At 56.3% G+C, this 55,938-nt stretch carries 57 protein-coding genes and 1 tRNA gene (2 of these 58 only partly in view); 21 read left to right on the forward strand and 37 right to left on the reverse strand.

Annotated features, from left to right (window positions below; all coding sequences use genetic code 11):
- Positions 1-125, forward strand: the final stretch of a protein-coding gene (locus KP702_RS10035; RefSeq protein WP_202207533.1) for a lytic transglycosylase domain-containing protein. It extends 1,750 nt beyond the left edge of the window; the window shows 125 of its 1,875 coding nt (coding positions 1,751-1,875); its start codon lies off the left edge, out of view; it ends in the stop codon at positions 123-125.
- Positions 112-597: a CinA family protein gene (locus KP702_RS10040; protein ID WP_202207534.1), complete on the forward strand. Its 486-nt coding sequence runs from the start codon at positions 112-114 to the stop codon at positions 595-597. The genes KP702_RS10035 and KP702_RS10040 overlap by 14 nt, the downstream gene beginning before the upstream one ends.
- Before the next feature lie 61 nt (positions 598-658).
- On the opposite strand, the gene KP702_RS10045 is transcribed toward KP702_RS10040, so the two are convergent.
- From KP702_RS10045 to KP702_RS10100, 12 genes are all read right to left on the reverse strand, one after another.
- The gene (locus tag KP702_RS10045; RefSeq protein WP_202207535.1) at positions 659-982 is read right to left on the reverse strand and encodes a hypothetical protein; all 324 of its coding nucleotides are present in this window, start codon (positions 980-982) and stop codon (positions 659-661) included.
- A gap of 94 nt (positions 983-1,076) precedes the next feature.
- Complete coding sequence (locus KP702_RS10050) at positions 1,077-1,547, reverse strand: type II toxin-antitoxin system RatA family toxin (protein ID WP_202207536.1); 471 nt, start codon at positions 1,545-1,547, stop codon at positions 1,077-1,079.
- Positions 1,547-2,515, reverse strand: a complete 969-nt coding sequence (gene lipA, locus KP702_RS10055) for a lipoyl synthase (protein WP_202207537.1) — start codon at positions 2,513-2,515, stop codon at positions 1,547-1,549. The genes KP702_RS10050 and lipA overlap by 1 nt, the downstream gene beginning before the upstream one ends.
- A gap of 5 nt (positions 2,516-2,520) precedes the next feature.
- Complete coding sequence (gene lpdA / locus KP702_RS10060; protein ID WP_215768855.1) at positions 2,521-3,927, reverse strand: dihydrolipoyl dehydrogenase; 1,407 nt, start codon at positions 3,925-3,927, stop codon at positions 2,521-2,523.
- Positions 3,928-3,930: 3 nt separating this feature from the next.
- The gene (locus KP702_RS10065) at positions 3,931-5,163 is read right to left on the reverse strand and encodes a pyruvate dehydrogenase complex dihydrolipoamide acetyltransferase (protein WP_215768856.1); all 1,233 of its coding nucleotides are present in this window, start codon (positions 5,161-5,163) and stop codon (positions 3,931-3,933) included.
- Positions 5,164-5,169: 6 nt separating this feature from the next.
- Positions 5,170-6,537 (reverse strand): pyruvate dehydrogenase complex E1 component subunit beta, encoded by a 1,368-nt coding sequence (locus tag KP702_RS10070; protein ID WP_215768857.1) that lies wholly within the window; start codon positions 6,535-6,537, stop codon positions 5,170-5,172.
- 5 nt (positions 6,538-6,542) lie between these two features.
- On the reverse strand, positions 6,543-7,547 hold the full coding sequence (gene pdhA, locus KP702_RS10075; RefSeq protein WP_215768858.1) for a pyruvate dehydrogenase (acetyl-transferring) E1 component subunit alpha: 1,005 nt from the start codon (positions 7,545-7,547) through the stop codon (positions 6,543-6,545).
- A gap of 169 nt (positions 7,548-7,716) precedes the next feature.
- Positions 7,717-8,640 carry an indole-3-glycerol phosphate synthase TrpC gene (gene trpC, locus KP702_RS10080; RefSeq protein ID WP_202207542.1) on the reverse strand — a complete coding sequence of 308 codons (924 nt, stop codon included), beginning with the start codon at positions 8,638-8,640 and terminating at the stop codon, positions 7,717-7,719.
- Positions 8,637-9,728, reverse strand: coding sequence for an anthranilate phosphoribosyltransferase (gene trpD / locus KP702_RS10085; protein WP_202207543.1), 1,092 nt, complete (start codon positions 9,726-9,728; stop codon positions 8,637-8,639). The genes trpC and trpD overlap by 4 nt, the downstream gene beginning before the upstream one ends.
- The gene (locus tag KP702_RS10090) at positions 9,725-10,321 is read right to left on the reverse strand and encodes an aminodeoxychorismate/anthranilate synthase component II (protein ID WP_202207544.1); all 597 of its coding nucleotides are present in this window, start codon (positions 10,319-10,321) and stop codon (positions 9,725-9,727) included. Before KP702_RS10090 ends, trpD begins: the two co-directional genes overlap by 4 nt.
- Positions 10,322-10,369: 48 nt before the next feature.
- On the reverse strand, positions 10,370-11,782 hold the full coding sequence (gene trpE, locus KP702_RS10095) for an anthranilate synthase component I (protein WP_202207545.1): 1,413 nt from the start codon (positions 11,780-11,782) through the stop codon (positions 10,370-10,372).
- Positions 11,782-13,719 carry a peptidyl-prolyl cis-trans isomerase gene (locus KP702_RS10100; RefSeq protein ID WP_202207546.1) on the reverse strand — a complete coding sequence of 646 codons (1,938 nt, stop codon included), beginning with the start codon at positions 13,717-13,719 and terminating at the stop codon, positions 11,782-11,784. The genes trpE and KP702_RS10100 overlap by 1 nt, the downstream gene beginning before the upstream one ends.
- A gap of 123 nt (positions 13,720-13,842) precedes the next feature.
- Here KP702_RS10100 and tpiA point away from each other — a divergent pair, with 123 nt between their 5' ends.
- From tpiA to kdsA, 4 genes are all read left to right on the forward strand, one after another.
- Positions 13,843-14,637 (forward strand): triose-phosphate isomerase, encoded by a 795-nt coding sequence (gene tpiA / locus KP702_RS10105; protein ID WP_202207547.1) that lies wholly within the window; start codon positions 13,843-13,845, stop codon positions 14,635-14,637.
- Entirely contained in the window at positions 14,634-14,984 is a 351-nt protein-coding gene (gene secG / locus KP702_RS10110; protein WP_202207548.1) for a preprotein translocase subunit SecG, read from the forward strand. Before tpiA ends, secG begins: the two co-directional genes overlap by 4 nt.
- Before the next feature lie 62 nt (positions 14,985-15,046).
- Entirely contained in the window at positions 15,047-16,678 is a 1,632-nt protein-coding gene (locus KP702_RS10115; RefSeq protein ID WP_046901663.1) for a CTP synthase, read from the forward strand.
- Positions 16,675-17,499, forward strand: a complete 825-nt coding sequence (gene kdsA, locus KP702_RS10120) for a 3-deoxy-8-phosphooctulonate synthase (protein WP_215768859.1) — start codon at positions 16,675-16,677, stop codon at positions 17,497-17,499. Before KP702_RS10115 ends, kdsA begins: the two co-directional genes overlap by 4 nt.
- Here the strand turns inward: kdsA and KP702_RS10125 are convergent.
- Positions 17,487-17,972, reverse strand: a complete 486-nt coding sequence (locus tag KP702_RS10125) for a DUF3429 domain-containing protein (RefSeq protein ID WP_252348658.1) — start codon at positions 17,970-17,972, stop codon at positions 17,487-17,489. The two genes, kdsA and KP702_RS10125, sit on opposite strands and share 13 nt — an antisense overlap.
- Positions 17,973-18,073: 101 nt before the next feature.
- Here KP702_RS10125 and eno point away from each other — a divergent pair, with 101 nt between their 5' ends.
- Positions 18,074-19,354, forward strand: a complete 1,281-nt coding sequence (eno, locus tag KP702_RS10130; RefSeq protein WP_064272901.1) for a phosphopyruvate hydratase — start codon at positions 18,074-18,076, stop codon at positions 19,352-19,354.
- Between the two features lie 147 nt (positions 19,355-19,501).
- Complete coding sequence (locus KP702_RS10135) at positions 19,502-19,831, forward strand: septum formation initiator family protein (protein ID WP_046901667.1); 330 nt, start codon at positions 19,502-19,504, stop codon at positions 19,829-19,831.
- Between the two features lie 115 nt (positions 19,832-19,946).
- Here KP702_RS10135 and rpmG read toward each other — a convergent pair whose 3' ends face one another.
- Positions 19,947-20,114 carry a 50S ribosomal protein L33 gene (gene rpmG, locus KP702_RS10140; protein ID WP_046901668.1) on the reverse strand — a complete coding sequence of 56 codons (168 nt, stop codon included), beginning with the start codon at positions 20,112-20,114 and terminating at the stop codon, positions 19,947-19,949.
- 307 nt (positions 20,115-20,421) lie between these two features.
- On the opposite strand from rpmG, the gene lexA reads away from it, so the two are divergent.
- Positions 20,422-21,147, forward strand: coding sequence for a transcriptional repressor LexA (gene lexA / locus KP702_RS10145; RefSeq protein ID WP_202207552.1), 726 nt, complete (start codon positions 20,422-20,424; stop codon positions 21,145-21,147).
- A gap of 52 nt (positions 21,148-21,199) precedes the next feature.
- Here lexA and KP702_RS10150 read toward each other — a convergent pair whose 3' ends face one another.
- The 4 genes from KP702_RS10150 to KP702_RS10165 form a co-directional block, all read right to left on the reverse strand.
- Positions 21,200-21,805 carry a hypothetical protein gene (locus KP702_RS10150; protein ID WP_202207553.1) on the reverse strand — a complete coding sequence of 202 codons (606 nt, stop codon included), beginning with the start codon at positions 21,803-21,805 and terminating at the stop codon, positions 21,200-21,202.
- Positions 21,806-21,906: 101 nt separating this feature from the next.
- Entirely contained in the window at positions 21,907-22,509 is a 603-nt protein-coding gene (gene pgsA / locus KP702_RS10155; protein ID WP_202207615.1) for a CDP-diacylglycerol--glycerol-3-phosphate 3-phosphatidyltransferase, read from the reverse strand.
- A 109-nt stretch (positions 22,510-22,618) separates the two neighbouring features.
- A complete protein-coding gene (uvrC, locus tag KP702_RS10160; protein ID WP_373687843.1) occupies positions 22,619-24,538 on the reverse strand; it encodes an excinuclease ABC subunit UvrC in 1,920 nt (639 codons plus the stop codon).
- Positions 24,539-24,852: 314 nt separating this feature from the next.
- Complete coding sequence (locus KP702_RS10165) at positions 24,853-25,860, reverse strand: dipeptidase (protein WP_202207554.1); 1,008 nt, start codon at positions 25,858-25,860, stop codon at positions 24,853-24,855.
- An 80-nt stretch (positions 25,861-25,940) separates the two neighbouring features.
- Here KP702_RS10165 and KP702_RS10170 point away from each other — a divergent pair, with 80 nt between their 5' ends.
- Entirely contained in the window at positions 25,941-26,738 is a 798-nt protein-coding gene (locus KP702_RS10170) for an exodeoxyribonuclease III (RefSeq protein WP_215768943.1), read from the forward strand.
- A 17-nt stretch (positions 26,739-26,755) separates the two neighbouring features.
- Here KP702_RS10170 and KP702_RS10175 read toward each other — a convergent pair whose 3' ends face one another.
- Entirely contained in the window at positions 26,756-27,490 is a 735-nt protein-coding gene (locus tag KP702_RS10175) for a response regulator transcription factor (protein WP_086633203.1), read from the reverse strand.
- 157 nt (positions 27,491-27,647) lie between these two features.
- On the opposite strand from KP702_RS10175, the gene KP702_RS10180 reads away from it, so the two are divergent.
- Entirely contained in the window at positions 27,648-28,157 is a 510-nt protein-coding gene (locus KP702_RS10180) for a L,D-transpeptidase (RefSeq protein ID WP_202207555.1), read from the forward strand.
- Here the strand turns inward: KP702_RS10180 and KP702_RS10185 are convergent.
- Complete coding sequence (locus KP702_RS10185) at positions 28,154-29,977, reverse strand: sodium:proton antiporter (protein ID WP_202207556.1); 1,824 nt, start codon at positions 29,975-29,977, stop codon at positions 28,154-28,156. The two genes, KP702_RS10180 and KP702_RS10185, sit on opposite strands and share 4 nt — an antisense overlap.
- A 97-nt stretch (positions 29,978-30,074) precedes the next feature.
- On the opposite strand from KP702_RS10185, the gene KP702_RS10190 reads away from it, so the two are divergent.
- Positions 30,075-30,605: a GNAT family N-acetyltransferase gene (locus KP702_RS10190; protein ID WP_215768861.1), complete on the forward strand. Its 531-nt coding sequence runs from the start codon at positions 30,075-30,077 to the stop codon at positions 30,603-30,605.
- On the opposite strand, the gene KP702_RS10195 is transcribed toward KP702_RS10190, so the two are convergent.
- The 3 genes from KP702_RS10195 to KP702_RS10205 form a co-directional block, all read right to left on the reverse strand.
- Complete coding sequence (locus KP702_RS10195) at positions 30,547-31,881, reverse strand: RsmB/NOP family class I SAM-dependent RNA methyltransferase (RefSeq protein WP_202207558.1); 1,335 nt, start codon at positions 31,879-31,881, stop codon at positions 30,547-30,549. The genes KP702_RS10190 and KP702_RS10195 overlap by 59 nt on opposite strands.
- Before the next feature lie 56 nt (positions 31,882-31,937).
- Positions 31,938-33,431 carry an IMP dehydrogenase gene (gene guaB / locus KP702_RS10200; protein WP_202207559.1) on the reverse strand — a complete coding sequence of 498 codons (1,494 nt, stop codon included), beginning with the start codon at positions 33,429-33,431 and terminating at the stop codon, positions 31,938-31,940.
- A 150-nt stretch (positions 33,432-33,581) separates the two neighbouring features.
- Positions 33,582-33,655, reverse strand: a tRNA-Gln gene (locus tag KP702_RS10205).
- A 158-nt stretch (positions 33,656-33,813) separates the two neighbouring features.
- On the opposite strand from KP702_RS10205, the gene KP702_RS10210 reads away from it, so the two are divergent.
- The 3 genes from KP702_RS10210 to KP702_RS10220 all read left to right on the forward strand — a co-directional run bounded on the left by KP702_RS10210 (position 33,814) and on the right by KP702_RS10220 (position 37,182).
- A complete protein-coding gene (locus KP702_RS10210; protein ID WP_202207560.1) occupies positions 33,814-34,938 on the forward strand; it encodes a Ppx/GppA phosphatase family protein in 1,125 nt (374 codons plus the stop codon).
- Positions 34,935-35,735, forward strand: coding sequence for an RlmE family RNA methyltransferase (locus KP702_RS10215; protein ID WP_046901679.1), 801 nt, complete (start codon positions 34,935-34,937; stop codon positions 35,733-35,735). Before KP702_RS10210 ends, KP702_RS10215 begins: the two co-directional genes overlap by 4 nt.
- 85 nt (positions 35,736-35,820) lie before the next feature.
- Positions 35,821-37,182: a sodium:solute symporter family transporter gene (locus KP702_RS10220; RefSeq protein WP_202207561.1), complete on the forward strand. Its 1,362-nt coding sequence runs from the start codon at positions 35,821-35,823 to the stop codon at positions 37,180-37,182.
- Here KP702_RS10220 and KP702_RS10225 read toward each other — a convergent pair.
- The 4 genes from KP702_RS10225 to hpnD form a co-directional block, all read right to left on the reverse strand.
- The gene (locus tag KP702_RS10225; RefSeq protein ID WP_202207562.1) at positions 37,150-37,782 is read right to left on the reverse strand and encodes a hypothetical protein; all 633 of its coding nucleotides are present in this window, start codon (positions 37,780-37,782) and stop codon (positions 37,150-37,152) included. The two genes, KP702_RS10220 and KP702_RS10225, sit on opposite strands and share 33 nt — an antisense overlap.
- A complete protein-coding gene (gene shc / locus KP702_RS10230; protein ID WP_202207563.1) occupies positions 37,782-39,770 on the reverse strand; it encodes a squalene--hopene cyclase in 1,989 nt (662 codons plus the stop codon). Before shc ends, KP702_RS10225 begins: the two co-directional genes overlap by 1 nt.
- A 73-nt stretch (positions 39,771-39,843) precedes the next feature.
- Positions 39,844-41,139: a hydroxysqualene dehydroxylase HpnE gene (gene hpnE, locus KP702_RS10235; RefSeq protein WP_202207564.1), complete on the reverse strand. Its 1,296-nt coding sequence runs from the start codon at positions 41,137-41,139 to the stop codon at positions 39,844-39,846.
- A 5-nt stretch (positions 41,140-41,144) separates the two neighbouring features.
- Positions 41,145-42,020 carry a presqualene diphosphate synthase HpnD gene (gene hpnD, locus KP702_RS10240; RefSeq protein WP_202207565.1) on the reverse strand — a complete coding sequence of 292 codons (876 nt, stop codon included), beginning with the start codon at positions 42,018-42,020 and terminating at the stop codon, positions 41,145-41,147.
- Between the two features lie 136 nt (positions 42,021-42,156).
- Here hpnD and KP702_RS10245 point away from each other — a divergent pair, with 136 nt between their 5' ends.
- Positions 42,157-42,600, forward strand: coding sequence for a cupin domain-containing protein (locus KP702_RS10245; RefSeq protein WP_202207566.1), 444 nt, complete (start codon positions 42,157-42,159; stop codon positions 42,598-42,600).
- An 83-nt stretch (positions 42,601-42,683) separates the two neighbouring features.
- A complete protein-coding gene (locus KP702_RS10250) occupies positions 42,684-43,859 on the forward strand; it encodes a pyridoxal phosphate-dependent aminotransferase (RefSeq protein WP_202207567.1) in 1,176 nt (391 codons plus the stop codon).
- 39 nt (positions 43,860-43,898) lie between these two features.
- Here the strand turns inward: KP702_RS10250 and hpnC are convergent, their stop codons facing one another.
- The 3 genes from hpnC to hpnA are packed head-to-tail and all read right to left on the reverse strand — an operon-like array spanning position 43,899 to position 46,893.
- A complete protein-coding gene (gene hpnC, locus KP702_RS10255) occupies positions 43,899-44,759 on the reverse strand; it encodes a squalene synthase HpnC (protein WP_202207568.1) in 861 nt (286 codons plus the stop codon).
- A complete protein-coding gene (locus tag KP702_RS10260) occupies positions 44,756-45,898 on the reverse strand; it encodes a glycosyltransferase (RefSeq protein ID WP_202207569.1) in 1,143 nt (380 codons plus the stop codon). The genes hpnC and KP702_RS10260 overlap by 4 nt, the downstream gene beginning before the upstream one ends.
- A complete protein-coding gene (gene hpnA / locus KP702_RS10265; protein ID WP_202207570.1) occupies positions 45,898-46,893 on the reverse strand; it encodes a hopanoid-associated sugar epimerase in 996 nt (331 codons plus the stop codon). The genes KP702_RS10260 and hpnA overlap by 1 nt, the downstream gene beginning before the upstream one ends.
- A 138-nt stretch (positions 46,894-47,031) precedes the next feature.
- On the opposite strand from hpnA, the gene KP702_RS10270 reads away from it, so the two are divergent.
- Positions 47,032-48,201, forward strand: coding sequence for a lysylphosphatidylglycerol synthase domain-containing protein (locus KP702_RS10270; protein WP_202207571.1), 1,170 nt, complete (start codon positions 47,032-47,034; stop codon positions 48,199-48,201).
- Positions 48,201-49,079 carry a prephenate dehydrogenase/arogenate dehydrogenase family protein gene (locus tag KP702_RS10275; RefSeq protein WP_202207572.1) on the forward strand — a complete coding sequence of 293 codons (879 nt, stop codon included), beginning with the start codon at positions 48,201-48,203 and terminating at the stop codon, positions 49,077-49,079. The genes KP702_RS10270 and KP702_RS10275 overlap by 1 nt, the downstream gene beginning before the upstream one ends.
- Before the next feature lie 51 nt (positions 49,080-49,130).
- On the opposite strand, the gene pyk is transcribed toward KP702_RS10275, so the two are convergent.
- From pyk to KP702_RS10295, 4 genes are all read right to left on the reverse strand, one after another.
- Positions 49,131-50,561, reverse strand: a complete 1,431-nt coding sequence (gene pyk, locus KP702_RS10280) for a pyruvate kinase (protein WP_202207573.1) — start codon at positions 50,559-50,561, stop codon at positions 49,131-49,133.
- A gap of 24 nt (positions 50,562-50,585) precedes the next feature.
- On the reverse strand, positions 50,586-51,515 hold the full coding sequence (locus KP702_RS10285) for an SH3 domain-containing protein (protein ID WP_202207574.1): 930 nt from the start codon (positions 51,513-51,515) through the stop codon (positions 50,586-50,588).
- Between the two features lie 79 nt (positions 51,516-51,594).
- The gene (locus KP702_RS10290; protein ID WP_202207575.1) at positions 51,595-51,972 is read right to left on the reverse strand and encodes a DsrE family protein; all 378 of its coding nucleotides are present in this window, start codon (positions 51,970-51,972) and stop codon (positions 51,595-51,597) included.
- Positions 51,969-52,742 carry a HesA/MoeB/ThiF family protein gene (locus tag KP702_RS10295; protein ID WP_215768862.1) on the reverse strand — a complete coding sequence of 258 codons (774 nt, stop codon included), beginning with the start codon at positions 52,740-52,742 and terminating at the stop codon, positions 51,969-51,971. Before KP702_RS10295 ends, KP702_RS10290 begins: the two co-directional genes overlap by 4 nt.
- A gap of 97 nt (positions 52,743-52,839) precedes the next feature.
- On the opposite strand from KP702_RS10295, the gene KP702_RS10300 reads away from it, so the two are divergent.
- Positions 52,840-53,373: a DUF2939 domain-containing protein gene (locus KP702_RS10300; RefSeq protein ID WP_215768863.1), complete on the forward strand. Its 534-nt coding sequence runs from the start codon at positions 52,840-52,842 to the stop codon at positions 53,371-53,373.
- 11 nt (positions 53,374-53,384) lie between these two features.
- Here the strand turns inward: KP702_RS10300 and KP702_RS10305 are convergent, their stop codons facing one another.
- A complete protein-coding gene (locus KP702_RS10305; protein ID WP_215750442.1) occupies positions 53,385-53,609 on the reverse strand; it encodes a DUF3126 family protein in 225 nt (74 codons plus the stop codon).
- A gap of 189 nt (positions 53,610-53,798) precedes the next feature.
- On the opposite strand from KP702_RS10305, the gene KP702_RS10310 reads away from it, so the two are divergent.
- Positions 53,799-54,398, forward strand: coding sequence for a hypothetical protein (locus tag KP702_RS10310; RefSeq protein WP_202207579.1), 600 nt, complete (start codon positions 53,799-53,801; stop codon positions 54,396-54,398).
- Positions 54,399-54,431: 33 nt separating this feature from the next.
- Here KP702_RS10310 and KP702_RS10315 read toward each other — a convergent pair whose 3' ends face one another.
- On the reverse strand, positions 54,432-55,133 hold the full coding sequence (locus tag KP702_RS10315; RefSeq protein WP_086633223.1) for a pyridoxine 5'-phosphate synthase: 702 nt from the start codon (positions 55,131-55,133) through the stop codon (positions 54,432-54,434).
- On the reverse strand, positions 55,130-55,938 hold the 3' portion of the coding sequence (pdxA, locus tag KP702_RS10320; RefSeq protein ID WP_215768864.1) for a 4-hydroxythreonine-4-phosphate dehydrogenase PdxA. Its footprint extends 190 nt past the window's final position; only the last 809 of its 999 coding nucleotides appear in the window; its start codon lies beyond the right edge, outside the window; it ends in the stop codon at positions 55,130-55,132. The genes KP702_RS10315 and pdxA overlap by 4 nt, the downstream gene beginning before the upstream one ends.

Raw genomic sequence — 55,938 nt, forward strand, 5'->3', positions numbered from 1 at the left:
TATCTGAAGATGGTATTCTAGATTGGATCGAACGTCTTCCCTACCGGGAAACGCGGATGTACATCGAGAATATCGAAGCCAATATGATGGTTTATCGAGTGAGTGCTTCCCATGTCGGAAACTGATTTTCGATCACTTTGTGAAAAAGTTTTCGCGCATTTGGCTGCCCGAGACCTACGCTTGGTGACGGTGGAAAGTTGTACCGGGGGTATGATCTGTGCAGCGCTTACCGATATCGCAGGTTCGTCCAGTGTGATCGAAGGAGGACTCGTAACGTACTCCAACGCTCTTAAAAACAGTGCGGCGGGTGTTCCAGAAGAAACTCTTGTTCGATACGGCGCAGTCAGTGAAGAGACAGCGCAAGCCATGGCAGAAGGCGCACTGTGCCATGCTGCGGATGCGAGCGTGGCGGTATCCGTAACAGGAATAGCGGGGCCAGACGGTGGAAGTGCTGATAAGCCTGTGGGAACGGTTTGTTTCGGGCTAGCTATTTTTCCAGGAAAGGCAATCTCAGAGCGACATATTTTTTCCGGAGACCGCGCCGCTGTCAGAAATGCAACGGTTAGACATGCTCTGGAAATGGTCCTGAAGGTGTAAACAAAAAAAAGCCCTTACCGATCTGGTAAGGGCTTTTCCAACGGGTGTACCGACTGAGAACTTATTGACCGTCAGTAGGCGCCGTTGCTGGCATGGTTGACGCTGCCGGCGGTACGGCTGGAACCGGCGGGGCCGTAGGAACAACAGCAGACGTTGGAGCCGTTGCAACAGGAAGTGGAGCTGCTGGTGCCTGTGCCTGGACCGGCGTTTGAGCCTGCTGCAGTGAACGAGCGTTAAGAGCGTCCGTTGCAGAAGCTTCGTCAGACTTTTGAGCGTGGGCGGCAGCCTTCTTGCCATGGTGATGCCCATGGTGTGCGGCCATAGCCGGGGAAGAAGCAGCAATCAAAGCCGAGAAGGCAAATGCGCCGAAGGTAAATTTCTTCATTGCGTAATCCTTTCATGACACCATTCGGTGCTTGAGGCTGAGAACGCCTCATGCGCCAAATGGTTCATGACGTATTACGAATTCTTTCCTGTACTCAAGAAAGTCCTGGCTGCGGGGTGCGGTTCTGTGCAGCCTGTACTCCGTAGATATCGCGGGCACGCTTGATGAAGGCTGAGACCATCAAGCGAACGCCTTCATTGAAAACAACTCCCATCGCGTTCTGTAGAAGACGGGAACGGAATTCAAAGTCTACAAAGAAGTCTACCAGACAGCCACGAGGGTCTGGTGTGAATGTCCAGACGTTGTTCAGATACCGGAAAGGCCCCTTTTCATAACGGACGCGGATACGCGAAGGGCATTCCAAGGTCACACGGCTGGTAAAGGTCTCACGGAACGGACCGAACCCGATTGTCAGGTCAGCTACCAGTTCATGCTCCGTCTTGGATTTGATAGTCGCTTTGACGCACCATGGCAGAAACTGCGGATATCTCTCCACATCTGCGACCAGATCAAAAAGTTGCTCCGGCGTGTAGGCAATCAACCGTTGCTCGGCATGTGTCGGCATCAGGGACTTTCTTTCAGACGGCTGTTTCGCGCAGCCTGCAGCTTCGCGAAGTCACTGTCCGCATGATAGGAGGATCGTGTCAGAGGGCTTGCACTGACCTGGAGAAATCCTTTGGAACGGGCAGCCGCAGCATAGCCGTCAAATTCTTCCGGGGTAACAAACTTTTCGACCGATGCATGCTTTACGCTCGGCTGAAGATACTGGCCCAACGTCAAAAAATCGACGTCAGCAACCCTGAAATCATCCATGACCTGCCATACTTCCATCTTCTCCTCACCAAGGCCAAGCATCAGGCCAGACTTGGTGAAAATGGATGGATCGAGCCTCTTTACACCGTCCAGCAGACGCAATGACTGATAGTATCGCGCACCTGGCCGGATTGTGGGATAGAGACGAGGCACGGTCTCGATATTGTGATTGAAAACGTCAGGCCGTGCCTCCACCACAATCTCAAGTGCGCCTGGTTTCCGAAGAAAATCAGGCGTCAGAATTTCGATTGTCGTACCTGGTGAAGCTGAGCGTATGGCCTGAATGACGTGCGCGAAATGACGAGCGCCTCCATCCGCAAGGTCATCACGATCAACTGATGTGATGACAACATGCTTGAGACCAAGCTTTGCCACGGCTTCTGCAACCCGGCGCGGTTCGTCTGTGTCCAAGGCTTTTGGGAGGCCAGTTGTCACGTTGCAGAAAGAGCAGGCCCGCGTGCAGATTTCGCCCATGATCATCATGGTCGCATGACGCTGGGACCAGCATTCCCCGATATTCGGACAGGCTGCTTCCTCGCAGACCGTAACCAGATTGGCCTCCCGCATCAGCGCCCGTGTCTCGTGGTACACGGGATGGTTGGGCGCCTTTACCCGAATCCAGGACGGTTTACGCTGGATCGGATTATCAGGACGATGGGCCTTCTCCGGATGGCGGAGAGCGGACATCTCACGGTGATCTATGGTGATGCGCTGGGACATGCTGCTCAGATATGGAGCGGACCGTCGAAGGCCGCCAGAGTCGCTTCATGCATTGTCTCGGAGATTGTCGGATGCGGGAAAACCGTTTCAATCAGTTCTGCTTCCGTCAGTTCACCTGTCCGGGCAATGACATAGCCCTGAATCATTTCCGTGACTTCTGCGCCGATCATGTGAGCACCCAGAAGCTCCCCGGTTGTGGCATCAAATACGGTCTTGACCATGCCTTCCGTCTCACCCATCGCCACGGCCTTGCCATTGGCAATGAACGGGAAGCGCCCAACACGAACCTTATGGCCAGATGCGACGGCTTTCTCCTCGCTCAGACCAACAGACGCGATCTGAGGACGGGAATAGGTGCAGCCCGGAATGTTCAGAGCATGAAGGGGCTGCGGCGAACGACCCGCAATCTTCTCAACGCAGAGAATGCCCTCGTGGCTTGCCTTATGAGCCAGCCAAGGCGCGCCTGCGACGTCACCGATCGCGTAAATGCCTGGTTCCGCCGTGCGACAGAAGCCATCCGTGACGATATGGGTGCGATCAACCTGAACCTTGGTCCCCTCGAGGCCCAGATCCTCAACGTTTCCAACAATGCCGACAGCGCAGATCACGCGATCCACAGTCAGATCAACCGTACCGGAGGAGCTTTCAATGGTGGTGGAAACCTCGTTTTCACCCTTCTGAAGCGGGCCAACCTTCGCACCGGTGATGATCTTCATCCCCTGCTTCTCGAAGGCCTTGCGCGCAGCTGCGCTGATTTCCGGATCTTCGGCGATCAGGATGCGGTCCGCCACCTCCGCAATTGTCACTTCGCTACCCATGTTGCGGTAGAAGGACGCAAATTCGATACCGATGGCACCAGAACCGATGACCAGCAGGCGCTTCGGCAGTTCGGTCGGGGTCATGGCTTCACGGGCACCCCAGATCAGCTTGCCATCTGTCTCCAGACCGGGAAGCTGACGGCCGCGTGCACCAGTAGCCAGAATGACGTTGGGCGACTTAATGATCGCCACTTCGGCACCATCCTTGGTGATGGAAATCTTGTGTGCTTCCCCTGCCCGGCCAGCCAGTTTAGCACGACCGTCAAAGGTCATGACCTTGGCCTTCTTGAGCAGATGGGCAATGCCCCCGCCCATGCGGCGGGCAATGCCACGGGATCGGGCCACAATCTTGGGTAGATCGAAGGATACGTTCTCGGCCGAGAAGCCGAATGTATTCAGATCATGCAAAAGATGATGAATTTCGGAGGAACGCAAAAGCGCCTTTGTAGGGATGCAGCCCCAGTTGAGGCAGACACCGCCAAAATGCGTGCTCTCCACGATGGCAACGCTCATGCCAAGCTGACTGGCTCGGAGGGCTGCAACGTATCCGCCAGGACCGCCACCAACAACGATCAGATCGAAAGTATCGGACATGGATCAGACCACCAGAGTGTAAGGGTTCTGTACGATGTCGCGCAGGGCATTTAGCCACTGTGCGCCAAGCGCGCCATCAACGGCACGATGATCAACAGAAAGTGTCGCGGTCATGACAGTTGCAATTGCAAGCTGGTCTCCTCGAACCACGGCACGTTTCTCTCCTGACGCAATGGCCAGAATTCCGGCCTGCGGTGGGTTGATGATCGCAGCAAAATCCCGGACGCCAAACATGCCCATATTCGAGATGGAGAACGTGCCACCCTGAAACTCTTCAGGCTTCAGTTTGCCTGCTCGCGCACGCTTGGCAAGATCCTTGGCTTCACGGCTGATCTCACGCAGGGACTTCAGGTCCGCATTGCGGATGATTGGCGTGATCAAGCCTTCCGGAATGGAGACAGCCATCGAAATGTCCACATTCTCGAAATGCAGCGTCTCAGAATCCGTGAACTGAACGTTCAGACCCGGTACCTTTTTCAGTGCTAGCCCGACAGCTTTGATCATCATGTCATTGACCGAGAGCTTGAAGCTGTTCTCTTCGGCCGTCGCATTCAGTTTGGAGCGAAGTGCGAGCAGAGCATCAAGCTCGATGTCCACTGATACATAGAAATGCGGGACCTGCGTTTTCGATTCCGTCAGGCGTCTCGCAATGACCTTGCGCATCGTGGAGTTCGGAACGCGCGTGATATCGCCCTCAACGGCGATCGGTGCCGCAGGTACAGGTTTCGCTGCGGCTGGAGCAGCGTTACCGCCCTTCTCAACGTCCCTTTTCAGAATGCGGCCATTCGGTCCGGTTCCGTTCAGGGTTCCAAGAGCGATGCCTCGCTCTTTAGCCATACGCTTGGCCAGTGGAGAGACAAAAATACGCTCACTGCTCTCCTTTGGCGACGCGGCTTTGGCGCTTGGCGCAGGTGCACTTGCAGCAGCAACAGGCTCAGCGGCCGAAGCGGCGATAGCAGGTGTCTGTCCAGAAGACGCTACTGGCACCTCTTCGCCTTCCTCCACAAGGATGGCGATTGGGGTGTTGACCGCAACGCCCTCCACGCCTTCCTGAACAAGAATGCGGCCGAGTATGCCCTCGTCCACAGCTTCGACTTCCATCGTGGCCTTGTCGGTCTCGATTTCAGCGATCACATCACCGGCTGAAACCTTATCGCCTTCATTCTTGAGCCAGCGAGCCAGTTTGCCCTCAGTCATTGTCGGCGACAGGGCCGGCATCAGGATATCAGTTGCCATTGTCGGTCAGTCCCCGAACTGCTTGCGGACTGCTTCCACAACCCATTCGGGTTTCGGAAGTGCCAGTTTTTCAAGATTGGATGCGTAAGGCAGCGGCAGGTCAAGACCGCAGACGCGGGCTGGCGGGGCATCTAGCCAGTCGAACGCCTGCTCAACAGCGACGGTGCAGATTTCCGCGCCAATACCCGCGACCGGCCAGCCCTCTTCGACGGAAACAATTCGGTTCGTCTTTTTGACGCTCTTGATGATGGTCTCGGTGTCCAGCGGCCGTATCGTACGAAGGTTAATGACTTCCGCCTCAATGCCTTCTTCCGCCAGCTTGGCAGCGGCGTCAAGTGCAACACCCACCATGATGGAGAACGCCACTAGCGTCACATCCTTGCCTTCGCGCTCGATCTTGGCTTTCCCGATCGGCAGGATGAAGTCTTCATCCGTAGGGCATGGGAATTTCTGGCCGTACAGGATCTCGTTTTCCAGCACGACAACCGGGTTCGGGTCGCGGATAGCGGCGCGTAGCAGACCTTTCGCGTCAGCCGCAGACCAGGGAGCCACAACCTTCAGGCCCGGAATGTGGGCATACCAGCTTGCAAAGCACTGGGAGTGCTGTGCGCCAACACGAGCCGCGGCACCATTCGGGCCACGGAAGACGATTGGACAACCCATCTGACCGCCAGACATATATAGCGTCTTGGCAGCAGAATTAATAATATGATCAATGGCTTGTAGCGAAAAGTTCATAGTCATGAACTCAACGATCGGCTTTAGTCCCGTCAGGGCTGCGCCAACTGCCATGCCGGTGAAACCATGCTCGGTGATGGGCATGTCGATCACACGCTTTTCACCAAATTCGTCCAGCAGGCCCTGACTGATCTTGTAAGCGCCCTGATATTGGGCGACTTCCTCGCCCATCAGGAATACGTCTTCATCACGCCGAAGTTCTGCAGCCATTGCATCGCGAAGAGCTTCACGGACTGTGATGTTTTTCGTCTCGCCCCAGTCCTTTTCCGCATCTGCCTGCTTGATTGCCGGAGCCTCAATAATCGCGGGAGCAGACGGAGTCTCAATTGCGATTGGGGCACCCGCAGTCGGATCAGCAGAACATGTTACGTTCTCTGCAGCCGTAGCATCCTCACCGTCTTCAAGCAGCACGGCGATAGGTGTGTTGACGGCAACGCTTTCGCTGCCCTCAGGGACCAGCACCTTGCCAAACACACCGTCTTCAACAGCTTCGACTTCCATCGTGGCCTTGTCGGTCTCAATTTCGGCAATCACATCGCCAGACTTTACCGCATCGCCAGGCTGACGAAGCCAGCGTGCGATTGTACCTTCGGTCATGGTCGGCGACAGGGCCGGCATCAGAATCAGAGATGCCATGGAAATCAGGCCTCCACCAAAATATCAGTCCAGAGTTCGGACGGGTCCGGCTCCGGACAGGTCTGTGCAAATTCAACAGCGTCCGCCACGACGGCTTTCACTTCGACTTCAATGTCCTTGAAGGTGCTTTCTTCAATGCCGTTACGCAGCATCTCGGTCTTCAGGGTTTCAATCGGATCACGCGTCCGACGCATTTCTTCAACTTCGGCACGGTCGCGGTACTTTGCCGGATCGGACATGGAGTGCCCGCGGTAACGGTAGGTTTCCATTTCCAGCAGGAAAGGTCCCTTTCCGGAGCGGCAATGCTCCATGGCTTCCTGTGCAGCCTGATGCACGGCGCATACGTCCATGCCGTCAACCTTGCGGCTCGGGATGCCCCAAGGCTCTGCATTGCGAGACAGATCCTTGGACGCAGAGGCGCGCTCGATGGATGTGCCCATGCCGTACCGGTTGTTCTCGATTACATAGATACAGGGGAGCTTATGCAGAGCGGCGAGATTGAAGCTCTCGTAAACCTGCCCCTGCGCCGATGCACCTTCACCGAAATAGACGATGGAGACCTCGTCTGTGCCACGATACATGTTGGCAAAAGCCAGACCGGTCCCCAGAGCCACCTGTGCTCCGACGATGCCATGACCGCCATAGAACTCTTTTTCGCGGGAGAACATGTGCATGGAGCCGCCCTTCCCGCGTGAATACCCGCCTGAACGTCCCGTCAGCTCTGCCATTACGCCGCGGGGCGTCATCCCTGCCACCAGCATCTGACCATGATCGCGGTATGACGTGATGGACTTGTCGCCCTGCTTCATGTTCAGGCCGATGCCGACAACAACGGCTTCCTGGCCAATATAAAGATGGCAGAAGCCGCCGATGAGCCCCATTCCGTAGAGCTGCCCGGCTTTTTCCTCAAAACGTCGGACAAGAAGCATGTCCTTGTAGGCTTGCTTCATTGTCTCCGGCGAAAGGGCCGGACCATTGCTCCGGTGGGAAGCGGACGTTGTCTCGCCCATGGCAGGTCTCCTGCAAATGCACAAATCTGGGGAAGCTCTTACCGTCACTCGACCCGGAAGGCCAGAGTGGTCCCAGTTACATCTCCGAAAGGAAAAGCAGGAGGGCGTGAGCTCGCATGAAAATTAGAGTGCTGAGGGCAAGCAATATTTTGCCCCCAGCATGGAAGTATCAGACAAAGCCTAAAAGACGACGGGCCGCCTTGCCTGGGTCCTCTTCACGGAGAAGACTTTCCCCGACGAGCACGGCGCTTGCGCCGACCTCCCCAACCTTGAGCAGATCATCCTGTGTCTTGATACCACTTTCGGACACGACAAGACGATCAGGTGGAACCATGGGAGCCAGATCCAAAGTGGTCTGAATGTCGGTCTTCAAGGTGCGAAGGTTTCGATTGTTGATACCAATCAAGGATGTGTCGAGAGCCAGAGCCCGGTTCAGTTCGTCGGCATCATGCACTTCAACCAGAACGTCCATGTCCAGGCCGCGAGCAATACCGATAAGTTCAGACGCCTGCGTTTCCGTCAGGGCCGCCATGATCAACAGAATGCAATCCGCACCAATCAGACGGCTCTCATGAACCTGCCACGGATCAAGAATGAAATCCTTGCGCAGGATCGGAAGACTGCAGGCCTCGCGAACGGCGCGGATATCATCTGTGCTGCCGTGGAAGCATGATCCTTCCGTCAGAACGGACAGGCAGGTCGCACCAGCAGCCTGATACGACAGAGCAATTTCGACCGGATTGAAGTTTGGACGGAGCACGCCAGCAGAGGGAGATGCCTTTTTGATTTCAGCAATCAGGCCAACCTGTCGGTCTGCTGTCAGGTGTTGAAGGGCCTGACCGAAGCCCCTTGTCGGCGCCGTGACTTCACGCGCGCGCAGCGTGATCTCCTTGAGAGACATGATCTGTGAACGCTGTTCTACATCCACACGTGTGCGGGCGCAGATGCGAGCAAGAACGTCGCTGCGATCGGTTGTCTCGACGGCGGGGTCCTTGATGGGCGGCGTGGTCGTCTCCGGAACTTCCGGGTCAGGAAACTGCTCTACCCCTTCAGGTGCATAGGTCATCGCGGGTCGCTGATGCATGAAGGTCATGATAGTCCTGCGTTTGTTTTTATAAGGGTGGAATTTGTCATGGCCGCTCTGTCCAGAGCTGCGCGCGCGGAGCCACCGTCGATGGCACTCGCTGCCAGAGCTACATTGTTACGAAAAGCCTGCGCGTCAATCGAGCCATTCTGTATGACATTGCCACGGCCTGCCACGTGAAGAGCCGCAGCAGCATTCAAAAGAACAGTATCACGGTATGGGCCAGAGGCGCCATCGAGAAGAGTCTTCAGCGCAATGGCGTTCTCTTGAGCGTTTCCGCCGCGAACGGCTGAGATTGGTGTCCTGACCATTCCCGCCATCTCAGGCTCGAATGAAAGAGAGAGGACTTTCGCATCTTCAAGGCAGACAATCTGAGCTGGGCCTGCCAGCGTCAGTTCATCGCTGCCGCCTTCATCTGTGGTTCCGTGAAGAGCCCAGACATGCGTGCTGCCAAGATTAGCCAAAGTCCGGACGACAGGTTCGCACCAGCGGGCATCAAAAACACCGATAAGCTGGCGATGAACCTGTGCAGGATTGCATAGGGGGCCAAGCAGATTGAAGAGAGTTCTGAAGCCGAGAGCCTTTCGCACGGGAGCCGCATGACGCATCGCGGGGTGATGAAAAGGTGCCGCCAGAAACGCCAGATTGTTTTCATGTAGCCGACGGGACTGAAGTGTCAGGTCATCGGTGGGTGGAATTCCCAGAACTTCCAATACATCGGTGGCACCGGAGCGAGATGAAAGTGCCCGGTTGCCATGTTTGGCCACAGGAACGCCGAGGCCTGCCAGAACGAATGCAACCGCAGTGGAGACATTGAGCGTCCCTAGCCCATCTCCGCCAGTTCCGCAGACATCCAGGGTATTATCCGGCACAGCAGGCAACGTCGTCATGTATCGTCGGACGGCCTGAACTGCGCCTGTCAGCTCCGCTTCTGTTTCACCGCGAACCTTGAGAGCTGTCAGAAATGCGGCGAGTAAAGGAGCGTCTACGGAGCCGGCCATGATGGCAGAAAATGCGGCATCAGCCTCTTGCGATGCCAGAGATTTGCCATCAGCCACCTTGCGAAGCACGGCTGCAAAATCTGTCTTTCCTGTCATGCCGCTTCAGTAGCTTTGTGCCGGATTCCGGCAATAGTCAGAAAATTAGAAAGAAGTTCACGGCCCGCAACGGATGCGATGCTTTCAGGGTGAAACTGTACACCGTGAATGTCGTAATCCCGGTGGCGGATGCCCATAATCACGCCATCTTCTGTAGAGGCGTTGACGATCAGTTCCGAGGGAATAGTTGCAGGATCGAGTGTCAGGCTGTGATAACGCACAACGTTAACGGGCTGCGGCAAGCCTGCAAAAACACCGGTTCCATCATGATTTACGGGGCTGATCTTGCCATGCATCGGCACGGGCGCACGAACAACGGTGGCGCCAAAAACCTGACCGATGGCCTGATGTCCAAGGCATACGCCAAACACGGGAAACTTTCCGGCCGCGGCTCGGATCAGCTCACAGCAGATCCCCGCACCGTCTGGTGCACAAGGACCTGGCGAAATCACAATGGCAGACGGGTTGAGCGCAAGCGCCTCGTCCACGCTCAGCGCGTCATTTCGTCTCACATCACATTCAACACCCAGCGCCCCCAGATGGTGGACGATGTTGAAGGTGAAGCTGTCGTAGTTGTCGATGAGCAGGATCATGGCAACAGGATGGCCTTCACGTTTCGTTACGTCAAATGCAACATTGTTTCAGGATTTTGCTGCGTTGGAGACGGCAACTTCGGCCGCCCTGAAAAGAGCCCTCGCCTTGACCTGTGTTTCACGAAATTCGGAGTTGGGATCGCTGTCCGCGACCACACCGCAGCCGGCCTGAACATACATCTGGCCGTTTTTGAGAACGGCCATACGCAGCCCGATGCAGGTATCCATTTCCCCGTCTGCTCCGAAATATCCGACGCATCCTGAGTATGGCCCCCGACGGGTTGGTTCCAGCTCATCAATGATCTGCATGGCGCGGATTTTTGGCGCTCCGGTCAGGGTTCCGGCCGGGAATGCCGCGACGAGGGCATCCATAGCCGTTTTGCCTGCTTTGATTTGCCCAGTGACGGTTGAAGAGATGTGCATCACATGGCTGTAGCGTTCGATCACGAACTGATCCGGAACTTCTACTGTGCCAAGTTCGGAAACACGTCCGACATCGTTGCGGCCCAGATCAATGAGCATCAGATGTTCAGCCAGCTCTTTCTTGTCGGCGAGCAGTTCTCTCTCGAGTGCCAGATCATGCTCCCGATCCGTTCCACGAGGACGTGTCCCGGCTAGCGGACGAACCGTGACTTCCCCTTCCCTCAAACGAACAAGAATTTCGGGGGAAGATCCGACCAGCGCGTAATCTTCCAGCTCCATCAGGAACAGGAACGGTGCCGGATTGACGCGGCGCAGGCTGCGATAGAGGGCAAGCGGTGAAAGTGGGAACGGTGTCGTAAACCGCTGGCTTGGGACAATCTGAAAGGCATCTCCAGCCGCGATGTAATCCTGTGCCTTGCGGACGTTCGCTTCAAACTGCTCCTGCGTCATATTGCAGGACGGCGGTGCCAACTCACTTCCTGCTGGAAGTGTCTCGCTGGCATTTTCAAGCGGGGCAGCCAGTGCTTCACGCGCACGATCCAGAAGCGCATGGCCTTCTGCTTCCGTCATTGAGCCACGGATAGGCACTGCCAGGGTCAGCTCATCACGCACGGAATCAAAGACCGCGAAGAGCTGCGGACGGATCATGATCCCTTCCGGCAGGTCCAGATCGTTGATGGGCGCATTTGGCAGAAATTCCATCTGCCGCACCATGTCGTATCCCAGGACGCCAAAGACCCCGCCGATCATGGGAGGCATATCGACCGGCAGCGTCATCTGGCTCTGGTCGATAATGTCCTTCAGGGTCTCCAGCGGGTTGCCCTCCAAGGGCGTCCCATCCAGAACCGCTTCACCGTTACGGCACTTCCAGACCAGATCAGGCAGAAGTGCGATCACGGAATACCGACCACGCGCGGCTCCCCCCTCCACACTTTCCAGAAGCATCCGATACGGATCATCAGAGAGGCGTGACAACCGGAGGTAGGCTGAGACAGGCGTTAAAAGATCTGCGGCTTCAATGCTGTGAACGATGCTCATCACTGCGCTCCGCCTGCGTTCCCCGGTGACGTGGACGCCACGACCTGATTGAAGAGATTGGTGTTCAGGTGCGACACGGGCACTGTTTTTTCAAGGCTGGCGTCCAGAGCAGCGGGGATATCAGCCTGAAGAGCCTGAACGTACTGGGCCGACAGTTCCTTTTGCAGAGAAGCAGCATCTGCTTCTGCGCCCGGCTTCTGCCCTGTCACGTTGACGATCCAGAAAGCATCCGGCCCTTCATACATGCCTGTTGTGCCGACCTTCAGGCCGAATGCGGCACGAAGAACATTCTGAGGAAGAGACTGGTCCGGGTGGATGCGTGAAATTGTTACATCCTTGCGAAGGCTGGACGCTTCAGCCTGACCTTCGAGTGCCTTTGCCAGTGTGCTTTTCTTGGCTTCCGTGAACAGGGCTGTGGTGCGTGTATCAGCGGCATGACGCTGCTGCTCGGCTGTCCAAGCCTGAACGATCTGATCCCGTACATCCGCGAACGGGCGGCGTGTTCCAGGATGGACTTCGTCCACCACTACGGCGAAGGCAGATCCATCCGGGCCGTTTACAACAACTGGCTGGGCATCTTTCTTCTGAGAGAAGATATGCTGAACGATGGACTGGCGCAGGCCTGCGTCGCCCGGGATTGGTGCTGGAGTTCCGTCCTGCATCAGGCCATGGGAATCAAGCGAGCCAGCTGCTGGCACCGCACCAAGGTTGGATGGAATTTTCTCAAGCGTTGTGGAGCCTGCAATCGCGTCCTGAAACTGCTTCAGGCGCGCCTGAAGTGCTTCGGGAGCTTCCTGCTTCTGGACCTGATCGCGCAGTTCAGGCTTAGCCTGCTCGAAAGTGGTCTGATGAGGGGCGACGACATCCGTGATGTTGAATACGACCCAGCCTGCTGCCGTCTTCGTCGGACCGCTGATCTGATTAGCGGGCGCTCCAAAAGCTGCCTTGGCGAGTTCGGGGTTTGGGATGTCGCTCTCGCGGACGTGCGGAAGAGCGACAGCCGCTGCATCCGGATAGGCCTTCTGGATCGCGTCCCACGCATTGGTGTTGCGCCATGCCGTAGCCGCAGCATTGGCTTTGCTCTCTTCCTGGAACGTCAGAACCTGAAGCGTGCGTGTTTCCGGCATGTTGTACGTGCGGGACTGAAAATCATACAGCTTGTGTAGAACGTCATCCGGTACTTCGATTGTCTTGGCGACGCTGTCTGCCGTCATTACGACCATCTTGGCATGACGATATTCCGTGGTGCGGAAATCCTGCGGATGATTGTCGTAATAGCGATGAAGCTGCTCGTCGGTTGGGGCCGCTGACACTGCTGTTGAAGTGAACGGAACGCGCAGAACATCCATGACGCGCTGATCTGCATCGAAGGCGAACAGACGGTTCAGAAGGGATGTTGGTGCCTGAACGGAAGCGCCCATACCCTGAAGCAGGGCTCGGGAAATGATGTCCTCGCGAATCATCTGGATCAGGCGTTTTTCGGTAATGCCAATGCGGGCCAGTCGGTCATTCAGCATGCTACGATCAAATTGACCTGCTGCATTGTGAAAAGCCGGGATCGCGAAGATTTCCTTCCGGATCAACTCATCTGGCACAACCATGCCAGCACGCTCGCCTGCAAGCTGTACCTCGTTCTGGATCACGAGATTGTGAAGAACCTGACGTGCAATCTGCTGCTTCGTACCGTCCGGCAGATGCGACGGATCAGACAGTCCCATCTGCTGGGCTGCCGCTGGTAGCTGTGCGGAGAGTGCCCGCGCAAGGTCATCCGGTGTGATCGTTCTGTTCCCGATCGTGACGATCGTATTGGAGCTGCTCGTCCCCATATTGGAATAGACGTCTCCTACACCCCACCCGATGAAGGCCAGGAAAATCAGGATTGCGGCGGCACGGCCGGCCCAGGAATCAACAAGGAGGTGGCGTAGGGTGGTAATCATAGGGTCAGGACGGATCCGGATGGCGGGATGGTGCGGACGGGGAAGGCCCGCTAGAACTTGCCGCACCATAATGTCGTGAGCCGCGCTTGACCAGAAGCTGACAGGCCACCCCCAGGAGGAAGCATGAATGTAACGCCGAAACTTGTCATCGGGAACTGGAAGATGAATGGCTTGCGGGAGGCGTCACTGCAACTTGCAACAGCTGTGGCCGAAGGTGCGCGTTCGCTGCCTGACGATGTGCGGATGGTCATTTGCCCACCCTTCACGCAACTGGACCGTGTGGCTGAGGCACTTGAGGGCGCAGGATCATCCATAATGCTGGGAGCGCAGGACTGTCATACTGCGGTTTCCGGTGCTCACACAGGTGATATTTCGGCTGAAATGCTCGCCGATACAGGCGCGCGTTATGTTCTTCTGGGGCATTCAGAACGTCGGCAGGCCCATGGTGAAAACGACGCCCTGATCAGGCAAAAGGTGCAGGCGGCAGAAGCTGCCGGGCTGATCCCTGTTGTGTGTATCGGGGAAACGATGGCCGAGCGGCAGGATGGTCGTGCGGCAACAGTTCTGGCCAGTCAGATTGACGGTTCTTTGACCGATAATTTCAATGGCGTGCTGGCTTATGAGCCTGTCTGGGCGATTGGAAGTGGCGTCACTCCATCCCGGGAAGAGCTTGAACGGACGCTGCTTTTGTTGCGTGGTCTGTTGCAGTCCCGTCTCAAGATGGATGACATTCGCGTGCCAATCCTGTATGGCGGCTCCGTAACACCGGCCCAGGCGCCGACTATTCTTTCCATCGGGGTGCTTGGCGGAGTGCTGGTTGGTAGTGCCAGCCTGGAGGCCAGAAGCTTCCTGCGCATTGCCGAAGCGGCATCGCTCCGTCTTTCATCCCAACCATTGTCCGGACCCTATCGTTCATGACCACTTTTCTGCTTGTCATCAATCTGCTGGTCACACTGGCCCTGATCGGTACGATCCTGATCCAGCGCAGTGAAGGCGGCGGCCTCGGCATCGGTAGCAGCCAGGGCATGGGCTCCTTCATGACTGGCCGCGGCACGGCAACGCTGCTGACGCGTGCGACATCTGTGCTCGCTGGCGTTTTCATGCTGCTCTGCCTCGTTCTGGCCCTTCTGAACCGCGGTGCTTCCTCGGGTGTCGGCGGCCATGATATCCTTGCAGATCTGCCTGCCCCGGCTGCTGTGACGACGGCTCCTGCTGCGCCTGCAACCCCTGCTGCTCCGGCTCCTGCCGAGACGCCTGCTCACTAACTGAATCGGGAAGCATCTCGACGCTTCCCCTCGCCCCCACCTTCGGTGTATGAGGAGCGCCCATGACGCGCTTCGTATTCATCACCGGCGGTGTGGTATCTTCTCTCGGCAAGGGCATCGCTTCTGCGGCTCTTGCTGCTCTCCTCCAGGCACGCGGTTACAAGGTCCGCATGCGTAAGCTGGACCCTTACCTGAACGTGGATCCGGGCACGATGAGCCCGTATCAGCATGGCGAGGTGTTCATTACTGACGACGGGGCCGAAACCGACCTCGACCTTGGTCATTATGAGCGCTTTACGGGCGTCCATGCCCGCCGTGCAGACAACACCACAACAGGTCGCATCTATTCCGATGTCATCGCCCGCGAACGTCGCGGCGACTATCTGGGCGGAACCGTTCAGGTCATTCCCCACATCACGGACGCCATCAAGGATGTCGTGGTGGCTGGGACGGAAGAGTATGATTTCGTTCTGGTGGAAATTGGCGGAACGGTTGGCGACATTGAGAGCCTTCCTTTCCTTGAAGCCATTCGTCAGCTTCGCAATGATCTGGGGCATAACCAGACCATGTGCGTTCATTTGACGCTGCTGCCTTACATCCCCTCAGCCGGTGAGTTGAAGACGAAACCGACGCAGCATTCCGTCAAGGAACTGCAGAATGTCGGCATTCAGCCACAGGTGCTGCTGTGTCGTTCGGATCGTCCGATTCCGGAAAACGAACGCCGCAAGATCGCGAACTTCTGTAACGTCCGTTCGGAAGCTGTGATTGCGGCGCTGGATGTGGATACGATCTACGCGTGCCCAATTTCGTACCATAACGAAGGCATGGATCGCGAAGTTCTGCGTTATTTCGGTCTGCCGTTCGAAGGTTCGCCGGACCTGACGCGCTGGGAAAAGATCGTCCACGCGATTCGTGAGCCTGAGGGTGAGGTCAAGGTTGCTGTCGTCGGCAAGTACACGGCGCTTCTGGACAGCTACAAGTCGTTGGCGGAAGCCCTGCTGCATGGCGGTATCGCGAACAATGTACGCGTCAAACTCGACTGGATCGAATCGGAAGAATTCGAGAAGTCAGGTGATATTGCCGAGCGCCTGAAGGATGCGGATGCCATTCTGGTTCCGGGCGGCTTCGGTGAGCGTGGCGCAGAAGGCAAGATTCAGGCCGTCCGCTATGCGCGTGAAAACGGCATTCCGTTCCTTGGTATTTGCTTCGGCATGCAGATGGCCGTGATCGAATGTGCCCGTTCGCTTGCTGGCCTCACGAAAGCGTCTTCCACTGAATTCGGCCCCACAAGTGAGCCGCTGGTCGGCCTCATGACGGAATGGGCGAACGGCAATGAGCTGATGCGCCGCCGTGAAGGCGGTGATCTTGGCGGAACGATGCGTCTCGGTGCATTCCCGGCCAAGCTGGCTGCAGGATCACGCGCCGCTGAGATCTACGGCACGACCGATATTCGGGAGCGTCACCGCCATCGCTGGGAAGTGAACCTTCACTACAAGGATCGCCTGGAAAAGACGGGCCTGCGTTTCTCCGGAATGTCTCCGGACGGCGTTCTGCCGGAAGTCGTGGAATATCCAGATCATCCATGGTTCATCGGCGTGCAATATCATCCGGAACTGCTGTCCAAGCCGTTTGATCCGCATCCGCTTTTCGCCGGATTTATCGGGGCAGCTCGCAAGCGGGCTGAAAGCAAGTGAGCTTCCAGATTGGAAAGCTCGAGATTGGTCAGGACCGGCCCTTCACGCTGATTGCAGGGCCGTGCCAGATTGAATCCCGAGATCATGCTGTGGAGATGGCAGATGCTCTCTCCACGGTATGTCGAGAGCTGGATATCGGACTGATCTACAAGAGCAGTTATGACAAAGCGAACCGTAGTTCCGTGAATGCGGCCCGCGGTGTAGGCATGGAGATGGGGCTGGATATTCTGGCTTCTATCCGTGAACGCTTTGACGTGCCTGTTCTGACGGATGTTCACTCTGCTGAGCAATGTGCTGTCGCTGCGGAAGCGGTGGATGTGCTCCAGATCCCTGCTTTCCTGTGTCGGCAAACTGATCTGCTGCTTGCTGCCGGTAAAACTGGACGTGCCATCAATGTCAAGAAGGGTCAGTTTCTGGCACCTTGGGATATGGCAAATGTCGCGGCCAAGCTGGCTTCAACCGGTAACGAGCGAATCATGCTTTGTGATCGTGGCACGAGCTTTGGTTATAACACGCTCGTCAGTGATATGCGTGGCCTGCCAATTATGGCTCAGACGGGCTATCCGGTTGTTTTCGATGCCACCCACTCTGTGCAGCAACCGGGTGGCCTAGGGGCCTCCACGGGCGGCCAGAGGGAGTTTGTTGAACCCCTCGCCCGTGCTGCGCTGTCTATCGGTGTTGCGGCAGTTTTCATCGAGACACACCAGGACCCGGATCATGCTCCGAGTGATGGTCCAACAATGGTGCCGCTTTCAGAAATGCGGGCGTTGTTGACCCGCCTTAAAGCGTTTGACGCTTTGGCCAAGTCTTACAGCGTATAATTCTGTAACGGTGCCAGGGCTGCCATAAGGAGACTTATGACAGCTCCCACCGTCAGAACGCCCCTTAGGGGCATATACCCCGGTGGCAGTGCGCCATTCTTCCAGGCCATTCGTTCTACAGCAAACGTTGCCAGAAAACCGATCACCTCAAGCAGGTATCCGGCGCGCAGCCCTCCAAGCAGTCCGATGCAGAGGGAAAGCCATGCCCAGAGCGCAGGGCAGACACCCAAGAGGAGTCTCTGGCGGTCACGATCTGCCGTTCCCTGAACTGTGATGATATCTGGTCGCTCCATGGCGAGGCCCCAGTGGACTGCGCCGAGAAAAGACAGGATGCATGCCCCATAGGCCAGAAGAATAACGGTTAGATGCGGGAGTGGAGAAAAAAGTCCTGCGAGGAAAATCCACCCACCAAGGGTCAGGAAAGGTATAAGTCCTGCCAAACCGAGGATCAGGGCGAGGAAAGGAAGACGCATGTCGTCGATTGACCTTATGTTCTGATTTTGAGACGAAACGGTGATCCGTTCCGAACGGTTATGAGCCACCCCCGGTTCACGCATATCCAGGAGAGCTTCCATTGAGCGCCATTGTTGATATCACCGCCCGCGAGATCCTGGACAGCCGTGGTAACCCAACCGTTGAGGTTGAGGTTGAGCTGTCGTCTGGTGCCCGCGGTCGCGCCGCCGTTCCCTCTGGTGCTTCTACTGGCGCCCACGAAGCTGTCGAGCTGCGTGACGGGGACAAGTCCCGTTACAACGGCAAAGGTGTTCTGAAGGCCTGTGGTTTTGTTGAAGACGAAATCCTTGAAGTGCTGCAGGGTGCAGAGTCTGAAGACCAGATCGCCATCGACAACGCGATGATCGAGCTGGATGGCACGCCGAACAAGTCCCGCATTGGTGCGAATGCAATTCTCGGCGTTTCTCTCGCGGTTGCCAAGGCGACGGCAGAAGAGCTGGAACTGCCGCTCTATCGTTATGTCGGTGGCGTTTTCGCGCACACGCTTCCGGTTCCCATGATGAACATCGTGAATGGTGGCGAACACGCGGATAACCCGATCGACATTCAGGAGTTCATGATCCAGCCAGTTGGTGCGCCGACGTTGGCTGATGCCGTGCGCATGGGGTCTGAAATCTTCGCCGCTCTCAAGAAGGGTCTGTCTGCTGCTGGTCACAACACCAATGTTGGTGATGAGGGCGGATTTGCTCCGGGTCTGAAGTCTGCCGATGAAGCTCTGAGCTTCATTACGAAGTCTGTTGAGGCTGCTGGGTATCGTCCGGGCGATGACGTGACGTTTGCCCTCGATTGTGCAGCGACCGAGTTCTACAGCAACGGCCGCTACAATCTTAAGGGTGAAGGCAAGGAGTTCGACTCTTCAGGCATGATCTCCTACCTCGAAGATCTTGCCAAGAAGTATCCGATTGTCTCCATCGAAGATGGTCTGGCTGAGGACGACTGGGAAGGCTGGGCTGAGCTGACCTCGCGCCTGGGTGATCGTCTCCAACTCGTTGGTGATGATCTGTTCGTGACCAATCCTGAGCGCCTTCGTCGCGGCATCAAGGCCAAGACAGCGAACTCCCTGCTCGTGAAGGTCAATCAGATCGGCACACTGACGGAGACGCTGGAAGCAGTCGAGACAGCCCACAAGGCTGGCTACACCTGCGTTATGAGCCATCGTTCTGGTGAGACTGAAGACGCCGTCATTGCTGATCTTGCTGTTGCTACGAACTGTGGTCAAATCAAGACGGGTTCCCTCTCCCGCTCTGACCGTACGGCTAAGTACAACCAGCTGATCCGTATTGAGCAGCAGCTTGGAAGCGCAGCCCGTTATGCGGGTCGCAGCATTCTCAAGTCCGCCTGATCAACAAACGCCGGCCTCCATTTGGGAGGCCGGTTTTATAGGCGCGTTAAAATAATCTACTGTCTTGAACAACAGTGATTGTTTCGCAGCCTCTCTCTGAGCTAGGCTGTTGGGAAGTTTTCAAGCCAAGGGAGCCTGTTACCCCGCGTGAGACCCGTCAGACTTATCAAACGTGCCATCCGCGCGGTTGCTCCCCCTGTGCTCTTTCTGTCCCTGACCGCTTATTTCGGGTGGAACGCCCTTCACGGCGCTCATGGTATCCGTGCCTATCAGGATCAGCTTGTGCTTCAGCAGCAGGCCATCCAGGCGCAACAGGATGCCAAAGATGAGCAGGCGGTGTGGCATCGTCGCGTGCTTGCGCTCAAAGAGAAGGCTCTTGATGCCGACATTCTGGACGAGCGTTCACGTGCCATGCTTAATCTGACGCGGAACGGCGATATTGTTATCCCCTATGGACCACACGACAAACTTTTCTAAGAGCCGCTTCAGGCTCTTTTTTTATGTTTGGTGAAGTTTTGTTTGCCGGAAACTGAGCCAATAAAAAAGGCGACCCGAAGGCCGCCTTTTTTAAAGTCGTATGATCCGCGAGATCTTACTTGATCTTGGCTTCGCGGAAGGTCACGTGCTTGCGGGCAACCGGGTCATACTTACGGACTTCCATCTTGCCCGTAGCAGAACGTGCGTTCTTCTTCGTGACGTAGAAGTAGCCGGTGTCAGCCGACGAGACGAGACGGATCTGAATAACGTTGCTTTTTCCCATGATACCCTCGGGCTTGCGCCGTCCTGATGCCGCTCGCAAGTGCCAAAGCAGCAGGTTGATCTAGTTCGGCGCAACATGCTGATTTGTATGTCTCAGGTCAAGGCTTTCTGAAGAAAATCCAGGGATAAGGTGTATTTTTCCGCAAAAACCCGCGTTTTCTGCCGGATAAAAGCTTTATTGATGCCCCGTAGATATCCTTGCAGGTGGACAAAGGGGAACCTATAAGGAACAAAAGAGCTCTGCATACGATTATGCAATGTCTCGATCTTCAGATTTTGCCTCCACCGAGGCGCATGGGAGCGCCTGTATGCTGACGCGTAAGCAGCACCAGCTTTTGCTATACATTGACGAACATCTTCGGCGGACGGGCTATTCCCCTTCCTTCGATGAAATGAAGGACGCCCTAGAGCTTCGTTCCAAATCAGGAATTCATCGCCTCATCTCCGCCCTTGAAGAGCGTGGCTTTCTGCGGCGCCATCATCATCGTGCGAGAGCGCTTGAAGTCCTACGTCTGCCTCATATGGGCCTTGAGGCCCCGGTTGTGGATACCGTGGCTAATCCGGCGCCTTTCGTTCCAACAGTTGTTGAGGGTGGTCGTCAGGATCTTCCCGGGACATTTTCCGAGGCGCCTCGCTCTCCCGTTGAAAACACAAGCGTTCAGCTTCCACTTTATGGACGCATTGCTGCCGGCCTCCCTATTGAGGCCTTGCAGGATGATAGCGCACAGATTCAGGTGCCATCGTCCCTGCTCGGCACTGGAGAGCATTATGCTCTCACAGTCGCGGGTGATTCCATGATTGAAGCTGGCATTTTGGACGGTGATGTTGCCATCATCCGTCGCGGCGAAGTGGCGGATAATGGTCAGATCGTTGTTGCGCTGATTGATGATCAGGAAGTGACCCTCAAGAAGCTGCGCCGTCGTGGTTCTACGATTGCTTTGGAAGCCGCTAATCGGGAATACGAGACACGTATTCTGCCTGCTGCGCGTGTGCGCATACAGGGGCGGCTGGTCGCCCTTTTCAGGCATTACTGAAAGAACTGCCTTGTCGGATTAATGCTCCGGCAAGGCAGATAATTTCTGATGATTATTTATTAGGAACTGACGGTACGCCGCGCACGACGCGGACTTTACCGTCAGGAGCGATCAGAGTGCTCGTTCCGTCCCCATTCGGGATGATGATTGTTTTGTCGGGGTTTTTGTTCAGGAAGCGACCAGCATTATCCGGAACGCTCGTCGGAAGCGTAGGAATAAAGTGACTGCGATCTTCCGAAACGCCCCGCATTGCGTCGATCTTCTCACCGACGGACATGGTATCGCCTGACTTCATCTGCGGCCCAGATACGCCAAGAGCACCGGCACCGGCGATGCCGCCCATGAAATTCTTGTCGAGTGTGGCGCCACCAAAATACGTGGCTGGATCGCCGAGAGCCTTATTAAATACGCTGTCAGGGTTTACCACGTCTTTAAGGGTTGGCAGAGGCTGAGGTGAGCCAGGCCACATATTCCCACCTTCTGGCAGGATTGGTGCAGCCGCTACGAATTCACCGCGTGCTCTGCGAAGGTTCTCACTATCGCCATGGGGAGCATTAGGGTTACTTCCCGACCACAGCGCGGTGTCATTGAAAAACTTACCCATGCCCGCACAGCCGCTCAGGGCCAGAGGTAATGCCAGTAGAGCGGCCTTACGCATTGTGTACTCCCATAAGGTCGATCCCTGAACTCTAGCTGTCATAAGTTAAAAGCGCCAGATGACGAGCCGATAACTGCAATAATAATCACGGCTAGTCCAGATCAGGAGACGATCTTTGAAGACTTGCGCGGCTGAGAAGCCATCATTCGGGTGAGCCCGGCAGTGAGGTAACCCCACCCGCTCAGAACTGTTGGGATAACTGAAATCCAGAGCAGAATACCACCGATCAGTGTGGCGGGCAGGAATGAGATATGCAGCGTGACTGCAGCTTTGTCTCCCCCGATCAGAAAACCGATCGCGACCATCTGAATGCCGGTCTTCCATTTCGCGAGCCGAGTGGATGGAAGTGTTGCGCGCTGGGAGGCCATGTATTCACGTAGGCCACTAACAAGAATTTCGCGCAGCATAATGATGATGGCCGCGTAGAGGGAATACACTGGGAGTACTGTCAGGCCTGCCAGTGCGAGCAGAAGTGCGCCAACAAGGAGCTTGTCAGCAATCGGGTCCATCATCCGCCCTAACTCGGATAGCATCTGCCACCGACGTGCCAGGGCACCATCCAGATAATCCGTAATGCAGGCAGCCGTATACACAACGCAGGCCGCAACGTTACCGAGTGCGGAATGCAGCGCCAGCAAAGCAACCAGAACAGGAATGGCCGCAATACGGAGCAGAGTCAGGACGTTTGGCAGATCAGTCAGCATCACGAAGCAGTCTAGAACAGTTTATCCGTCTCCGGTATGCGCCAATCCGCTCTGAATGTGTGTATTTTTTATGCCAAGCCGGTGTTCAAAGGGAGACCTCACGGAATTGTTAGCTCTGTGTCCGTAGCCATTCTGGATGGAAGTGCCCGTAGATGGCTCTGGCCGTTCCCGTACTGATTCCCGGTGCAGTTTCAAGCTCTTCGAGACTGGCCTGTCTTACGGTCTTGGCTGACCCGAAGTGATTCAGAAGTGCCTTCTTTCGGGCACCTCCGATTCCCGGAACATCATCCAGTTCGGATTTCCGAAGCCCTTTGGAGCGCCCTGCCCTGTGTGTCGTAATGGCAAAACGATGGGCTTCATCTCTCAGGCGTTGAAGATAGTAGAGAACCGGATCTCTGGGTGGGAGTTGAAACGGTGGCTGTGTTTCAGTGAAAAACCATTCGCGGCCAGCATCACGATCCGGGCCTTTGGCAATCGCCACAATGGGAATTCCCGTAACCCCAAGGTCTGCCAAGACATTGCGAACAGCGTTGAACTGGCCCAGTCCACCATCGATCAGCAGCAGATCGGGCCAGTCCTCAGGCCTGTCCCCCTCCTCTCTGTTTTTCCCAAACCGGCGCTCCATGACCTCCCGCATCATTCCGAAATCATCGCCTGGAGTAACTGGGCCTTTAATGGCGTATTTCCGATAAGAGCGTTTTTCGAAGCCTTCTGGGCCACCCACGACCATGACGCCATAAGGCGCCTGACCCATGATGTGTGAGTTATCGTATGTTTCGATCCGCTGAGGCGTTTCAGGCAGATTGAAAACCTTTGCCACGCCTTCCAGAAGTTTGCGCTGACCCGTATTCTCCGCAAGTTTTCGCTCCAGAGCTTCCCGTGCGTTCAGGGCGGCATGGTCGACGACGCTCTTCTTCTCACCGCGTTGAGGGCAGGCAATTTCTACCTTCTGCTCTCTCTTGATGCTGAGAGCTTCCTCGACGAGCTTTTGTTCCGAAATTTCCTGATTCACCAGAATCACTGGTGGTGGAGGCTTGTTGTCGTAAAACTGAAGGAGGAAGGCAGACAGCACGTCAGCCGGGGTCTCTTCTTCTGCGTGAACAGGATAGAAGGCCCGGTTTCCGTTATTACGGCTGCCGCGAATGAAAAAGACCTGGATGCAGGTCTGCCCCGCGTCCTGCCAGATTGCTACGATGTCTGCATCCTGAATGGACGTCGGATTAATGGTCCCTGAGTTCTGGATGCTGGAAAATCCGCGGATACGATCCCGAATGGCAGCAGCCCGCTCATATTCCATGGCTGCGGATGCCCGTTCCATTTCAACGGCAAGCTCCTGCTGCAACTCAGTATTCTTACCCGAGAGAAACTGCCGCGCCTGCACGACCAGCTCGCTGTAATTTTCTTTGGAAATACGATCCACACAAGGGGCCGAGCAGCGTTTGATCTGAAACAGCAGGCAGGGTCGTGTTCGGCTCTTGAGAACCGCATCGGAGCATGATCGGAGGAGGAAAGTTTTCTGTACAAGGTTTAGGGTCTGGTTCACGGCCCAGGCTGAAGCAAATGGCCCCCAGTAGGTCGCGCCTTTGATGGGCTTTCCGCGCTGTTTGGTAAGCTGAGGAAATTCATGATTTTCAGTCAGCATTAGCCACGGATAGCTCTTGTCATCCCGCAGCAGGATATTGAAGCGCGGCTTCATGCGCTTGATGTAATTCGCTTCCAGCAGAAGAGCGTCAGCTTCCGTCCGGGTAATGACAATCTCCATTGAGACCGTCATGGACACCATGCGGCGCAGACGTTCCGGCAACTGGGCTATACGCGTATAGGAAGAAACGCGTTTCTTGAGGCTTAACGCCTTGCCCACATACAGAACCTCCCCTTTTTCGCTGAGCATGCGATACACGCCAGGGCTGTAGGGAATGGTTTTCAAAGCATCCCGAATAGCCTCGACGCCCTGCTTTTTCACAACGGGAACAGGAGCTTCTTCAGGCGTCATTGAGGTTTCTGTCTCTGTGGGCGTAGGGTCAGTCATGCCAGTTCTTCAGTCATCCACCGATCCTGTGGACAAGTCTGTGGGTTGCTCCATGACAGAATCATGAAGGCCAAGGTTTCCCGGCCTTGCCATCAGATTGCCTAATTTTTAATCAGTAAACGTAAGATATTGATAATAATGGAAAATATTTTCCGTTCCGTCATGGGGCAGAAAAATTTTCAGTTTGAGGCTCCTGTTGAACGGGACATGACGACTTTCCAAAGCATAGTGGATGAGTGCACTCTGCATTAAGTCTCAATGGTCCCGTTCTGTTCCCATTAGAGAGAACTTTTTTGCTGAACGAACGTGCTTTTTCAGGCTGAAATTGATGCTTGTTCGGCTTTTTCCATCAGGCGAAGCATATTACCACCCCAGATAGCAGCCAGTTCATCCGCCCCGAAGCCCACATTACGCAAGGCCTCAGTTACGGCAGGAGTTTGTGTGGCATCCTGCCAGCCCGGTATGCCTCCGCCGCCGTCGAAATCGGATGAGACGCCGACGTGCCGTACACCTATGCGCTCTGCGACATAGGCAACATGGCGCGCCAGATCCTCCACGGTTCCTCCGCCGCCTTTGCGCAGAAAAGACCCCATGGCGGTGATCTGGATCAGACCGTCGGTTTCTTTCAAACGATCAAGCTGCTCATCGTCGAGATTGCGCGGGTGATCGCAGAGACTTCGGACGCAGGAGTGGCTGGCGAATACCGGCGTGGTGGAAAGTTCTGACGCCTGCATCATGGTGGATTTTGCCGTGTGTGACACATCCACTAGCACACCATGGCGATTCATCTCGCGAATGGTCTCGCGACCCAGCTCAGACAATCCCCCATGAAGTTCCGTAACATCATTCAGGTCTTTTCTGGGGATGGCTGCATCAGCGAGAGCGTTGTGGCCATTATGGGTCAGGGTCAGGTATCTGACGCCATACTCTGCGGCCAGTTGGCCGATCCGCGACGGTACACCACCAAGCGCATGGCCATTTTCAATGGCGGGAACAATAGCGAGCGCTCCTGCCCGGAATGCTGAGCGGACATCCTCTGCTGTTCGGCAGATATTTGCGCTTAATCCGTCCTGATGTCCGCCGAGGGCATTGATGACCTTGAGCATCGCCTGAACACGGTGCCAGGCCTCTTCGTGGCCCGCTTCATCGCGTGGTCCCTGCGGAATATAGGCGGCAAGGCAGACAGAGCGAAGTTTGCCCTGATCGCATTTTCTTACATCGACTTTTCGGTCTGTGTTCAGAGACCAGGCATCCGCCTGATCGGGCCATGGAATATCGATATGGGTATCGAAAGTCAGAAGCGTGTCGTGCAGTTCAGTCATGATCCGTCCTAGATCGGGTGTGAGCGGGTCTGACGCAAGAGGTGCTTGTCAAAGCGCTCAATTCAGACGATCCAATGGTGATGCGTCTGATTACATGGAACATCAACTCCCTCCGGCTTCGTTTGCCGCTGCTGAAGAAGCTCGTTGAGGAGGAAAATCCGGACATTGTCTGCCTTCAGGAGACGAAAGTTCCCGATCCGCTCTTCCCGGCTGAAGCTCTTGTGGAGCTTGGCTTTCCGCATCAGCTCTATCGAGGAATGAAGGGATACAACGGGGTTGCAATCCTGTCCCGCCTGCCCCTCGACTCAGTTGCGAATACGCCTGACTGGTGCAGCCGGAGCGATTGTCGGCACATCGCGGCATCAATCCAGACGCCTGGTGGGCCAGTGATGCTGCATGATTTCTATGTCCCTGCGGGGGGCGATATCCCGGATCCGGAAGAAAACGAAAAATTTGCTCACAAACTCGCGTTTGTAGAAGAAGCCGCGAAATGGTTCACGGATAGTCCACCAGTGCGCAGCATTGTGGTTGGAGATCTCAACATCGCTCCGTTGGAGCATGATGTCTGGAGCCATCGTCAGCTTCTGAAAATCGTCAGCCATACGCCGCCGGAGACCGAGCGACTTAATACATGGATGGCGACAGGGTTTGAGGACGCTATGAGACGTATCACGCCTGAGCCCACCAAATTGTACACATGGTGGTCCTACAGAAACAAGGACTGGAAGAAGTCAGATCGTGGAAGGCGTCTAGATCATGTCTGGCTTACGCCAGATCTGATGCCAGGCCTTCGGAATATTCGTGTTCTGCGGGATGTTCGCGATTGGGACAGCCCTTCAGATCACGTGCCGGTCGTGCTGGATTTCGATCCAGCCTGACCGGCAGAGCCTGAGTATCAGGCTGTCAGTGATTCGGCCGTAGCAACAGTGCGGCCTTCCGGGTCAAGACGATACCCGCCACCTTCTGTGATCAGCAGGGACGTCTTGGTGGGGTCTGGCTCGATTTTCTGACGAAGACGATAGATATGCGTCTCAAGCGTATGGGTCGTGACTGCAGCGTTGTAACCCCAGACTTCGTTCAGAAGCACCTGACGAGCGACGGGGCGCTGACCGGCCCGGTAAAGATACTTGAGAATCGCAGCTTCTTTTTCCGTCAGGCGAATGCGGCGATTACGGGCCGTCTCAACCAGAAGTTTGGCCGATGGACGAAACGCGTAAGGACCGATTTCAAAAACGGCATCTTCGCTGTTTTCAAAGATCCGAAGCTGTGCCCGAAGCCGCGCCAGCAGTTCCCCGATACGGAATGGCTTTGCGACATAGTCGTTTGCGCCTGCATCAAGCCCGCGGACAACATCGCTTTCATCGTCTGAACCGGTCAGAATAATGATCGGCATCCGAACGCCTTCGCGACGAAGCTCCGCACAGAAGTCGCGGCCGTCTCCGTCAGGAAGGGTGATGTCCAGCAGCATGGCGTCGTAACGGGCACCAGGCTTCTTGAGGAGCTCTCTTGCTGTTGCCACGGAGACTGCTTCCACAGCCTCAAGTTCGCCACCGTGCTGGAGTTGCTCTGTCAGCAGGCTTCGTAGCGTATCGTCATCATCTACCACGAGGATGGGCCGGGGACCTGCCATAATACCTGTCTCGTTTTATCTAGGCGGAAAACGTCACATCCGCATGTGTTCGCGTTAATAGGCCACGCATCCAATTCTGCCTATCCTGCACCGCAGGACCAGCAGCACACTTGCCATCTGAGATATGACAAATACTTATCCGAAAGGGAACAGCAACATGACTAAAGCTATTTTGAGAATCACTGAGGGCCGCGCTTTTCTTCACTTTCGTAATGTAATCATTCCGGCTTTGATCGGGGCTGGTGGTATTCGCCTTGACAAGCGTGAAGGCGATCACGCGACCCCTGTAGGTGAACTACCCCTCCGCCGTATCCTGTATCGCGCAGATCGTGTGGAAAAGCCTGTTTCCGGCGCGGGTTTACCTATCGAGCCGATTGCTGCTTCGGATGGTTGGTGCGATGACGGATCGCACCCGGATTATAACCGTCCGGTGACACTTCCTCACCCTGCGTCATATGAGAAAATGTGCCGGGATGATCATGTCTATGATCTCTGCATTGTGATGGGGTGGAATGACGTCACCATCGAGTCGGGACGTGGGTCTGCAATTTTCCTGCATCTGCCTCCCGTCAGCGGTGTGACGGAAGGCTGTATTGCATTGCAGGAAAAGGACCTGCGTTATGTGCTGGAACAGGGTCTGACGGCTATCATGGTGGAAGCGCCTTAAGCTGCCTCTTCCTCTGTGTGTCGAGTGTCAGTCGGCGGTACCATCGAGATCATCAGGTCCCCAGGCATCGGGGTGATGACAGTCGGATCTTCTGCCGAACGAATGAGAATGGCAGAGCGTCTGCTGACAAGGATATCGAGGCGATTGTCGTCCGTTCCAAACCCTGCCGCATTGGCCTCATTGGCTGCACGGGATACGAAGCGCCAGCCTTGCTCGAACAGGGTATCGAACAGGGTGTAATTCCAAGCGGGTTCTCCCAGAACCTTTCCTCGGGAGTCACGGGAAAGCCCATGATAAAAATCTAGTCGGGCCACACCCGGGCTGATCTGGAATACCCGTTCCCGCCCCATGGCTGGCGCGAGATGTCCGCAGATCATCCCATTATAGATGCCGTCTCCGGTCGTTGCGATCAGGTAGTCTGCTGGTCGTTCTTCCAGTGCTTCCTGCCCGTGCTGGGACAGCAGTTCGGTCCTTAGAACTGGAATGTCGAGCTGCGCGGCAGCCATCAGTGCGCTGGATCGGTTGTCCACGAGCAGAACGGGAATGTTTTCACGATGGAGGCAGGCTGCAAGGTCGATGGACCATTTGCTCGCCCCCAGAATGGCGATGGCTGGATCATTCGAGAGTGTGAGCTTGAGAGCACGTGCGATTGGACGAAGCGAAAAGCCATGAAGGATCATGGTCACGGCGATAACGGCGAAGACCGCTGGCATAATGAGGTCAGCCGACTGGTAGCCCGTTTCTTTCAGGCGAATACCAGCGGCGCCCGCAACGGCCGCCGCAACGATGCCTCGGGGCGCAATCCATCCGACGAAGAGGCGCTCTTTCCAAGGCATGCTGGTGCCCAGGGTGGAAAAGAAAATTCCAACCGGACGTACGACGAACAGTACGACAAGCGTCAGCATCAGAATGGGAATGGAAAGGTGCTTGAGAACGTCTCGATGAAGATCTGCTGTCAGCAGGATGAACAGTACCGACACGACGAGAACCACCATCGATTCCTTGATGCGCCTTAGTTCTGCGACGCCTGGAATGTGGAGGTTGGTCAGTGCCATGCCAAAAATAGTGACCGCGACCAGGCCCGCGCCTTCCATTTCCAGATTGCAGGCCGTGAAAATCAGCAGTGCCATTGAGATGAGCACCGGCGTTTTGAGAATTTCCGGCATCATGTCGCGAGTGAAGAGATAACGGATCAGATAGGCTGGAAGAATGCCCGCCGAAATCGACTCAGTTGCAGCAGCGAGCAGATCAGGAAGTGTGTGGGTAAAAAAGACGCCGGTATGCAGGTCAACGTGCAGAAGCATGAGCTGCAGCACAACGGCTGCGAGAATCGCTCCCAGTGGATCATTGACGATGGCTTCCCATCGCAGGAACGCCGCGACACGAGGCTGGAGCTTGGCACTACGCAAAAGCGGGAGCACCACGGTTGGGCCTGTCACAACAATGATGGCGCCGAACAGCATCGACGTGCCCCATTCAAGGTGGGCAACGTAATGGGCCGCAAGTGATCCCAGAACCCAGTTGATGGGTAAGGCCAGCATCGTCAGGCGTGCGACACCTTCCCCGGCCTCACGGAGCTGCCGGATATCCAGAGCCATGCCGCCTTCAAACACGACAATGGCAACCAGGAGGGAGACCAGTGGTCTGAAGACCCAGCCCATCGTCTCTGAGGGGTGCACAATGCCCAGCCCAGGGCCGAACAGAAGCCCAATGGTGAACAGGAGCACGATTGCGGGAAGGCGAAACCGCCAGGCAACCCACTGGGCCAGCATTCCGGCCCCGAAGGTCGAGGCGATGCCGATGAAAATATCATACTGCATGTGTAAGAGCGCGTCGGTCCCGTGCTGATTTTGGAAACCGTATCATAACCCGGATAATGTGTTGGGCCTAACTGCGTGATTTTGAGAGTGTTATCCGATGGTTGAAACGATCCTGACCATTCGTCCGGCACAGTCCCTGGACCGAGAGGGTATCTGGCGCTTGCTGGCACCTGTTCTCAAGGCTGGGGAAACGTACGCTTTGCCGCGAACGTGGGGCCGTCGGCAGGCCTTGGCGTACTGGATGGCCGTCGAGCATCGTGTGTATGTCGCCGAGGCAAAGACAGGCCAGATTGTGGGCACATTCTATGTGCAGGACAATCAGAAAGGCGGCGGTCAGCATGTTGCCAATGCTGGTTTTGTCGCAGCTACAGGATATGGTGCCGGAGCGACAATGGGACGATATGCCCTGAAAGAGGCGCAGGCGCTCGGATACAGGGCGATGCAGTTCAACTTTGTCGTCAGCACCAATCTGCGAGCCATTGCGCTTTGGAAGCATCTTGGTTTCAGGGTGGTTGGAACGCTACCCGGTGCGTTCAACCACCCTGAGCAAGGGTATGTGGATGCGCTTGTTATGTGGAAGGAGCTTCTTCCTGTGCCGTCTCAACCTTCTGTTCAACCCGCTGCATGACGCAGGCAAAGAAGCCATCCGTTCCGTCACGAAGGGGCGTCAGGGAAAACTGAGCCTTTTCGCGGAGTTCGGCTGGCAGAAGATCGGGTAGGTCTTCCGTAGCTACACGAACAAAATCTGTCCGACGCTTCAGGAATGCATCAATCTGCTGCCCGTTTTCAGCGGCCAAAAGAGAGCACGTCGCATAGATCATCCGGCCGCCGGATTTGACCAAAGATGCTGCGCGATCAAGGATTTCGGACTGTTTGATAACAAGTTCCTGAATGTCTTCAGGTGTCAGTCGCAGTCGTGCATCCGGGTTGCGGCGCCATGTGCCGGTGCCTGAACAGGGTGCATCCACCAGGACGCGATCAAAGCTTGCGGCACGACGCTTGGCCCATTTGTCGCCTGTGGTGAGCAGGTGCCGCTCAACATTATGCACCCCTGCCCGACGCAGACGTTTGACAGCCCCTTCAAGGCGCTTTTCATGAACGTCACAGGCAACGATATGGCCCTTGTTCTCCATGGTCATGGCAAGGGCAAGAGTCTTGCCGCCAGCTCCAGCGCAGTAATCCAGAACGCGGTGTTCCGGCCGGGCGCCAGCTGCCGCGACAACGAGCTGTGAGCCCTCGTCCTGAATTTCTACAAGTCCATCTTTGAAGGCCTGTGCTGCCGTAACCGGCTGACGGCCATCGAGGCGCAGGCCCCACGGCGACAGCTTGGTTGGGACGGCATTCAGGCCCTCACTCCTCAGAGCGCGCAGACCGTCCTCGCGGGTGCCCTTCAAAAGGTTTACGCGAAGATCCAAAGTCGGGGTTCCGAGCATGGCTTCCATTTCGTCAGCCATGCGGGATCCGAAAGTTTCGCGTAGGGCTGGCTCAATCCAGTCCGGATATTCGAGGCGGACTGCTACAGGCTGCTTCTGGGTAGAAAGTTCTTTTCCTTCCAGATGCTTAAGGTTCACATCTTCACGCGGCGTCAGAGGCTTTTGAGCATACCGCTCGCCACTGAATAACATGCGAACCTGATCCATCGTTGTGCCGGTTAGCAGCATGGAGGCAGCACATAGCAGGCGTGGAGAAATTTCGCCCTGGCTGCCTTCCAGGTGCCAGTGCAGCCGCCGCCAGCCACGCAGCACATCCCAGGCAAGCGTGGAAATGGCGCGCCGGTCTCCGCCGCCTATATAACGGCGTTCACGGAAAAAAGCGTTAGCGGTAGCGTCTGCGGGACGGCGGGGCGCATTCTGGATCGCACAAAGCAGATCAATGGCGCCGGAAAGGCGAGCTGCGGGGGTCATATCGCCCCCGTAGCCGGTTTGGCCTCTCAAAGCGAGAGGCCAATGCACAGGAAATGTCAGTCCCGGCGATAGTTCGGGGCTTCACGCGTGATTGTCACGTCATGGACATGGCTTTCACGAAGGCCCGCATTTGTGATGCGACGGAACATGGTGCGCACCTGAAGTTCCGCAACCGTGGCAGATCCGGTGTAGCCCATGCCAGCTTTCAGGCCGCCAACAAGCTGGTGCACGACTGGTGCCATGCCACCCTTGTAAGGAACCTGTCCTTCAATGCCTTCCGGAACTAGCTTCAGTGTATCGCGCACTTCAGCCTGGAAGTACCGATCAGCAGAGCCCCGGGCCATAGCCCCAAGGGACCCCATGCCGCGATACGATTTGTAGGAGCGGCCCTGATACAGGAACGTTTCGCCTGGGCTCTCGTCCGTGCCGGCCAGCAGCGAGCCAACCATCACGACGTCAGCACCGGCACCAATGGCCTTTACAATGTCACCGGATGTCCGGATGCCACCATCGGCGATGGCCGGAACATCAAGCTCATGACAGGCTGCTGCCGTTTCCATGACGGCGGAGAACTGCGGCACGCCCACACCGGCAACAACGCGCGTTGTGCAGATGGACCCCGGACCGATGCCCACCTTGATGCAGTCTGCTCCGGCTTCAATAAGGGCGCGAGCCGCCTGCGGGGTGGCGACGTTGCCAGCAATGACCTGAAGGCCTGGGTGGCGCTCCTTGAGTGTCCGGACAGTGCTCAGAACGCCGTGGGAGTGGCCATGAGCGGTATCAACGACAATAACGTCCACACCGGCTTCCACGAGGGCAGCAGCACGGTTCAGACCGTCCTCCCCAACGCCGACAGCGGCGGCGCAGCGAAGCCGTCCTTGCGCGTCCTTGATGGCGAGCGGATGCGTCGTCGCCTTGTCCATGTCCTTGACGGTGATGAGGCCGATGCAGCGGCCGCCCTCATCAACGACCAGCAGCTTTTCGATGCGGTGACGATGCAGCAGAGCGCGAGCTTCTTCAGGAGCAGCGCCATTCAGAACCGTGACAAGATTGTCCTTCGTCATCAGATCACGGACGCGGGTGTTCAGGTCCGTGGTGAAACGGACGTCACGGTTGGTCAGGATGCCAACCAGGATACCGGTTCCCTCTTCCACAACCGGAAGGCCAGAGACACCATGGCGCGCCATGATGGCATTCACTTCAGCCAGTGTCTGGTCCGGACCAACGGTGACCGGATTAACGACCATGCCAGATTCGAAGCGCTTTACGCGGCGGACCTGTTCGGCCTGCTCTTCAATAGAGAGGTTTTTGTGAATGACGCCCATGCCGCCCTGTTGGGCCATGGCAATGGCCATTCCGTCTTCCGTGACTGTGTCCATGGCCGAGGACATCAAAGGGATGTTCAGCTCGATGGTGCGCGTCAGGCGTGTGCGGGTGGATGTCTGGGCCGGAAGCACGGACGATTCAGCCGGTTCGACGAGAACATCGTCGAACGCCAGTGCTTCACGTATGCGTGCGTTAAAATCAGTTGTGCAGGAAGAGGATGTCATGCCCGCTGGCCCCCGTTGGTCATGCGTCGTGGGACGCTTGAAGTCTGAACCGGGGGCCAAGAGGCCCAGCCGGCCGTTGGCGGGTCCTCATAGACTAATTCCCCCCTGGAGGGGAAGTCTCTTTTTTGCGGTAGATTTTAAGGAATTTGTTGGCTGGGAGACCTGGATTCGAACCAGGGCTGACCGGGTCAGAGCCGGTAGTTCTACCGCTAAACTATCTCCCAAGCGGTGAGTGGGTGTTTACCCATCACGGCTGAGTGACGCAAGGGGGTCTTTCCACTTTTTTTGAAAAAACTGATATTTTTCTTGCGGTAAGACGTTTTCCCGTCTCATGCTGCATATTCAAGGTCCCAGCACGGGCAAAATCGGGAGCCTAAACAAGATGATGAGGCAAGGAGCGGAGCAGAGGCTTTCAGGTCAGGCGCAAATTCGCGCGTCTGGTGCCCGTCAGGCCGGTCCGTTCTTTGGGGCCATTGATCTTGGGACGAATAACTGTCGGCTGATGATTGCCGCAGGCACACCGAATGGGTTTCGGGTCGTGGACAGTTTCAACAGGTCTGTCCGGTTAGGGGAAGGTCTGCGTGTCAGCGGCCGACTGGCTGAAGAGTCTATGACACGCGCGCTTGATGCCCTGCGCATTTGCGTCGAGCGCATGCGGCAATGGCCCCTCTCCCACGTTCGCGCTGTGGCCACCGAAGCCTGCCGTCGCGCCGTGAATGGTCGCGAGTTCCTTGAGCGTGTGCAGACCGAAATTGGTCTAACCATTGATATTATTACGGCGCGTGAGGAAGCAGAGCTCGCGCTGGAGAGCTGCTCTCCTCTCTTCCGGATGCCCTCACGGCCACCTTCTCAGTCTGAACGTGGCGTTCTGTTTGATATTGGTGGTGGTTCCACTGAAGTCGCATGGGTGCGTGTTGATCAGGAGCGTAAGTCTCAGACACTGATTGGGACAACCAGCATGCCTGTGGGTGTCATCACGCTTCAGGAGATGTTCGGTGAAGGCCATGGCTCTTCCTATGAAGAGATGGTTTCTCACGTGCAGACCCACCTTGTAGGTTTTGAGAATGTTCACCGCATTCGCCGTGAAGTCGCACAGGGGAATGCGTGCCTGCTGGGTACGTCTGGTACTGTCACGACCCTTGCCGGCGTCGCTCTGGCCCTGCCCCGTTATAATCGCGCGGCGATTGATGGCCTGATTTTGCCGGGGCAAATCATGCGAAGTGCCATCGACACGCTCCGTAGCCTTTCGCGCGATCATTTGGCGATGCATCCCTGTGTCGGACAGGATCGCGTAAAGTATGTTCTTCCGGGTTGCGCAATTTTCGAGGCAATTCATCGGACATGGCCTATAGAAGAGGTCACGATTGCCGATCGGGGGTTGCGTGATGGCATGCTGCTGCGTATGGCCCGCGATCATGGTCAGCGTTTCACTAGAGAACGCCGCAGGACCCATCGACATGTAACGCCCCGTTCGAGGGGCCCTCTCGGGAATTACGCCACGATATGAAGCCGCCCAGATCCCGCTCCGGTTCTTCCAAAAAGGATACGGGACCCAAGCGCATCCCTGGAAAAGCTCTCAAGAGTGCTGCCGCACCAGGTGCAGCTGACGCTACTCAGGACGCCTCTACTTCACAGACGGCCCGCAATAAGGTCGTCACCCTCAGAACAGCTCGTGGGCGCACCACGGCACAGCAGCGCTGGTTGAACCGGCAGCTCAACGATCCCTATGTCGCGGCAGCCCGTAAACAGGGCTGGCGTTCACGTGCAGCCTTTAAGCTGATTGAAATCGATGATCGGTTTCACATCATCAAGCCGGGTGCGCGCGTCATCGATTTGGGAGCGGCCCCAGGCGGCTGGTCTCAGGTTGCAGTCAAACGTGGCGCTGGCAACATTGCAGGTGTGGACCTCCTGCCTGTCGATCCTGTCAGCGGTGCCGAGATCATTGAAGGGGATTTCACAGATCCGGAAATGCCTGATCGCTTGAAAGAAATTCTCGGCGGTCCAGCAGATCTTGTCATGTCTGATATGGCTCCCAACACAACGGGCCATGCCGCAACAGACCATATGCGGATTATGGGACTGGCAGAGGGTGCACTGGATTTTGCAGTTCAGGTGCTGGCTGAAGGCGGAAGCTTCGTGGCCAAGGTCTTTCAGGGTGGTTCTGAAAAACAGATGCTTGAGTCCATGAAGAAAGCCTTCTCTTCGGTCAAGCACGTCAAGCCGCCTGCTTCCCGCAAGGAATCAAGCGAACTCTACGTCATTGCCACCGGTTTCCGCCCCGAGCGATTAAGCGACGAAGGCTGATCGTTGAACTGACGAGCGCTTTTTTAAGGGCGCTCGTCAGTTCCAGTGCTTGACCGGATCACGTTCCACCTACAGAACGGACAGGATGATCCAGAGCCTTACTGTCATCCTGCTTTACCTCGTGTCGTTGCCGCTTTTTGCGCTCACTCTGGCGCGGCAACCTCATAAAGATCTTCCGCCTTGGGCTATCTGCCTCTCGTTAGTTGCAACCGAGACATCTACACTGACGATCGTCAGTGTTCCTGGCGTGGCATACCTGCACGGATATGTTTTTCTGGGGCTGGCAGTCGGGTATCTCCTCGGACGCGTGGCTGTTGCCTGGTGGTTTCTGCCTCTGCATGAGCGGGGCGCGACATCCATCTATCGGTATGTTGGCCAGCGGTTCGGAACGCGTCTTCAGAAGCTGGTGTCTGGCACGTTCCTGCTGACGCGTCTTCTTGCCGAGGGTGTACGTTTGTACGCTGGCATGATTCCGGTTTCCCTGTTGTGTGCGAGTATCGGCTATCCCATTCCGGATATTGTCCTGCTCATGGGGATTGTCATTCTCACGCTGGCTTATACGCTGGCCGGTGGTCTGAAGGCTGTCGTCTGGTCCGACACGCTTCAATTGCTTCTCTATCTCGGCGGCAGTGTCGCGTGTGGGGTCGTGCTGTTCAGCCGCTCAGGGACTGATATTTTTCATGCGGCTCCCATGTTTACTGCGGGATTGCCAGCATTCACCAATCCTTTTTCCGTAGCCGGAGCTGTTGTTGGCGGCGCAATTCTTTCCCTTGCCTCACACGGTACAGACCAACTCATGCTTCAACGTTGCCTCGCAGCAAAGACGCTCAACGGCGCGCGGACAGCGATGATTGGAAGTGTGTTTGTCGTGGCGTTGCTGTTCGCCCTGCTCTCCTTTGTCGGGGTGGGGTTAAGGGCGCTTTGGCCTGATTATCACGGTGCCCCAGACGCACTTTTCCCGCAGTTTGTTCTGACATTGCCCCCTATTCTGCGCGGACTGCTCGTAGCTGGCATTCTTGCTGCGACAATGGGATCTCTTTCCAGTGCCATGAATTCAATGGCAGCCGCGACAAAAAGCGATTTTTTTCCGAAGAAGACGCTGTCCCTGCGGACGGCGACCTGTTTCTGGGCCGTTCTGCTTGTGGTGACCGCGCTGTCTTTCTCTCACCCGACAGGCTCTGCCGTCGTGTTCGGGCTCTCAATCGCGTCTTACAGCTATGGTGCGACGCTTGGAGTGTTTTTGCTGGCTATGGTCGGACATTCACGAGATGAGGCAAATGGGATTGCCGGTTTTCTGACGGCCGTCGTTGTTTTGGCCGGTCTGGCGATGGTCAGGATTGACGGCCATTCCATCGCCTTCCCTTGGCTGGTGCCCGCAGGCGTTCTGGCGACTTCTGCGGGAGCTAAAGTTTTCTCACAGCTGCGGCGGATGGGCTTCCAGGAATAAGGCCATTGCTTTCTGCGCCATGGCAGCGTCCTTCCCCAGCTCGATGAGCGCAGGAATCTGCGATGGCTGCCTGACGAGAGAGGACAACAATCCGCCAAGATGGATGGCGCCATCCTTGAGGCCATCCCGTGCAGCTGGCGGCAGGCTGCGGGCTGAATCATCGCAGACGACACGAAGGACTGCGAAAGGCTTGCCGGTTCTGGCTATTGCGCCGCTTTCCATATCGACGGCGATGCAGCCTGTGGTTTTGTAGAGACGGGATTTTTCTTCCGCCGTTTCGATGAGGCTGTCGCTATGAAGAATGCGCCCCTGACGGGCATGGTCTGCTCCGAACTGTATGCTCAGACCCGCATCGGCCTCGTAGCTTGAATCGCTCATGACAACACAATCTGCCACGATAATCGTGCCCGGTTTTACGCTGGTTGATAGTCCGCCAGCGCATCCGAAAGATAGCAGACGTGTTGCTCCAGCGCGCAGAAGCCTCTCGGCTCCTGCCACAGCGCCTGATGCTGTAGCATTGCTCAAAGCAATCGGTGCGTCCGGCAGGAAACGGCGAATGATGCGCGCTTCCTGCTTCATTCCCACTAGAACGCCGAGCATCAGAAACCGTATTCCACGCGACCGGTGTTGCTGGTTCCCAGATTGCGGTAACGCGAAAGAGCCTGAAGCGGGAAGAACTGCTTGTAGCCGTGATAGCGGAGGTAAAATACCTTCGGGAAGCCAACAGCGTTATAGGCGTCTTCCTGCCATTCGCCGTTATCATCCTGCTTTGATGTCAGGAAGTTGATGCCACGCTTAACGGCTTCACTGTCACGGCGGCCCACAGCCATCAGCGCGAGAACAGCCCAGGCGGTTTGTGACGGCAGGCTCTCCTTGTACGTGCCTGGAGGCGCGCCTTCATAGGTTGCGCAATCTTCGCCCCATCCGCCGTCGGCACGCTGAACGTCTTCCAGCCATGTGATGGCGCGCTTCACCATCGGGTCATCATAGGAGATGCCCGCAATGTTCAGGGCGCAGAGAACAGACCAGGTGCCGTAGATATAGTTCGTGCCCCAGCGACCGAACCAGCAGCCTTCTTTTTCCTGCTCTTTGCGCAGGTAATCGAGTGCCTTATCGATAACTGGCCGGTCTTCCGGATGGCCAAGCTGACAAAGGAAAGAAATGCACCGTGCGGACACATCGGCAGTTGGTGGGTCCAGAAGCGCGCCATGATCCGAGAACGGAATATGGTTCAGCATTTCGAGATCATTATCGATGTCGAACGCGCCCCACCCACCATTGGTGCTTTGCATTCCAATGATCCATTCCCGTGCGCGTTCAATGGCTTCACGGTTCTCTTCAGGATCAACACGATGCAGAAGCATGCCGACAACAGCCGTATCATCCACATCCGGGTAGTAATCGTTTTCGTACTGGAAAGCCCAACCACCCGGGCGTAAATTGGGTGTGTTGACTGCCCAGTCTCCTTTGACATCCAGGATCTGGCGGTCCCGCAGCCATTCAGCACTTTTCTTGAGCTTCGCGATGGTTTCGTCCCGTTTGGTGGGATGAGCACCGGATGCCGCTTCCATCATGGCAAGCCCTGACAGTCCTGTATCCCATACAGGGGAGACGCAGGGCTGGCAGTAAATTTCGTCTTCTTTTTGAACAAGAAGGTCCTGAATGGACTCCCATGCCGTGACCACGCGTGGATCGCTATCGGGAACGCCAAGCGCGCGATACATCATGACCACGTTGGCCATGGCAGGATAGATCGCTCCAAGGCCGCCACGACTCAGGCGTGGTTCGATAAAGCTGATGGCAGCCTTGATGGCCTTCTCATGGATGCGGTTAGGAATGAGCGGCAGGACAGGCCGAAGCGCAGAGTCCAGATGTTTGAAAGCCCGTCCCCAAATTGAGCGGTATGGACCCCGGATCCAGTCCTTGACCAGCTCAGGTGGTTTGACGAACAGTTCCTGGATATGAATGCCACGCGGATTGATGGCGGTAGGCTTCATAGCCCCCACTGCCAGCATCGGCGCCAGCACGCATCGTGACCAGTACGACATGTTCCAGACTGAGAAGAATGCCTTCCGCGGGAGCAGCATGAGCTCGACCGGCATGACAGGCGTGGCATCCCAAGGCACTTCACCATACAGGGCAAGCTGGATGCGTGTGAACACATTGGACCGGGCAGCCCCACCGTGGTCCAGAATGGCTTCGCGGGCGCGACGCATATGTGGCGCGTCTATATTGTCCCCGATGGCTTTGAGCGCGAAGTAAGCTTTTACACTTGCGGACAGGTCAAAGCCGCCGCCAAAATAAAGCGGCCAGCCGCCATGTTCACCCTGAATGCGGCGCAGATAGACGCCAATCTTGTCCTGCTTTTCCTGATCGATGCGGTCAAGATAGTGTTCCAGCAGAACATATTCGGCAGGAATGGTTGCGTCTGCCTCAAGTTCAAAAACCCAATGTCCGTCGTCTTTCTGGCGATTGCCCAGAGCGGCATGGGCCCCCTCAATGGCACGGTTGACGTTTTCGGCGTCGACAGGCTTGTGGGAAAGGGTCTCGCTCACACGGTCCTCCTTTTCATCAGGATAGATCAGCATTGTTCAGGTCTCCCGGGACATGCAGCCCTCATTATCGGGAGTTGTGTTACAGCCATGGTTTCGAGAGCACTCATCACGTTTCCGTGTTTTTCACGGCAGAACGGAAACCCAGAGCACTGACCGCTGCCAGTCCGGATTGAATGGCCCCTTCGATCGTTGATGGAAGCCCCGTATCCGTCCAGTCTCCCGCCAGCGCCATATTGGCGGTGTCTGTCTTCGCTTTGGGGCGACGGCAGTTTTGCTCTGGTGTCGCGGCGAATGTCGCTCGTTTTTCCCGTAGCAGCCGAGCGGGTGGCATCGCGACAGGGAGTGGCTGAGGCAAAATGGGATCCAGTGCGCGCCGGATTTCAGACCAGATCGTGGCAAGCATCTCGTTGCTGTCGCGATCTGCGTAGCGATTAGCGGCGCTAACCGTGACGGAAAGGACGTCGCCTTTCAGAAAGATCCACTCCGAAATACCACCCACGAGACCTACAAAACCTGCCTGAGCGACGACGCCCCTCGCCTCTACGGGCGCAGCAAGTTTGAAATGCGCGTTTGCAATGCTCTCGAACGCGTCTGGCACAACCAGTTCCGGCACAAGGTTCTGGGTGACTGGAGCGGGTGTAGCGACAATGATGTGGTCTTCCGGACCAAGCTCAATGCGGCCTTCCGTCGTCTCAATGGCAGTCGCGCGGCCATTCTCTCTTATGATGGTGCTAACACGAACGCCCGTGCGGACCGTCGCATGATACCGGTTCAGGTATGAAATCGCTGGGTCGACCAGTGTTTCAGATAGGCCAATTTTTGGGAACCAGGGGCAGCAGGCCATACCGCCTTGTGCCAGAGACTTTCGGATGACGTTTCCCAACAACAGTGCACTGCCAGTGTGCAGGTCTGTGTTCAGAACCGAAATGGCGAAAGGCTCCAGGAGGCGTCGGCTTAGCTGACCGGGTTTCAGGCACTCTTCCACAACGGTCGTGTCATCAGCTTTCAGGAAACGCCCGAGGGATGCCAGTTCGGAAAGCTTCATCCCTGGAACGCGGCGACCGCCGGGTAATGCCCAGAATGGGACTTTTCCTTTGGAAAGCCGAAGTGTCCAAGCCAGATCTTCTGCCAGATCATAGTAAGGAAAGATCGGAATACCGGGGCCTGCCAGTGTGTGACGGGCGCCGAGAATATCCAGATACCGGAATGTCAGGTTGTTGGCCGACAGCAGAAGATGGTTGCCGTTGTCGATCAGGGTATCGAGCGTGCGGTCATGAAAAGAGCGTGCGCGTCCGCCACAGGCAGGGCCCGCTTCATAGATCGTGACCTGGGCCTGGGCGGCAAGTTCTACGGCAGCAGACAGGCCGGACAGCCCTCCGCCAATAATATGAACGTGGCTCATCGGGCTTACTTCACATATGCCGCCAGAGCGCGGACTGCCCGCCAGCCTTTACTGACTTTCGGAGAAAGCTCCGGGTTTTTCCATCCACGCTTTTCGAGGGCGTTCAGGACAGGCTCATAAGACGCTGCCATCATGCGTGCTGGACGCATGGCGGTGCTGTCGCATTCTTTCATTGCGCGGCGTGCTTCACGGAAATGATCATGAGCGCGGCGGCTCAGGATACGTGCCACATCATCCAGGCCGTGTGCGTACAGAGCTTCTTTTGGATTATTGGGTACGTTGAAGCGTTCCAGCAGTTCTGACGGAAGGTACAGGCGGTCCCGCGCTGCATCTTCAGCAATGTCGCGCAGGATGTTGGTAAGCTGGAGGGCGCGACCTAGATGTTTTGATACACGGTCAGCCGCTGCGGAAGAGTCGCCGAAAGCACGAACTGAAAGGCGACCTACGGCTGACGCAACGCGGTCGCAATACAGATCCAAGGTTTTCTCGTCAGGCGCGACAATGGGGGCGCCGCAGTCCATGGCCATGCCATCAATGACTGCGTGGAAATCTTTGGCTTGCAGTTGGAAACGGAAGATCGCTGCGACAAGAACACGGTCGAGTGCGTCCTGCGTTTCCCCCTGATACAGGCGGTCTATACGTTCATGCCATTCCTGTAGGGCCTGTGCGGGGTCAGCGACATTTGTGTCACCATCAGCAATGTCGTCGACCTGCCGGCAGAACGCATAGATTGCAAACATGGCCTGCCGTCTCGCAGCCGGTAAGACCTTCATACCTCTGGCAAAAGACGTCCCGGAGGCTGTGACAATGTGCGCAACATGGTCAAGATCGGCCTGCGCGCAGGGAAGACCAGAAAAAGCACGCGCCCTGCTGAAAACCATGTCTGTCACCTGTTCTGTTTCAGAAATTCTGCGTTCTAGCCCCAAACCGGGATGTCACAAAGCCGACACGAACGGAATGGGATGCCATACGTTTCTATGATGCCAAAAGGCAACACTCTTCCCAAAGGAGTATCCGATGAAGTTCCGTTTGTCTCTGATCCTTCTGTCCTGCCTGACTGCGGGTTCTGTTGCTCATGCAGAATCGTCGACTGCCACTGCCCATGCCGATCACTTGCTCAACGCATCCCATTCCTGGAATGGCGTGACCTACACACCGTATTCAACGGCCCAGCCTGAACTGAGCATGATCCGGCTGACCATTCCGCCTCATACGGCCCTGCCCTGGCATGTCCATCCATTTCCAAACGCTGGCTATGTCCTGCAAGGCACCCTGAAGATTGAAGACCGGGAAAGTGGCAAAACCAGAACCTTTCACCAGGGCGAAGCCTTTGCGGAATCAGTGAATGATGTGCACCGTGGTGTGTCAGGAGATGTCTCGACTGTTCTTCTGCTGACCTATGCGGGCGTTGAGGGTAAGCCGACTTCCATCCCTGTGGACAAGCAGAAGCCAGAATACTGAAATCCGATTTCATTTCGGGCTTTGACAGACAGATCGTTTCGTTTCTAGTATGTTTTCAGACACACTAGGAGCGTGAGCCGAGCATGACCGATTGCCTGTCCCCTGAAGCAAAAGACGATCTTCTCTCACGCGGTTATTCCCGTCGTAGTCTGGGCCGCGTAGCTGCGCTGATGAGTGCAGGCATGGCAGTCCGGTCACTCGTTGGGCGTGCGGAGGCTTCCCCCCTGACCGCGCTGCCGCCCGGTGATGTCACCAAGATGACCCGAATTGGCAGTAACGAGTGCTGGACTGGTCCGTTCCCAGCCGCTGCCAAGGCGGGTGCCGCTGCCGTTTTCGAGGGGAACCGGTATGATCCGACGGGCCATACACGCGAAGACCTGATCCGTACGGCTGCCAAGATCGATAACGTTCCTGAAAACTGCATTCTGCCATGGGGTGGTTCATCTGATCCGCTCTGTCGCACGATCGTGACGTTCTGTTCCCCAACACGTGGCCTCGTTACGGCTGATCCAAGCTATGAAGCCGGATGGGTGGCTTCCGAATGGCTCAAGATCCCGCTGGTCAAGGTGCCGCTGGATGCCTCGAACGGTTACAAGACCGATGTCAAGGCGATGCTGAAGGCCAATCCGAACGCGGGCGTCTATTATATCTGCTCACCGAATAATCCGACTGGTACTATTACGCCGTTGGAAGATATTCGCTGGCTGGTCGCGAACAAGCCGAAAGACTCCATTGTTCTGGTTGACGAGGCCTACATTCACTTCTCCAATGCTCCGAGCGCTGTCTCGCTCGTTGCTGAAGGGCGTGATGTCGTTGTCCTGCGGACGTTCTCGAAGATGTTCGCCATGGCCGGTCTGCGGCTGGGCTTCAGCATGGCGCCACCGGCCCTGCATGAAAAAATGATGCGTTATGATGGCGTGAACCAAACGCACATGCTGCCAGTTCCGGCCGTAATCTGCGGCACGAAGAGCCTGACAATGACGTCAGATATTGATGCGCGCCGTCGTGAGATGATTGCAGCCCGCGCCATGACGTATGAGCACCTTCAGAAGAAGGGAATCAGCTTCATTCCTTCTGATGCGAACATGTTCGTGATTGACTGGAAGCGTCCTGCGGCACCGATCAAGGATGCGTTCCTGAAGGAAAACATTATCATCGGTCGTTCCTGGCCCATCTGGCCGAATGCCTCCCGTATTACGGTTGGCTCCATGAGCGACATGAAAAAGTTCTGTGCAGCGCTCGACCGTATTATCGGCTGATTTGCCTGAGGGAAGGCCTGAAGCCTTCCCTCATCTTATTTAGTTCGATGGAAAGTAGCGCATAGCCAGAAGCAGTGCCTTTGCGCCGTCTGATTTCGTCAAAGAAACGCGTTCTGCAACGGGGTCCTGACGTCTCAGTTTGCGCGTCAGAATATGCGATAGCTCCACAATAACAGCAGCTTCGAGCCGCATCCGGCGATCCTTGATCAGCATCGGTAATCCGCGGGCTTCGCGATTCAGCGTATCCACCCCATCCAGCATTCTATCAAAAACGCGGCGTAGGCCCGGCTTGCTTCGCACAAGCCGAAGATCATCGAGCGTAACGCCTTCTTCTTCGAGCCAAGGAAGCGGAATGTAGCATCGATCCAGCGTTTTCAGATCTTCAGACGCATCCTGAAGATGGTTGATGACCTGCAATGCGGAGCACAGAGCGTCTGATGGCGCCAGCGTCTCCTGCCCTTCTGCGTGTAGCAGCAGAAGAAAACGCCCGACCGGGTTAGCCGAATACCGGCAGTAATGCAGGAGTTCCTGCCAGCTCTCATAACGTGTCTTCTCGGCATCCATGCAGAATGCTTCAAGGAGATCTGTCGCCGTCTCAAGCGGAACGCCTGTCTTGAGAAGAACCTCTCTCAATTTGACGGCTGTCTGCGCGTCCGCTCTTTGAGGCGCCTGGATTTCCCCACGAATGACGGCAGCCATCCCTTTCAGCCGCGCAATTTTCTGCTGGGGTGTCAGGTCGGGAGTGTCCACCATGTCATCGGCGACGCGGGCGAAATTGTAATATGTATGAACATATGGGCGCAGGCGCCGGGAAATCAGCAGAGAGCCGACAGGAAAATTTTCGTCAGTCTTGCCTTTGGCGGAGGTGACGTCTTTCGTCCCCCAGATGTCTTCTGTCACGATGCCTCATCCGTATAGGAACGATTTTTCCAGCGTACGCCGACCCCTCTGTGGTGGTCTATGGCTGAGCCGACGGTAGCAGCCATATAAAAGGCCGCGACGAATGGTAGCGGTAGCGCCCGCCACAATGGGAGACCAAACCTTTTCAAAGTTGGCAGAAAGGTTGCGCAAGACACGAGATAGGTCAGGAGTCCCACCTTTCTCGTGCGCCCCTTACCAAAAAGCGCCAGCCCGACAGGGAGAAGCCAGATCAGCGTCATTCCCAGAATGGTCGCCAGCAACAGCAATGGAGACTGGCGCAACTGGACGTAAGCTGTCCGGGCAATCATTTCCCAGATGTCTTTAGCGCCGCGATAGGGCCGAACTGACCACGCAAGCTCGCTGTGTCCCAGATAGAGACGACCGCCTGATCGTTTGACATGTGCAGCGAGTGTGCAGTCATCAATCAGTGCACCTCGAATGGCTTCAATGCCGCCAATCCGCTCCAGAGCGCGTCTACGAAGAAGGATCGTTCCTCCCGCTGCTCCGGCAATGCGGGACCGTTCACTGGCCGTCCAGGCAAACGGATAGAGCATGGCGAAGAAGTAAACGAAAGCTGGAACCAGAAAGCGTTCAGCCGAACTCTCGCAGTTAAGGGCGACCATCTCTGAGACCATGTCGAGATCGTCTTCCCGGGCCTTGGCCAGAAGCGTGGCCAGATGCTGCGGCGCATGCATGATATCGGCGTCGGTGAATAGAATATAGCCGTAAGGCCCAATGTGGTTCACTGCCTCTTGGGCACCCTGGTTCACGGCCCACAGCTTGCCGCTCCACCCAGGCGGCCGGGGCGCTCCGGTGAGGACAATCAGCCGGTTATGGGGGTCAGGTACGGCGCGTGCCAGATCCCCGGTTCCGTCCGTGCTGTTATCATCCACGAGAATGACGGAAAGTTTGCCATCGTAGTCCTGCTCCAGAAGAGATTTCAGGCAAGACTGAATGGACTCAGCTTCGTCACGTGCCGGCACCACGATCGCAACATCTGGTGCGCAAGGCGGTGACGAACCTGCTTTGAGAGTTGGACCACCCTGCCAGAATTTCCCGTGGAAGAGTGAGAGGTAAATCCAGGCTCCAAGACTGGTAAGTGCGCTTCCAAACAGCATTATTTCATACGTCCATGCAGACGGAACCAGGAAATTGCATCAGCGATCGCATCCCGTGCAGGGCGGGGTGCATAGCCCAGTTCTCTCTGTGCCTTGAGCGATGAGAAAAACATAAGCTTCCGGGACATGGCGAGTGTTTCGCGCGTTACGCGAGGCTCGATCCCAAATCCTCGCGCAAGCCATTCGGAAACCACGGCAACTGGATAAAGCCAGGATTGCTTGAGCTTGACCCGCGGCGGCTTGACGCAGGCAATTTCACTAGTGAGCCGGAACAGGTCTCCCAGCATCATGTTCTCGCCACCAAGGATATATTTTTCGCCAATCTTGCCGCGCTCCAAAGCGAGAGCATGGCCTTCAGCAACATCGTCTACATGAACGATGTTCAGTCCAGTCTCAACATACGCAGGCATTCGGCCCGAGGCACAGTCGAGGATCATCTGCCCCGTAGGCGTTGGCTTGATGTCCCGCGGGCCGATAGGGGTTGATGGGTTAACGATAATGGCTGGTAGGCCCTTCTCCCGAACCAGCTTCAGGACTTCCTGTTCCGCTCGATATTTGGAAAGTTTGTACGTACCGATGACGCTGCTTTCCGTGACGTATGTTTCTTCGTCAGCGGGCGTACCATCCTTGTTCAGGCCCAGAGCGGCAACGGATGAACAGTACACGATCTTTTCTACGCCCGCCTCAAGCGCTGCAAGCATCAGGTTTCGTGTGCCGTCAACGTTGGCCTTCATCATGACGGAAGGGTCCGGGACCCAGAGTCGGTAGTCGGCAGCGACGTGAAAGAGGATCTTCACACCTTTGAGAGCGGCAGGAAGGGTCGTCGGATCAGACAGATCCCCGATGGCAAGTTCCGCGTCGAGCTCTGCAATGTTGGAACGGTCCGAGTTTTCCCGAACAAACAAACGCAGGCGGTGCCCACGTTCCCGGAGTACGCGGGCAACAGCAGAACCAACGAACCCGGTAGCCCCTGTAACGAGTGTGACATCGTTCATGGTGGCAATCTTCTCCTCGGCTCATCAGCAACAGGTTGAAATTTTTCGGCCACCATACTGCCGGTGGCTTTCGGGGGAAAGCGTCTGCAAGGCTGGAATATTGCAGAGCTGTAGGTTAGAGCGTGTTGCGAACGGTATGTGACGAAGACGTTGAAAAAAACTCTCCCTATTATTCTCTCCCTTCTGGGTGTGGCTCTTTTCACATTCATTGCCGCCAAGGCAGGCATCCAGCCAGTCATGGAAGCTCTTGGAAAAGTTGGCGTCGGAGGTTTCTTCCTTCTGGTGCTGATCCAGCTTGTTCTGGATGTCGGTCTCGGCCTCGCTTGGAAGGCAGCCGTACCGCAGATTGGTCTGGCACGATTGACCGGCGCGCGATTTGTCCGCGATGCAGCCGGTGCCTGCCTGCCCTTTTCCCAGCTTGGCGGAATGGTCCTTGGCGTCCGTGCGACCCTGGCAGGGCATCAGGCTCGGGACGTTGATGGTGAAGATCTTCACTGGCCAGAAGGTGTGGCGGCCAATCTGGTCGACATCACAACAGAGGTTCTGGGGCAGATTGCCTTTATTCTCGTTGCGATTCTCTGCCTCGTTGGCCATCAGGGAGCTGCGCGATTTATCTGGCCTCTGATGGGCGGCATGGTGCTGCTGTCTCTTGGGATTGCTGGCTTCATATGGACGCAGCATCGTGGTGGGTCCATGATCCGCAAAACTGCCACGTTCTTCGGACGCCACATCGCCGCTGACTGGCGAGAAAGCCTGATCGGAAATACGGACATCTTTCAGGCTCGCCTGGAAGCGCTCTGGGGGCGCCCGGATCGAATTATGCTTGGCGCAATCGTTCATTTTAGTTGCTGGGTCGGTGGTGCAGTCGCCACATGGACTGCTCTGGAGCTTTTGGGCGCCCACGTCGGGTTTCTGTCCGCACTTGCCATCGAGGGAGTGGTGTGTGGAATCATGTCAGCGGGTTTTCTGGTTCCGGCTGCCCTCGGTGTACAGGAAGCGGCATACGTCGCGCTTGGCCTGATTTTTGGAATAGACTCACAGATATCCCTCAGCCTGTCCCTGCTCCGTCGCGGGCGTGACATCCTCATCGGCATCCCTGTTCTTCTCGGGTGGCAGGTCGTGGAGATGAATCGTCTTCGGAAGGAACGGGCCACTCTTGTCGGCTCGCATGAAGACGCAGTCTCTTCTGTTCTGAAAAAAGCCAGAACGACCGCGATGACTGGATCTGTCAGCAAGGATGGATCATCAAATCGTGAAAATGAAAAAGAGGACGACGCAGCTTTCGCAGCCGCGCCGCGTACCCTGTAATGCCGCTTTTTCGTTCTCTGGCAGTCATTGGTCCTGGACTGATCGGCTCGTCTGTCCTGCGGCGCGCCAAGGAAATGGGCGAGCTTGCGGAAACGTTAATCGCGGCTGATATCAATCCTGCTGTTCTTGAGCGCGTACGGGAGCTCGGGATTGCCGACGTCGTTACAGACGATATGGCACAGGCAGCGCAGGCTGAGTGCGTGATGATCTGCGTTCCTGTCGGAGCGGTAGAGGCTACGGCGCGCGCTATTCTGCCTCACATGCGACCGGGAGCGATTCTGACGGATGTCGCATCTGTACGCGGGAAACTGGGACCTACAATACAGACACTCCTGCCCGCTGGTGTGGATTATGTTCCCGGTCATCCTATGGCTGGCACCGAGCACTCAGGGCCAGACGCTGGTTTTGCAACGCTTTTTGAGAACCGCTGGTCGCTGCTCGTGCCGCCAGAGGGCGCAAATGAGCTTGCCGTAGAGAAGATCCAGACGCTGTGGGAGCTCTGTGGCGCTCGCACAAAAATTCTTCCTGATGACAAGCATGACCGTATTTGTGCCATGGTGAGTCACCTTCCCCATCTGCTGGCTTTTACAATCTGCGATACGGCGGATAATCTTTCCGAAGAAATCCGCGCAGCCGTTCTCGATTATGCCGCATCGGGCTTTCGTGATTTCACGCGTATTGCGGCTTCTGACCCCGTCATGTGGCGAGATATCTTCATCGCCAACAAGGACGTCCTGCTAGAGACGCTGGATCGCTTTGTCGCAGATGCTCAAGGCATGGCGCAGGCGATACGTGAAGGTGATGAGGCAGCGATTACGAGCCGGATTGAGAGAGGTCGAGCCATCCGGCGCACACTGATTGAAAATCGACAGGTCTGAGTATTTTCCCTTCCTGCAAGAAAACTCACAGGAAGGAAAAATGATTTAAAATCAGGCTGTTGTAATGCGAAGCGTATTTGTGCTTCCAGCCACGCCATAAGGCAGGCCAGCCAGAACGATGACATGGTCCCCATTGCGGCACAGCTTCATGGACAGTGCCATGGCAGCTGTTGGTGCAGCCAGTTCCTCAATGCTCTGAGCAATATGCTCTTTCTCTACGACCTGAGGGAAGACGCCCCAGACAACGCAGAGTCTACGAGCCACTTCCTGATGAGGGGTGACGGCGAGGATCGGACAGTGAGGACGTTCACGAGCCATACGAAGGGCGCCACCACCGCCTTGTGTCCGAACGCCAATGGTCCGAGCATTCAGCGCGGTGCTGACCTGCCACGCGGCCTGAACAATCGCGTCCTGAACCGTCCCTTCCGGCTTCGGGCGGGAGCGGTCCATGCGCAGACGCCATTCGACGTCCTGCTCAACACGAGATGCAATACGCGCCATGATGGAAACTGCTTCGATCGGATACTTGCCGGCCGCACTTTCCGCTGAAAGCATGACAGCATCCGCGCCATCATAAACGGCGTTGGAAACGTCAGAAACTTCGGCGCGTGTTGGCGTTGGGCTTTCGATCATGCTTTCCAGCATCTGTGTCGCCACGATCACCGGACGGCACTGACGACGGGCCTCAGCGATAGCGCGCTTCTGAGCGACGGGCACTTCTTCCGGGGGAAGCTCGACACCAAGATCGCCACGAGCGACCATGATCGCGTCTGAAAGACGAACGATCCGCTCCAGGTCGTCCATTGCCTGTGGCTTTTCTAGCTTCGTCACAATCGCTGCGCGGCCCTTGGCGATATTGCGCGCTTCTTCAACGTCTTCAGGCCGCTGCACGAAGGAGAGTGCAATGAAATCCACACCGAGAGAAAGCGCGAAGTCGAAGTCCTTGCGATCTTTCTCTGTCAGCGCCGGGATAGGAAGCGTTACGTCAGGGACGTTCACGCCCTTTCGTTCAGACAGCTTGCCCCCAATGACAACTTCCGTTTCAAGAGCGCCTTCGATGACATTGACGACGCGCAGCTTGAGCTTGCCATCATCCAGCAGGAGATGGCTGCCTGGCTTGGCGGCAGAAATGATCTCCGGGTGCGGCAGGCAGACGCGGTCTATGTTGCCGGGCGTTCTGTCCAGATCCAGACGGAACGGCTTTCCTTCTTCAAGGATGACCGGGCCATTCTCGAAAACACCAACGCGCAGTTTCGGGCCCTGAAGATCAGCAAGAATGGCGAGTGGTCGGCCAACTTTTGCTTCTGCTGCACGGATCGCGGCATGACGCTCGCCATGGTCTTCGTGTGCACCGTGTGAGAAGTTGAGACGGAAGACATTTACCCCTGCTTCGGCCAGAGCAAGGATCATCTCAGGCGAGGACGATGCCGGGCCAAGAGTTGCGACGATCCGCGTGCGACGATGATGGGAGCTGGATGTCATATGTTGGCGTCCTCGCAAGAAAAATCAGTTGGATTGAATCGTCTCTCCTGGGAGAAGACCCCAGAACAGACGACGTGGCAGCCATCCCTCGTAGCCTTTGACGACCACGTGGCACCATTGAGAACTTTGTGGGCAGGCCTTGATATTGCCTACGGTGCCCGGCTGGAGGACAGCAACCACGCTACTGTCTTCCTCCGGATGGCTCATGAGGAGAACATCACTTTTATGCGCGCGGGCTTCGTCCTGCGTCTCGACGTGACCCAGAACGCGTGCATCTGCACGGCCGATGTGGTCTCCGTCCTTGGCGGAAGCCTCTCCCGTCTGAGCTTTCACGCCTTCAGGCGGCAAGCCCGGAATAACGAAAGTTCGGCTGCCATACAGCGTCGCCTGATGGACCCATCCCTTCTGGCCGTCGGAGTCTTCGACAAGTCGCCAGACATCGAATTCACGCTCGATCTGAACTGGGAGACCACGGCGATGATAAACCCAGTCAATGGGATAGCGATCGCCCGGGCCGCGCCGCATATAGACCTTGTCTGCGCGGAGAGCTGCATATCGAGGCAAAGGTAGCCCCGTGTTGCTGCCCTTATCGGTCGGGTCTGTGGAGGGGACATCCGGCGTTGCCTGCGCTGTTGCGGGCTGACTCGTAACGGCCGCTGCGGCTGCCGCTCCGGCTCCGGCCGCCGCTACAGGGGCGACATGTTTGCCAGAGATGTGATGTGATGCATGGTGAGGTGCCTTGACCGCCCCGGCACTGTCATTCTTGGCTTTTACCGCCTTCTTTTTCGCATGAGAGGCCTTGGCAGTAGAGGCATCAGCCTTTGCCGCGTGCTCATGCTTGTGATGACGTGCTTCTGCGGGATGGACGGCCAGCAGAGCTGTGCCAGTCGTGACAGCCAGCAGAAACTGACGGCAGCGGAGTGTTCGGGACAGAGGGGTGACAAGCGTTCTCATGACCGCATCCCTGCCAAGGGTAGAAGGTTTCGGCAAGTCACCAAATCACAAAACTGTCGAATTGTCCCAAGGCGTACACTCATAGTGCCGTGATCGGGCGGTCTCCCGCCTGCTCCAGAAAGGTTACAATACCCCGTACGGAAACGGTTTCCATAAGGGCATCCGGTTTGAGGCCCGTCAGAGCAAGTCCGGTTTCACACGCCATGAGTGTTACGTCGAATTCGATCAAGGCATCACGCAATTCACTGAAACCCGGGACGCCGCGAGCGGCAAGTTCATCATCGGGGATAACCCCTGTTAAACCCGACCAGTCCTTTGCCAAGGCGTGAACACTCTTTCCTCCTGCAAAAATTGTAACCGGGCGCCCCAAAGAGAGCATCCCGGCTGCCACGATAAACGCGTAGTGAGCGCGCTGCCAGGAATCGTCCGCCAGAGTCAGGAACAGAGGGGGTTTCATGCCGGTTTGCTTTCGTTATCGGTGTGGACCGGACAGGAAGGGTCCCTGGCCAAGACAAAGCTCCGCATGGTCGCACCCAGAGCATCCCAGATCATGAGGCGTGTTTCTTCCCGCCCCTCGAGTTGCATAAGTTCCCGCATGACCTCAACGGCCATCAGACTTCCCATGACGCCTGTTGCGGCACCTAGAACGCCGGACTGCCCGCATGTTGGTGCTTCAGTCTGAGCAGCTTCAGGGAAAAGACAACGATAGCAGGGTCCCCCGGTCTGAGGCCGGAAAACGGCCAACTGTCCTGAAAAACCCTGAACAGCGCCTGATACTAGTGTTCGCCCATGTTTTACGCAGGCATCAGAGACTGCAAGGCGCGTCTCAAAGTTATCGGTGCCATCGCAAATCAGGTCGTAGTGCGGAACAAGCTCATTCAGTGTGTCCGGTGTGGCGCGCAGACAATGCGCTGTGACGCGAGATAGCGGATTGAGCGCGGTAAGTCTCTCGGTGGCCGCTTCAGCCTTTGGACGTCCAATGTCTTGCGTCGTGTAGAGAACCTGCCGCTGAAGGTTGCTGAGCTCCAGATGGTCGTAGTCCATCAGGCCGATATGCCCAACGCCGGATGCAGCCAGTTGTTGTGCAAGAGGAGCCCCGAGCCCTCCTGCTCCCACAATCAGGACCGAGGCCTGCCTGACCCGCGCCTGCCCAATGGCCCCCACCTGCGGGAGCAGAATATGACGGGAATATCGCTCAAGTTCGGCATCAGAAAAATCAAGGTTCATCAGGACAAGATAATTGCTGACTTTTCAGACGGAAAGACGTTAGATTCACAGATGTCCACCTTCTCCTGATTTTCAGGGTCTGTGCGGAGGCTTGAGCGTGAAAAATTCTTTCTGGAAAATATCATACCGAGCCCGGCAAGGACTGGGTGTTACAGCGGGTGCCGTGCTGGCTGTCTACGCTGTTTCCCCGTTTCTGGCATTGTGGGATATTGATCGCGCCATGAAGGGCAATAACCCTGCGCGTCTGATCCCTCATGTGGACTGGAGTTCCCTGACACATTCCCTTAAGGAGCAGTTCAGGCCACCCGCCCCTACCTCAGACGATGATCTGCCGGATTTTGGCAGCTCTTTTGCTGGCAATGCGATATCGAACGCGATTGATACGGAGCTTTCTCCCGCTACTCTTATGACGACAGCGCGTCAGCTGATGCCTGCGGGATCTTCCGGGTATTCTTCCAGTGGTGGCTGGCCAGTACTTGGTGGCCTGCACGCTCACTTCGTGAGTCTGAACAAGTTTGAGGCTCAGGTGGACCAGCCAGGGCAGACTCCATTCGTCCTTCACATGAAGTTCGAGCACTGGGGCTGGAAAATCACGCGATTTGAACTGCCGCAGTCTGCCCCACGCTCCTGAACAAGGGCCGTTCAGGCCGGAGGAAGGTCTTCCTCAAGAACTGTGATGTGAATGGCGTATGAGACTTCGCCTTCATCTTCGTCACGATGAACCGTGCCGATAACTTCGCCTGAAACGGCAAGTTCAACACTCATTCCCTTACGTGCAGGCTTAACGACTGCGAGCTTTGGCGATCCCAGAAGACGCTGCAGCGTCGTTTGAAGGCGTGTCACTTCGGAAGGGGTCATATCGGCCATGAGTGGCACTCCTGTGTTTGGCAAGGTCTTGCCCTGTAGCTCATCGTTACCCTTAAAGGAACCCGTCTCCCCTACCCTGAATGGGTTTCGTGTTGTAGAAACCGGGCTCTTCTTATTTTGCCCTGTCCATTCGGTCCTGTCCGGAATGGTGTAGGGCAGTTCATCCTGACCCCGCGCAAAGGAGACAGAATGCGCCCCTTCCTCTTCCGTACACTCGGAGCTCTCGTCACAACGGCAGCTCTTTCCGGATGCGGTTATTTTGATTCCCGTAACGCTCACAAGGCTCAGTTCGAGATGGTCGGTATGACCGGATACGATCTTCAGGCCTGTGCTGGTCTTCCAGGAAGCACCAAGAAGCTTAACGATACGACAGAGATCTGGCAGTACGATGGTACGCAGAGCACTCCTACCATTTCTTCTGATTCAGGTCTGATTCCTGCACAGTCCATTATCAGCATTTATCAGTCTGCTTTTGGCGGCGGCGGCACAACTTGCCGTATGGTCCTTCGACTGGACCATGATCGTGTTTCCGAAGTGCATTACACGGGAAATGACGACGAATATATCGGCACTGACGGTATCTGCTCCATCATCACCCGGGGTTGTGCTCGCCAGAGAGAGTCGACGATGCATCGTGTAAATGCAGGTCCATTCGGTCCGGTGTCGGCCTTCCACCCACCGGCAACACCGGCACAGAGCACCTCGGCCACATACTCCGACCAGTCCGGAAAATATGTGCCGAAATTCACCGACGACAAGACACAGTCGGTTATTCAGCCCGCCAAGTAAGAACGAAAAAGCCGGGATTTATCCCGGCTTTTTTTATGGGCAGTTGATCAGATATTTCATTTTACGAACGGCTGGGCCCAGACCATCGAAAACCGCCTGGCTGATCAGGAAATGTCCGATATTCAGCTCAGCCAGTCCTGGAAGCTTGGCCACAGGCGTCACGTTGTCATAAGTCAGACCGTGACCGGCATGGAGTTCTAGTCCGCAGTCTGTGACGATTCCAGCGGCATGCTGAAGGCGCTCAAGTTCTCCAGGCTTGTTGTGGGCATAGGCGCCTGTGTGAAGCTCCACAACCGCTGCGCCAAGCTCCGCCGAAGCTTCGATCTGGCGCTGATCCGGATCAATGAACAGAGAGACCCGAATACCCGCGTCTTTCAGGCGCGCAATCCGCGGGGCCAGCACTTCGCGATGTCCTGCGACGTCCAGACCGCCTTCTGTCGTCACTTCCGTACGCTTTTCCGGAACCAGACAGCATGCGTGGGGCTTCAACAGGCAAGCGATCCGAACCATTTCCTGCGTTGCAGCCATCTCGAAATTCAACGGTGCTGCGAGTGCCTTGAGGCGTGGCATGTCTGCGTCACGGATGTGTCGACGATCTTCCCGAAGATGCGCGGTAATGCCGTCTCCTCCCCATTTAAGGGCAAGCTTTGCGGCTTCTACAGGGTCTGGGTAAGCATCGCCGCGGGCGTTTCGCAGGGTGGCAACATGATCGATATTAACACCAAGACGAATCATCGGTTGTCTCCCTTTTTATGACGGGACATGGAATCTGCCAGTCTGAGTGCTGCGAGAAGGCTGGATGGATCAACCTGACTGTCTGAACGTCCTACCGGGCCCGCAATATCGAAGGCAGTGCCGTGATCTGGAGACGTCCTGATAATCGGCAAGTCAATGGTGACGTTCACGCCCTCAGCCATATCAAGCGTTTTCAGGGGAATAAGCGCCTGATCATGATACATACAGATCGCTGCGTCATAGCCCGGCCTCGCTGTTGCGCTGAACATTGTGTCTGGTGGGAACGGACCCATCACGGTCAGTCCTTGGGACTTCAATATGGCTATAGCTGGGCCGATGATGGTTTTTTCTTCCGTGCCCATCATGCCCTCTTCGCCAGCATGGGGGTTTAGGCCAGCGATAGCCAGGCGCGGCTGAGTGATACCAAAGTCACTCTGTAAAGCCTTGTGCGTGGCGAGCGTGACCGCAACAATCCGCTCAGCAGTCAGGCTCTCGATTGCCTGGCGCAGAGACACATGGATCGTCACGGGCACAACCCTAAGATGAGGGGATGCCAGCATCATGACTTCCTGCCCATCGCGGTGGCAGAGCGCTGCCAGAAATTCGGTGTGACCGGGAAAGGAAAATCCAGCCGCGGCCAGCACATGTTTGGCAATCGGGTTGGTCGTTACACCTCCCGCCTGCCCGTTCTGAACATATCGGACTGCCTGCTCAATACTTGCAATAACCGTTGGGGCATTGCGTGAATCTGGCTTCCCAGGAACGACCGGGGCACGGCATTCGATTGGCAAAACAGGCAGAGCAT

The organism is Gluconobacter sp. P5B12 (assembly GCF_018812035.1).
In the GTDB taxonomy this organism is placed as follows: Bacteria; Pseudomonadota; Alphaproteobacteria; order Acetobacterales; family Acetobacteraceae; genus Gluconobacter.

Excerpts from the sequence above, each read along its gene's own strand:
- KP702_RS10305 (WP_215750442.1), bottom strand. The coding sequence starts at position 53,609 with ATGGCCGATATGACCCCTTCCGAAGTGACACGCCTTCAAACGACGCTG.
- KP702_RS10250 (WP_202207567.1), top strand. The coding sequence starts at position 42,684 with ATGACCGATTGCCTGTCCCCTGAAGCAAAAGACGATCTTCTCTCACGC.
- KP702_RS10260 (WP_202207569.1), bottom strand. The coding sequence starts at position 45,898 with ATGCTGTTTGGAAGCGCACTTACCAGTCTTGGAGCCTGGATTTACCTC.
- KP702_RS10215 (WP_046901679.1), top strand. The coding sequence starts at position 34,935 with ATGAAGCCGCCCAGATCCCGCTCCGGTTCTTCCAAAAAGGATACGGGA.
- hpnE (WP_202207564.1), bottom strand. The coding sequence starts at position 41,139 with ATGAGCCACGTTCATATTATTGGCGGAGGGCTGTCCGGCCTGTCTGCT.
- KP702_RS10170 (WP_215768943.1), top strand. The coding sequence starts at position 25,941 with ATGCGTCTGATTACATGGAACATCAACTCCCTCCGGCTTCGTTTGCCG.
- guaB (WP_202207559.1), bottom strand. The coding sequence starts at position 33,431 with ATGACATCCTCTTCCTGCACAACTGATTTTAACGCACGCATACGTGAA.
- lpdA (WP_215768855.1), bottom strand. The coding sequence starts at position 3,927 with ATGTCCGATACTTTCGATCTGATCGTTGTTGGTGGCGGTCCTGGCGGA.
- KP702_RS10050 (WP_202207536.1), bottom strand. The coding sequence starts at position 1,547 with ATGCCGACACATGCCGAGCAACGGTTGATTGCCTACACGCCGGAGCAA.
- uvrC (WP_373687843.1), bottom strand. The coding sequence starts at position 24,538 with ATGACTGACCCTACGCCCACAGAGACAGAAACCTCAATGACGCCTGAA.
- secG (WP_202207548.1), top strand. The coding sequence starts at position 14,634 with ATGACCACTTTTCTGCTTGTCATCAATCTGCTGGTCACACTGGCCCTG.
- KP702_RS10190 (WP_215768861.1), top strand. The coding sequence starts at position 30,075 with ATGGTTGAAACGATCCTGACCATTCGTCCGGCACAGTCCCTGGACCGA.
- trpD (WP_202207543.1), bottom strand. The coding sequence starts at position 9,728 with ATGACAGGAAAGACAGATTTTGCAGCCGTGCTTCGCAAGGTGGCTGAT.
- lexA (WP_202207552.1), top strand. The coding sequence starts at position 20,422 with ATGCTGACGCGTAAGCAGCACCAGCTTTTGCTATACATTGACGAACAT.
- trpE (WP_202207545.1), bottom strand. The coding sequence starts at position 11,782 with ATGAGCATCGTTCACAGCATTGAAGCCGCAGATCTTTTAACGCCTGTC.
- KP702_RS10090 (WP_202207544.1), bottom strand. The coding sequence starts at position 10,321 with ATGATCCTGCTCATCGACAACTACGACAGCTTCACCTTCAACATCGTC.
- pdhA (WP_215768858.1), bottom strand. The coding sequence starts at position 7,547 with ATGGGCGAGACAACGTCCGCTTCCCACCGGAGCAATGGTCCGGCCCTT.
- KP702_RS10310 (WP_202207579.1), top strand. The coding sequence starts at position 53,799 with ATGCGCCCCTTCCTCTTCCGTACACTCGGAGCTCTCGTCACAACGGCA.
- rpmG (WP_046901668.1), bottom strand. The coding sequence starts at position 20,114 with ATGGGAAAAAGCAACGTTATTCAGATCCGTCTCGTCTCGTCGGCTGAC.
- lipA (WP_202207537.1), bottom strand. The coding sequence starts at position 2,515 with ATGTCCCAGCGCATCACCATAGATCACCGTGAGATGTCCGCTCTCCGC.
- KP702_RS10165 (WP_202207554.1), bottom strand. The coding sequence starts at position 25,860 with ATGACTGAACTGCACGACACGCTTCTGACTTTCGATACCCATATCGAT.
- KP702_RS10065 (WP_215768856.1), bottom strand. The coding sequence starts at position 5,163 with ATGGCAACTGATATCCTGATGCCGGCCCTGTCGCCGACAATGACTGAG.
- KP702_RS10045 (WP_202207535.1), bottom strand. The coding sequence starts at position 982 with ATGAAGAAATTTACCTTCGGCGCATTTGCCTTCTCGGCTTTGATTGCT.
- KP702_RS10115 (WP_046901663.1), top strand. The coding sequence starts at position 15,047 with ATGACGCGCTTCGTATTCATCACCGGCGGTGTGGTATCTTCTCTCGGC.
- pgsA (WP_202207615.1), bottom strand. The coding sequence starts at position 22,509 with ATGCTGACTGATCTGCCAAACGTCCTGACTCTGCTCCGTATTGCGGCC.
- KP702_RS10295 (WP_215768862.1), bottom strand. The coding sequence starts at position 52,742 with ATGAACCTTGATTTTTCTGATGCCGAACTTGAGCGATATTCCCGTCAT.
- KP702_RS10210 (WP_202207560.1), top strand. The coding sequence starts at position 33,814 with ATGATGAGGCAAGGAGCGGAGCAGAGGCTTTCAGGTCAGGCGCAAATT.
- shc (WP_202207563.1), bottom strand. The coding sequence starts at position 39,770 with ATGCTGATCTATCCTGATGAAAAGGAGGACCGTGTGAGCGAGACCCTT.
- KP702_RS10195 (WP_202207558.1), bottom strand. The coding sequence starts at position 31,881 with ATGACCCCCGCAGCTCGCCTTTCCGGCGCCATTGATCTGCTTTGTGCG.
- KP702_RS10285 (WP_202207574.1), bottom strand. The coding sequence starts at position 51,515 with ATGAGAACGCTTGTCACCCCTCTGTCCCGAACACTCCGCTGCCGTCAG.
- KP702_RS10070 (WP_215768857.1), bottom strand. The coding sequence starts at position 6,537 with ATGGCATCTCTGATTCTGATGCCGGCCCTGTCGCCGACCATGACCGAA.
- hpnD (WP_202207565.1), bottom strand. The coding sequence starts at position 42,020 with ATGGTTTTCAGCAGGGCGCGTGCTTTTTCTGGTCTTCCCTGCGCGCAG.
- KP702_RS10175 (WP_086633203.1), bottom strand. The coding sequence starts at position 27,490 with ATGGCAGGTCCCCGGCCCATCCTCGTGGTAGATGATGACGATACGCTA.
- KP702_RS10245 (WP_202207566.1), top strand. The coding sequence starts at position 42,157 with ATGAAGTTCCGTTTGTCTCTGATCCTTCTGTCCTGCCTGACTGCGGGT.
- KP702_RS10275 (WP_202207572.1), top strand. The coding sequence starts at position 48,201 with ATGCCGCTTTTTCGTTCTCTGGCAGTCATTGGTCCTGGACTGATCGGC.
- trpC (WP_202207542.1), bottom strand. The coding sequence starts at position 8,640 with ATGACCTTCATGCATCAGCGACCCGCGATGACCTATGCACCTGAAGGG.
- KP702_RS10150 (WP_202207553.1), bottom strand. The coding sequence starts at position 21,805 with ATGCGTAAGGCCGCTCTACTGGCATTACCTCTGGCCCTGAGCGGCTGT.
- KP702_RS10220 (WP_202207561.1), top strand. The coding sequence starts at position 35,821 with ATGATCCAGAGCCTTACTGTCATCCTGCTTTACCTCGTGTCGTTGCCG.
- KP702_RS10185 (WP_202207556.1), bottom strand. The coding sequence starts at position 29,977 with ATGCAGTATGATATTTTCATCGGCATCGCCTCGACCTTCGGGGCCGGA.
- pyk (WP_202207573.1), bottom strand. The coding sequence starts at position 50,561 with ATGACATCCAGCTCCCATCATCGTCGCACGCGGATCGTCGCAACTCTT.
- KP702_RS10180 (WP_202207555.1), top strand. The coding sequence starts at position 27,648 with ATGACTAAAGCTATTTTGAGAATCACTGAGGGCCGCGCTTTTCTTCAC.
- KP702_RS10125 (WP_252348658.1), bottom strand. The coding sequence starts at position 17,972 with ATGCGTCTTCCTTTCCTCGCCCTGATCCTCGGTTTGGCAGGACTTATA.
- KP702_RS10225 (WP_202207562.1), bottom strand. The coding sequence starts at position 37,782 with ATGCTCGGCGTTCTAGTGGGAATGAAGCAGGAAGCGCGCATCATTCGC.
- KP702_RS10040 (WP_202207534.1), top strand. The coding sequence starts at position 112 with ATGTCGGAAACTGATTTTCGATCACTTTGTGAAAAAGTTTTCGCGCAT.
- hpnA (WP_202207570.1), bottom strand. The coding sequence starts at position 46,893 with ATGAACGATGTCACACTCGTTACAGGGGCTACCGGGTTCGTTGGTTCT.
- KP702_RS10315 (WP_086633223.1), bottom strand. The coding sequence starts at position 55,133 with ATGATTCGTCTTGGTGTTAATATCGATCATGTTGCCACCCTGCGAAAC.
- KP702_RS10290 (WP_202207575.1), bottom strand. The coding sequence starts at position 51,972 with ATGAAACCCCCTCTGTTCCTGACTCTGGCGGACGATTCCTGGCAGCGC.
- KP702_RS10100 (WP_202207546.1), bottom strand. The coding sequence starts at position 13,719 with ATGATTACCACCCTACGCCACCTCCTTGTTGATTCCTGGGCCGGCCGT.
- tpiA (WP_202207547.1), top strand. The coding sequence starts at position 13,843 with ATGAATGTAACGCCGAAACTTGTCATCGGGAACTGGAAGATGAATGGC.